Below are 57,671 nucleotides of genomic sequence, written 5' to 3' on the forward strand. Positions count from 1 at the left end.
GGGGTTCTGGTGGTGGACGAGTTGCGTGCGTTTCTGGGGCGGATGCTGCCGTCGTATATGGTTCCGCGTCGTTTTGTGGTGCTGGAGGCGCTGCCTTTGACGGCGCAGGGCAAGACGGACTATCGGGGGTTGCCTGTTCCCGAGGCGGTGCGTCCGGTGCTGAGTCGTCCGTATGCGGTTCCCGAGGGGGGTACGGAGGAGTCGCTGGCGGTGATCTGGGGTCGGGTCCTGGGTGTCGACCGGGTCGGTCGACATGACGACTTCTTCGACCTCGGGGGCGACTCCATCCGCTCCCTCCAGGTCCTCGGCCAGGCACGCGACGCCGGCATCACCTTCCGGGTACAGGACCTGCTGGACCGCCCGGTGCTCGCGGAGCTCGCCGAAGCGGTCGACCGGGCAGCGGACGCCGACGAGGCCGGTACGCCGGCCGCGACGTCCGCGACCTCCTCCGCGCCGGCCACGCCGGCCGCGACGCCACCCGCCCCGTTCTCGCTGCTCGCCCCGGAGGACCGGGAGCTGCTGCCCGACGGTCTCGAGGACGCCTATCCGATGGCCGAGCTGCAGGTCGGCATGGTCTACGAGATGCAGCTCGACCCCGAACGGGCCCCTTACCACAACGTGGACAGCCTGCGTATCGCCGGCCCGTTCGACGAGGACGCCTTCCGCGACGCCGTGGCCCGCGTCGTACGCCGCCACCCCGTGCTGCGCACCTCCTTCAACCTCGCCGACTACAGCGAACCCCTGCAACTGGTCCACCCCGCGGCGGACCCGCCGATCACGGTGGTGGACCTTCGGCACCGGAGCCCGGCGGAGCAGACGGCCGCGGTGGCCCGCTACGCAAGGAGCGAGCAGCGTCACCCGTTCGACGTGACCAGGGCCCCCTTGTACCGGATGGCCGTGCACATCCGGTCCGGCGATGTCTTCGAGTGGACGGTCACCGAGCACCACGCGATCCTCGACGGCTGGAGCCTGGCCTCCACGCTCTCGGAGATCGACGAGGTCTACCGCCTGCTTCTCGACGGACAGGACCCCCAAGCGGCGCCGCCCCGTTCCACCTACCGCGACTTCATCGCGGCCGAACGCGCGGCACTGCTCTCGCAGGAGTCCGCCGGCTACTGGCTGCGGCTCCTGGCGGGACGCCCGGACGGCCGGCTGCCCCGGCTGCCGGACGGGCTCGCCCCCCGGGAGCCGGCGCGGCCCGCGGCGAGCGGCACCCACGAGCGTGACGAGAGCCTCGGCTGGGGTGCGCTGACCACCCGGGTGTCCGGCGAACTGCTGCTGCGGCTGGAGGAGTTCGCCCGTCGCAGCCGTGTGCCGTTCAAGTCGGTCGTCCTCGCCGCGCATCTGCGGGTGATCAGCCTGGTGTCGGGCAGCTCCGACGTCCTGGTCGGGCTCACCGCGAACGGCCGGCTGGAGGAGGCCGACGGCGCTGAGGCCCGGGGACTGTTCCTCAACACCGTCCCCTTCCGCCTGCGACTGCCCGACGGCGACTGGACCGACCTGGTACGCGCCGTCTTCGCCGCGGAACGCGAACTGCTGCCCCACCGCCGCTACCCCATGGCCGCGCTCCGGCGCGCGCTCGGCACCGGAGAGCTGTTCGAGGCGAGCTTCACCTACAACCACTTCCACCAGTTCGGCCGGCTGGCCGAGCGGGGCAGGCTCGTCGCCCCGGAACCCGGCACCGATGTGCCGGGGACGGCACGGACCGACTTCCCGCTCGGGGTCACGGTCAGCCGCGAGCCGGCGGCCGGTGGCCTGCACCTGGAGTTGGAGTACGACACAGGAAAGCTCACCGGCGACCAGGTGGCGCTGCTCTGCGACTACCATCTGCGGGTGCTGGAGGCCATGGCGGACGGCGCCGCGGCCTCCCACCGGCACGCCACGCTGCTCGGCGAAGCCGAGGAGGCGCTGCTGTCCTCCTGGAGCGGCACGGCGGCGCCCCGGCCCGGGATCCCGGTCCACGAGCTGCTGCGCGAGCAGGCGGCCCGCACCCCGGACGCCGTCGCCCTGAAGGACGCCGCCGCCGACGGAGGCGGCGGCGGGGACGGGGGCGGCGGCGGGGACGGGGGCGGGGACACCGAGATCGGCTTCGCGGAACTCGACGCCCGCAGCGACGAACTGGCCCGCATCCTGTGCGCGCGGGGCGTGGGGCGCGGAGACCGGGTGGGCGTTCTGCTGCCTCCCGGATCCGCCGCGCTCACCGCCGTCTGGGCGGTGTGGAAGGCGGGCGCCGCCTTCCTGCCCCTCGACCCCGGGCTGCCCGCCGCGCGGCTGAGTGCGATGGTCGACGACGCCCGGCCGGCGCTGCTGGTCACCGACCGCATGGACACCGCGCCGCACGGATACCCGGTGCTCGACCCCTCGGAGTCCGGCCCCGCCCCGGAACGCGCCGACCTGCCGGCGGTCGGGCCCGCCGATCTCGCCTGCGTGATGTACACATCGGGCACGAGCGGACACCCCAAGGGCGTCATGATCGAGCACGGCGGCCTCGCCGGCTACGCGACGGCCCGGCTCCTCCCGCGCCTGCGGTCGGCCGGCTCGGGGGCGAAGCTGAGGGTGGTGGCCGGCACGTCCTCGTTCGTGTCCGACTTCTTCCTGGCCCAGATCCTGCCGCTGCTGGACGGCCACACCGTGCTCGTGCTGCCGCCCGGCGAGGGCCGCGACCCGCGCTACCTCGTCGAGCGCGCCCACCACCCGGACCGGGCGGTCGACGTCATCGAGGCGACGACGGCGCAGGTGCACCTCCTGGCCGAGGCGGGACTCCTCGACGCGCCGTATCCGCCGCGCCTCCTGGTGATCGGCGGTGAGTCGTGCCCGCCCGACCTGTGGGCCGTGCTGCGCGCGCATCCCGCGACGACGGCGTTCAACACCTACGGCCCGACCGAGGCCACCGTGGACGTCACGGCCGTGAACCTGGCCGACTGCCCGGCGCCCGTCATCGGCTCCCCGTACGGCGACGCGCGGATCCACCTCCTCGACGACGCGATGCAGCGGGTACCCGCGGGCACGACGGGCGAGATCCATGTGGGTGGCGACAGCGTCGGCCGCGGCTACCTCGGCCGGCCGCAGGCCACGGCCGACGCCTTCGTCCCCGACCCCTGGGGGCCGCCCGGCAGCCGTCTCTACCGCACCGGCGACCTCGGCCGCTGGACGGCCCAGGGGCGGATCGAGTTCCTCGGCCGACGCGACCTCCAGGTGAAGATCCTGGGGCAGCGGGTGGAGCCGGAGGAGGTCGAGTCCGCGCTGCGCACCCATCCCGGAGTCCGGGCCGCCGCCGTGACCTCCCATCGGACGGCCACGGGCGGGGTCCGGCTGGTGGCCCATGTGGTTCCCGGGGAGGGAACCCCGCCCGTCCCCGGCGGGATCCGGGAGCACCTGCGCACGCGGCTGCCCGCCGCGGCCGTGCCGGCGCTTGTCCGCCTGGTGGGCGCGCTGCCGCTCACCGCGAGCGGGAAGGTCGACCGCTCGGCGCTGCGGCCACCGGACGAGGCCCCCTCGAGCCCGGCGGACTCCCCGGCCCCCTCACCCCTCTCACCCCTCTCACCCCTCTCGGCCCCCTCCCCCCTCGCTCCCCCGGCGGCCGCCGCGCCCACGGCCCCCAGGACGGGGACCGAACACCGGCTGGCACAGGTGTGGGCCTCGGTCCTCGGCGTCCCGGCGGTCGGAGTCGAGGACGACTTCGTGACCCTGGGCGGTCACTCGCTGCTCGCGGTACGCCTCGCCCTGCGGATCAGCGACGCGTTCGACGTCGACTTCCGCCTGCCCCGGGTGTTCGACCTGCCCACCGTGGCCGAGCAGGCCGAGTGGATCGACCGGTCCGCCGCCGCCGACGGCCGGGAGGCGGCCGCCCTCGCCCCCATCCCGCACCTGAGGTACGCCGCCGGTGAGGCGATGCCCGCCTCCTTCGCACAGCAACGCCTGTGGTTCCTGTGGCACCTGGCACCCGACAGCCCGACTTACAACGTCGCCTGGGCCCACGACCTCCACGGCGGTCTGGACACCGCTCTGCTGTCCGTCTGCCTGGACCTCGTCGTCGAGCGCTTCGAGGCACTGCGCACCACCCTGCGGGCCGGGCGCGACGGCGACGTCGTCCAGGTGGTCCACCCGCCCCGTCCACGCCGCCTCGCACCGCAGGACGCCGCACCGGACGCCGTCGGGGCACTCGTCGACCGCGCCGCGGCCGAGCCGTTCGACCTCACCGCGGGCCCGCTGCTGCGCGCCCGCCTCTGGCGCACCGGCCCCGACCACCACGTACTCCTCCTCGTCGCCCACCATGTCGCCCTCGACGAGTGGTCCCTGGCCCTCCTGGAGCGGGACCTGTGGTCCCTGTACCGCGGCGACGGAGACCTCACGGCCGCCCGGCTTCCCGAGCTCCGGGCGACGTACGTCGACTACGCCGGCTGGCAGCGCACCCTGCTCACCCGCGGCGACGAGGAGACGGCCGGCGTGCTCCGCGAGGACCTGGCCCACTGGACCCGCGCCCTCGCCGGCAGCACGCCCACCGGCCCGGCGCCCGACCTGCCCGCGCCGGCCACCCGCACCTTCGCCGGCGACAGCCGGGGCGTCCACCTGCCCGCCGACCGGATCCAGGCGCTCGACGCGCTCCGCGACACCACCCGCACCACCGACTTCACCGTCCTGCTCGCCTGCTACGTCCTGCTGCTCGCCCGTCACACCGGTGACCACGACATCGTGGTCGGTACGCCCGTCTCCGGCCGCTCGCACCCCGACCTCGCGGACGTCGTCGGGTTCTTCGTCAACACCCTGGCGCTGCGCTTCCGACTGGATCCGCACGACGACTTCCGGACCCATCTCGACCGGGTCCGCTCCACCGTCCTGGAGGCGTTCGCCCACCAGGAGACGCCGTTCGAGCATGTGGTGCGCGCCGTCGCGCCGCAGCGCGCCGGCACCCACAACCCGCTCTTCCGCACGATGTTCAGCTACGCGTCGAGCCTCCACCAGGAGGACCCGGCCGCACGCGCGCCGGGCGGCCTCACCCTCCGCGAGCGCCGGATCCGCCCCACGGGAAGCCACTTCGACCTCTCCTTCGCCGTCACCCGCACCGCGGACGGTCTCGACGTCACGGTCGAGTACAGCACCGAGCTCTACCGCCCGGCGACCGCCGAGCGGCTTCTGGAGTCCTTCACCGAACTGCTCGCCGGCGCGGGCCGCACCCCCGCCCCGCCGCTGGGCGACCTCCTGGCCGCCTCCCCGCGCGAACGACGGACGCTGGCCGCCTGGAACGACGCGGCGATCACCCCGACGACGCGCACCCCCGTCCACCATCTGCTGGCCCGGCAGACCCGGCGCACGCCCGACGCGACCGCCGTCCACCACGGCGAGAACCGCCTGAGCTTCCGTCAACTCGACACCGCCAGCACCCGGCTCGCCCGCACCCTGCACCACCGCGGCGTACGGCGCGGTGACACCGTCGGCCTGCACCTTCCGCCCGGCGTGGACACGCTCACCGCCATCTGGGCCGTCTGGAAGGCGGGCGCGGCCTTCGTGCCGCTCGACCCCGACCTCCCGCCGGCGCTGCTGGGCCGCATACGGGACGGCGCGGGAACCGCTGTGGTGATCACCGGCAACGCGGCGACCGCGCCCCGGGGGTGCCCGCTGCTCGACCTCTCGGCCGTCCCCGAGGACCCGCCTCCCGCACGGCTGCCGGAGGTCGGCCCCCTCGACCTGGCGTATGTGATGTACACATCCGGCACGACCGGCCACCCCAAGGGCGTCATGATCGAACACGGCAGCCTGGGCAACCTTGCGGCCGCCCAGCTCCTGCCCCGGGTCCGGGCCGCCGTGGGCGACGGCAAGGTGCGGGTGCTGACCGGCACCTCGGCGTACCTCTCCGACTTCTTCCTCGCCCAGGCACTCCTGCTGCTCGACGGCCACACCCTGGTCGTGCCGACGCCCGGGGAACGCCGCGACCCCGGCACACCGGCCCGGTGGGCGGCGGACCCGGAACGGGCGGTCGGCTTCATCGAGGCCACCACGGCGCAGGTGCAGGCCTACGCGGAGGCCGGCCTGCTGACGGCGCCGCACCCGCCACGGGTGATCGTCGTGGCCGGCGAGCCCTGCCCGCCGGACCTGTGGACGGCCCTGCGCGAGCACCCCGCGCTGACCGCCTACAACGGCTACGGGCCGACCGAGGCCACCGTCGAAGCCACCTTCGCCGACCTGGCCGACCACCCCGCGCCCGTCATCGGAACCCCCTACGGCAACGCCCGGATCCATGTCCTCGGCTCCGACGGGCGGCCCGTCCCGCCGGGCACCGTCGGCGAGATCCACATCGGCGGGCCCGGCGTCGGCCGCGGATACCTCGGCCGGCCCGCCGCCACCGCCGCCGCCTTCCCGCCCGACCCCTTCGGGCCGCCCGGCAGCCGCCTTTACGCCACCGGAGACCTCGGCCGCCACCTCACCAACGGCCTTGTCGAGTTCCACGGGCGCCACGACCACCAGTTGAAGGTCGCCGGCCGGCGGATCGAACCCGAGGAGGTCGAGACCGCCCTGCGCAGCCATCCCGGCATCGCCGCCGCCGCCGTGACACGGCACCCCGGACACGAGCACCTCACCGCCCACCTCGTGGCCGCACCCGGCCACACCCCCGACCCCCGCCGGCTCCGGGAGCACCTCGCCGAACTGCTGCCCGCCGCCGCGATACCCGCCGGCTACGCCGTCCACCCGGCCCTGCCCACCACCCCCGGAGGCAAGCTCGACCGCAGGGCCCTGCCGGAGCCGCGCCGGACACCGGGCGCCGACCGGCGGCCCGCGCCGCACGGTCCCCGCACCGACACCGAACGGCTCGTCGCCGGCGTCTGGAGCGACCTGCTCGGCGTCGACGACATCGGCGTCCACGACGACTTCTTCGTCCTGGGCGGCCACTCCCTGCTCGCCGTGCGACTCGTCGGCCGGCTCCGGGAAGCCGCCGGCACCGAGATGCCGCTCGCCCGCCTCTACGCCGACTCCACCGTGGCCGGCCAGGCGGCGTGGATCGACGGGACCCACCCCGCCCGGGGCACCGGCACGCAGCGGATCGTGCCCATGGCCGGCATCCCTGGACGCCGCCCGCTGGTGCTGGTGCATCCGCTGGGCGGGACGCTCTTCCCGTACCGCGACCTCGCGGCCGAGACGGGCGGCTCCTACGAGGTGCTGGGCGTCCACGCCGACCTGCGGACCGGGACCGGCCCGCAGGACCTCGGCGCACTCGCCGAGTCGTACGCGGGGGAACTCGCGGAGGTGCTCGACGGACGCGAGCCCGTGGTGGCGGGCTGGTCGGCCGGTGGCGTCCTGGCCCACGAACTCGCCGTCCGCCTCACCCGGCACGGCATCGGCGTCCACCGGCTCGTCGTCCTCGACGCGGCCCCCGCCCCCGTCGGCGGTGGTCCGGCCGGGGACGGCGGCGCGGCCGACGCTGCGGCACTGGACGCGCTGCTCGACCGGGTGGCGGACGAAGGACCGGCCGCGCTGCCCACGGCCGAGGGCGGCGGCGAACTGCTGGCCTTGCTGGGCGTCGATCCCGGGGAACTGGCCGCGCTCGACGGCCCGGCCACCGCCTCGATCATGGCCTTCTGGCGGGACATGCTCACCGCACTGGCCCGGCACCGGCCCTCCCGGTTCGACGGAGCCGCCGACCTCGTCCTGTCCGCCGCGGCAGACGACGCGGACCGGCTGCGCACGATCGAGGGATGGCGGGCGGCGACCCGTGAGCTGTCGGTGCGCACGGTCGGCGCCGACCACTTCCGGATGCTGCGGCGCCCCTGGATCACCACGGTGGCGGACGTGCTGCGCGAGGCGGCGGACCCGCGCCACCCGATCGAAGAGACAGGAGTCTGACGTGCTGGTGCTCGGTATCAGCGGGCTCGACCGCTCGATGTCCGTCAAGCAGGACATGCTGCCCGGCCTCGACCGGCGCGAGCGGCGCCTGGTGCAGGGGCTGGACTCGGCCGCGGCCCTGGTCGACGAGAACGGCGTCGTCGCCGCTTCGGCCCAGGAGCGCCACGACGGCGTCAAGGGGACCGGGGCGTTCCCCGCCGACGCAATCGAGGCGTGCCTGCGCATGGCCGGTGCGGCCCTGGACGACGTGGCGCAGGTGGCCCACGGCTTCCGGTACGAGCCCTCCGCGGCCTTCGAGCGCGACGCCTACGCACGCCGCTGGTACGCCGAGGTGTACCGGGAGCGGGTGCAACTCGACGTGCTCCGCGAGCACTACCCGGAGCAGGACTGGGACCGCAAGCTCGTGCGGGTCCCCCACCATCTCGCCCATGCGGCGAGCGCCTACTACCTGAGCGGCTTCACCGACGCCACCGTCCTCGTCGCCGACGGCATGGGCGAGAGCGAGTCCACCTCGGTGTTCGCGGGGCGCGGCGCCGGTCTGGGCCTCCTGCGCAGCCATCCGATCTCCCACTCGCTCGGCATCCTCTACAGCGTCGTCACCCAGTACCTGGGCTTCGTGCCCGGCATGGACGAGTACAAGGTGATGGGCCTCGCCCCCTACGGCGACACCGGCCGATACGCCCGCGCCGCCGGCGAGCTGGCGCGGCAGGTACCCGGCGGCCGGCTGCTGGTCCCCGTACTCGCCCACGACCGGACACCGGTGGAACGGGAGACCCACCGCGGTGCGATCCGGCGCCTCGAAGAGCTGTTCGGACCGGCCAGGCACCCCGAAGCCCCCCTGGACCAGCGGCACATGGACATCGCGGCCGTCCTCCAGCACGCGCTGGAGCGGAGCCTGCTGCACGTGCTGCGCACGGCGGCCGAGGACCCGCAGGGGGGCTCCCGCTCGCTGTGCATGGCGGGCGGGGTCGCCCTCAACTGCACCGCCAACGGGGTCATCGCCCGCAGCGGTCTCTACGACCGGGTCTTCGTGCAGCCGGCGGCCGGGGACGACGGGGCCGCCCTGGGAGCGGCGCTGTGGCAGATGCGGCAGCACGCGCCCGCGCCGCCGGCGGCGATGACGATGCCGTACTGGGGCGAGGAGTTCGGGGAGCGGGAGATCGAGGAGGCGCTCTCGGCGCTCGGCCCCGGTCACACCCTCGTCAGGCTCCCGGAGGAACGGCTGCCGGCGCAGGTGTCGGCGCTGATCGGCGGCGGCGCCGTCGTCGCCTGGCACCAGGGGCGCATGGAGTTCGGCCCGCGGGCGCTGGGCAACCGCAGCATCCTGGCCGACCCCAGGGCGCCCGGTATGCGGGCCCGGCTGAACACGCTGGTCAAGCAGCGGGAGGAGTTCCGGCCCTTCGCTCCCGCCGTCACCGCGGAGGACGCGGGGGAGTACTTCGAGATGGAGCCCGGCCGGGAGAGCATGTACCGGCACATGCTGTTCGTCACCCGGGTACGCGAGAAGCACCGGGAGGCGCTGCCCGCGATCACCCATGTCGACGGGTCGGCCCGTGTCCAGGTCGTCGAACGGCCGACGGCGCCGCGGTTCTGGCGGCTGATCCGGCGCTTCGGCGACGACTTCGGTGTCCCGGTGCTGCTCAACACGTCGTTCAACCTGCGGGGGCAGCCGATCGTGCGGACGCCGCGTGAGGCGGTCGAGACCTATGCCCGCTCGACGCTGGACGCCCTGGCGATCGGCGACCGGCTGGTCACCCGGGACGGCGCGGTGCGGGACGGCGGCCATGGCTGAGCCGACCGGCGGGCCGCTCGGTCCCGGTCCCGGTGCCGCGGGCGGTCCCGGCGCAGGTCCCGGTCCCGGTGCGGCGGGCGGGCGCGGCGCAGGTCCCGGTCCCGGTGCGGCGGACGGGCGCGGCGCAGGTCCCGGTGCGGCGGGCGGGCGCGGCGCAGGGCCCGAACACCCCGGCGGAAGCGGTCTGAGAGCCGCCGTCGCCGAGGTCTGGTGTGCGGCGCTCGGCACCGGGGAGGCCCGGGACGAGGACCACTTCTTCATGGCGGGCGGGGACTCCGTTCTCGCGGTCGAGACCGCGATGGCCCTGCGCGAGGCGACCGGGACCGAGCCGGTCCTCGACATCCTCTTCGAGTACCCCGAGTTCGGCAGGCTCGTCGCGGCGCTCGGCGGGGAGCGGCGCGGTTCGGGACACGGCGCACCACGCGCGCTCACCCCGGCCGAGGAACGCCTGTGGGCGGTCGAGCAGGTGCACCGGGGCACGCCGCTCTACCACGTCGGCGCGGTCTACCGGTTCGACGGGCCGGTCGACGTGCCCCGGCTGCGCGCCGCGCTCGACGCGCTGGCGGCGGAGCACGACGCGCTGCGCCGCGGCTTCCAGGCGCCGGGCCGGGCCGTCACCGCGGCCGTCGTGTCGGTGCCGTGCCGCTGGGTGGACGCCCGGGACGTGCCCGCCGAGGCGGTCGGCAGGCTCCTGGACGACGAGGTACGGGTCCCCTTCGACCTCGCGCGGCCGCCGCTGCTGCGAGCCCTGGCCGTCGGGCGCGGCCAGGCCGGCGACGTACTGCTGCTGACGGTTCACCACCTGGTGTGCGACGGCAGGTCGCTGGCGCTCCTGGAGACCCGGCTCGGAGAACTCTACGACGGCGCCGGACCGGTGGCGGCGGAACCGGTCGCCGCCGCAGGGACCCTCTCCCCGCCGCCACGGCGCGAGGAGGCGGCCCTCGAGCACTGGCGCCGTGTGCTGGCCGGCGCGCCCGCCGGGCTGGACCTGCCGCACGACCTGCCGCGTCCCGCCCGGCTGGGCACCGCGGGAGGTGTCCACACGCTGACGATGCCCGCGCGGGCGGTGGCCGCGCTGGAAGCGGTGGCCGAGCAGGAGCGGCTGAGCCCGTTCATGGCGTGGACGGCCGCGTATGTGACGGCGCTGAGCGCGGTCACCGGCGAACGCGACCTCGTCGTGGCCGTCCCCGCCTCCTCGCGCGGTCCGCGGCAGCGCGCGGAGGTCGGCATGTTCGTCGGCATCCTCCCCCTGCGCGTCGGCCTCCGGCCGGGGGCTACCGCCCGGAACGCGGCCGGGCAGGTGCGCCGCACGGTGACCGAGGCGCTGGCCCACCGGCAGGTGCCGTTCCAGACGATGGTGGAGGAGAGCCGTCACACCGCGGACCCCTCGCGGGCGCCCCTCGCCCAGGCGGCCTTCACCTTCCTCGACGCCTCGGAAGGGGGCCTGCGCCTTCGCGGGACGGCCGCCGCGCGCGAGCTGCTGCCGACGGGCACCGCGAAGTACGAGCTGATGTGGTCGGTGACCCGGTGCGCGGACGCCACCACGGCCGAACCCGCATACCGCGCCGAACTCGAGTACCACGCCGAGCTGTTCTCACCGGAGGCCGCCGAGGATCTGCACCGGCGGCTGGTGGCGGCGGTCGGCACGGCCTTCGCCCGCCCCGACGAGCCGCTGCCGGTGACCGGACCCATGGCACAGGCCCCGTACACACCGGTGCACGAGCGGGTCCGCCGGCACGCGGTGCGGCGGCCCGGCGCGCCGGCGGTCCTGCACGGCGCCACCCGGCTGACCTACCGGGAGCTGGACCTGCGGGCCACGGCGATCGCCGCCGGGCTGCGGGGAGCCGGACTGGGGCGCGGCTCGGTGGTCGCCGTCTCGGCGCCACGGGGCGCCGACACCGTGGCGGCCTTCCTCGGGGTGCTCTACGCGGGCTGCGCCTATCTGCCGGTGGACGTGCGGCAGCCGGTGGCGCGGTCCCGCGCGCTGGTGCGGTCCGCCGCGCACGCCGTCCTGGTGCCGGGCCCGGCCGAAGCCGCCGCGTACGCCGACACCGTGCCGGTACTGCGGCTCGACACGCTGCCCGCACCGTGCGACCCGGCGGGCCCACCGCTGCCCCCCGTGGCACTGACTCCCGAGGACGCCGCCTATGTGATGTTCACCTCGGGGTCCACCGGCGAGCCGAAGGGCGTGGTCGTCCCGCACCGGGCGATCAGCAGGCTCGTCCCCGACGCCGACTTCGCCACCGTCGGCACCGGCGACCGGGTGGCCCATCTGTCCAGCCCCGCCTTCGACGCGTCGACGTTCGAGATATGGGGGGCGCTCGCCGGCGGCGCCACCCTGGTCGTGGACGACCGCGAGACCGCGACGTCCCCCGCCGGACTGAGGAGGTTCCTGGAGCGGGAGCGGATCACCGTCCTCTGGCTGACCACGACGCTGCTCAACCAGGTGGTGGACTTCGCGCCGGACGCGTTGCGGCATCTGCGGGTACTGCTGGCCGGCGGAGAGCAGCTGGACGGGCGCCGGCTGGCGAAACTGCTGGCCGGCTCCCCTCCGGGCCGTGTCGTCAACGGCTACGGGCCCACGGAGAACACCACGTTCAGTACCACCCACGACATCAGCGCGGCCGACACCGCGGAGGGTCCCGTACCGATCGGGACGCCGATCTCCGGTACCACCGCCTACGCGCTCGGACCCGGGGGAAGTCCCGTGCGCGCGGGCGAAGCCGGAGAGCTGTACGTCGGGGGCGACGGACTCGCCCGCGGCTATCTCGACGCTCCGGCCCTGACGGCCGACGCCTTCGTGCCCGATCCGTTCGATCCGCGCGGCGGACGGCGGATGTACCGCACCGGCGACCGGGTCAGGGTGCTGCCGGGCGGTGGATTCGCCTTCCTCGGGCGCCGGGACGACCAGGTGAAGGTCCGCGGGCACCGGGTCGAACTCGCGGAGGTGGAGCGGGCGGTGCGCGATCTGGAGGGCGTCGCCGACGCCGTCGTCGTCGCCCGGCCCGCGGACACCGGAACCGAGATCACCGCGTGCGTCACCGGGCCGGCCCCCGGGGACGCCGGGGCCCTCGCCGCGCGGCTGCGCGAAGTGCTGCCGCACTACATGGTGCCGGAGGTGGCCGTGCTCGACCGGATTCCGGTCAACGCCAACGGCAAGGCCGACCGTACCGCCCTGCTCGCCGCGCTCGGACCGGCCGCGGCCGGGATGACGGCACCGGCGGGCGGACCGCTCCCGCCGTCGCCGTCGCCGGGAGCGGTCCGCCCGCCGGCCGAGGCGGAGCCCGGTGGCGGCGAAGACCCGCACGACGCGCTCGCCCGCGGTGTCCACACGCTCTGGTGCGAGGCGCTGGGGACCGCACGGGCGCACCCGGAGGACAACTTCCTGGCCCTCGGCGGCCACTCCATCAAGGCGCTGCGGCTGCTGGCGCGGGTCGACGAGGAGTACGGGGCGGACATCGAGCTGGTGCACTTCCTCACCAGCCCGACCCTGCGCGAACTCACCGCGCTCGTCAGGGGGCAGGCGGCCGGCACCGAGGCGCCGGGCGGGACGGACGGGACGGACACGCCGGGCGGGACGGACGGGACAGGCGGAACGGATGCGCATGACGGGGCGGACGGGGCGGACGGGGCGGATATGCCGGACGGGGAGGAGCGTGCCGATGAGAGCACCGGATGAACGGACGCCCTCGGCCCTGGAGCGCTTCCTGCACCACGCCCGGGCCGACCCGTCGGCGATCGCCGTACAGGACGACGCGTCCGCCCCCCTCACCTACGGGGCGCTGCTCGACGCGGCACGGCAGACGGCGCGGCGGCTCGCCGACGACGGTGCGCGGCGCGGCTCCCGCGTGGCGGTGGAGTGCAGCTACGGCGCCCGCTACCTCGTTCCGCTGCTGGGGTGCTGGCTGCTGGGATCCGTACCCGTCCCGGTGGATCCGGCCTCCCCGGCCGACCGCCGGCGCCACCAGGTCCGGCAGGCCCGCTGCGGCACGGCGGTGACCGGACCCGGCACGGACGGGGCGGTCGCCGGGGCGGTCGCCGATGTGGTGTCGGCGCACGGCGGGGGCGGTTGCGGGGAGCCCGAGGAACCCGCGGCGTACATCCTGTTCACCTCCGGCTCGACGGGCCGGCCCAAGGGCGTGGAGGTCGAACACCCGGCCCTGCTGAACATGCTGGAGCACTTCGTGCGGGCGCTCGGCTTCGGCCCGGGGGACCGCATGCTCGCCCACAGCAGCACCGTGTTCGACATGTCCGTACCGGAAATGCTGATCCCCCTGGTCAGCGGCGGCACGGTCGCCGTGGCGCCACCGCGTTCGGTGCGCAACCCCGAACTCTTCGCCGACTGGCTGCGGTCCCATCCGGTGGACGCGGCCTGGGCCACCCCCAGCCAGCTGCGCCTGCTGCTGCCCTTCCTGCGCGGCGACCGGGTCTTCGGCACCCTCATCAGCGGTGGTGAGGCACTGCCCGCGGAACTGGCCGGCGCACTGCGGAAGGTGTGCGGGGCGCTGTGGAACGCCTACGGGCCGACGGAGGTCACGGTGGTCGGGCTCTGTGCCGAGGTGGAGCCGCCCTACCGCGATCCGCTGCCGATCGGGGTGCCGCTGACCGGACTGCGCGCCCACGTCCTGGACGAAAGGCAGCGGCCCGTGCCGCCGGGGACGGCCGGAGAGCTGTGCCTGTCGGGGACCGGTGTGGCGCGGGGCTACACCGGGAGTCCGGAGCTGACCGCCCGGTCCTTCGTCACCGGCCCGGACGGTGAACGGATGTACCGCACCGGTGATCTGGTGACGAGGGGGACGGACGGGCTCCACTACTTCCGCGGCCGCGGCGACGACCAGGTCAAGATCCGCGGCCACCGGGTCGAGCTGGGCGACGTGGAGGCGGCGGCGCGGCGGCTGCCGTCCGTGGGCCAGGCGGTCGCCGTGGTCTCGGACCTCCTCAGCGGCCGGCCGGACCTCTTTCTGGCCGTGGTCCCCCCACCGGGCGAGGCCCCACCCGACCCGGCGGACCTGCGCAGGCAGCTCTACGGACTGCTGCCCGCCTTCATGCGGCCACGGCAGGTGCTGCCCTTCGGCGCCCTCCCGCGCGACAGCGCGGGAAAGACGAGCCGCCGGGCCGTAGGCGACCTGGTCGAGGAACGGCTGCGCGGCGACTGACGGCGGCCCGACCCTCGTGCCCCTTCGATCCCCCTGCCCCTCCGAACACCGTGCCCCTTCGATCCCCCTGCCCCTCCGAACACCGTGCCCCTCCGAACACCGTCACTTCACACGAGGAGATGCAGCATGAGCGAGCAGACCACCGAGGCCAGGTACGTGGTCGTCATCAACGACGAGGAGCAGTACTCGGTCTGGGCCGCCGGCCGGGCCGTCCCCGCCGGCTGGCACACCACGGGGCACGAGGGCACGCGGGAGGAGTGCCTGGAGCACATCGGCCGCGTCTGGACGGACATGCGCCCCAGGAGTCTGCGGCAGGCCATGGGCGACGCCTGAGACGTCCGGTGCGGCCGTGACCGGTGCGGCCGTGCGCCGTCCGGTGGCGGCTGTGCTCACGACCGATGCGGCCGTGAGAGGTGCGGCCGGGCTGTCGGGGCGGGCTCTCCGGAAGCGGCCCGGTCCCGCCCCGGCACACCCCGCACCGCGATCCCGTGGAGATCCCCATGTGGAAACTGCTCCGCTCCAACGCGCTCTTCCGCCGCCTGTTCCTCGGCGAGGCCTTCTCGAGCTTCGGGGACAGCGCCATGTTCCTGTCGCTCGCGATCTGGGCGAAGGACCTCACCGGCTCCGACGCCGCCGCGGGCATCGTCTTCCTGATCATCACCGCGCCGGGGCTCACCGCTCCGCTGCTCGGGCATCTGGTGGACCGGGTCCAGCGCAGACCGCTGCTGCTGAGGATGTACTTCGGCATGGCCGTGCTGGTGCCCTCCCTGCTGCTGGTGCGCGGCGCCGGGCAGCTGTGGATCATCTACCTGGTGACGCTGGCCTACGGGCTGGTGTTCGCCACTCCGGCACGGCAGGCGCTGCTGAAGGACCTGCTGCCCTCCGACGACGCCGTCGCCGCCCGCTCGCTGCTCATCACCACACGGGAGGGAGTGCGCATCGTCTCCCCGGTGGCGGGCGCGGGCGTCTACGCCGCCTTCGGCGGCGGGGCGCTGGCCTACCTCGGGTCGGCGACCTTCCTGGTGGCCGGGTTCGTCCTGCTGTCGGTCAGGGTCGTGGAGTCGGAGCCCGAGCCCGCCGGGGAGCCGCTGCGCCGCGCACTGCCCGCGGGGTTCCGTTTCGTGCTGGGGGTGCCGCTGCTCCGGAGGCTGACGCTCGCGATGGTGGGCTTCCTCGGCGTGGTCGGCCTGCTGGAGACCGCGGCCTTCGCCGCCGTCGACCAGGGGCTCGGCCGGCAACCCGAGTTCATCGGGGTGATGGCGTCCGTGCAGGGCGGCGGCTCGGTCGTGGGCGGCGTGCTTGCCGGGCTGCTGGTGAAACGGGTCGGGGAGGCCCGGTCCAGCGGCGCCGGGTACGCGCTCGTCTCGGCGGGTCTCGTCCTGTGCGTCTCCCAGCACACCGCGCTGTTCCTGGTGGGTGCCGCCCTGATCGGTACCGGGCTGCCGTTCGTGGCGGTGGCGATCGGCACCGCGTCGCACCTCTACGCCCCGGCCCGGATGCAGGGCCGGGTGAACTCCGCCGTCAGCACCTTGACGGATACCGCTCAGACGATGTCGATCGCCGCAGGGGCGGCGCTCATCGTGCTGGTCGACTACCGCGTGATGTACGGCGCCATGGCCCTGTCGGCGGTCGCCTGCGCCCTTGCCGTGGCACTCCGTCCCGCGGCGGTGCCCCCCGTCGCGCCCTCCGTCGCCGACGAAGGGCCGCCCCCGGCCGACGCCCCCGGCGGGCGCGGCTCCCCGTGAGCCGTTCCGGCCTACCGGCCCGGCCCGAGGCCTGCGCGGGTGGCAGGCGATGAGCCAAGCGCCCACCGGCTGAGCTGTCCGGGGCGGGGGCGGCCACCCGATGTACGTACGACAGGGGAGCCCCGCAACCGCCATGCCGCCGCCTCCCAGCAGCGATACTGGATGGATGGACACGACGATCACCGCGCCCCGCGCCGAGGTGCTGCGGAACCGCTACCGCAGCCGACTGCCCGAGCGCTTGCAGGAGCTGGCCGGCCCCATCGAGGGCAACGTGGACCTGCCGCTCCATATCGTCTGGTCCGGGCGGACCAGCTACAGCCTGGACCGTCCGAAGTCCCGCATGACGCTCTACCGGACCGTCCTCGCCGAAGGACTGAGCGAGGACCTGGTGACCCTCCTGCACCACCGGCTGCTCGCCGAGCAGTGGCCCGTGCTGCGGCGCTTGATCAGTCCCTACATCCGCGAGGTCTGGGAGGACGCCTTCCCGGAGCTGCTGCGCACCGCTCCGGCCGACACGACTGCCGCGTGAAGCTCACTCCGCTCCACGAGCGTCTCCTCGCCGACATCCTCGACCTCGGCTCCCCCTACCCTCTGGTCCTCACCGGCGGATACGCCGTGCAGGCCCACGGCCTGGTCGAACGCTTCAGCCGCGACCTCGACGTCGCCACCGAGAACCCTGCTCCGATGCAGGAGATCGTCGCCTCACTCACAGCCGGCCTCAGCGCGCGCGGATGGCGGACCGCGCACGTCCAGACCGATCCGCTCAGCGGCCGGTTCCTCGTCACCGATCCGGACACCGGCGAGGAGTGCGAGGTCGACGTCCTCAAGGAGGCGTTCTGGGCTCCGCCCGCTCAGACCCCCTACGGCCCCGTTCTTTCCCTCGATGACGTGATCGGCACCAAGGTCCGCGCCCTCGCCGACCGCGGCACCGTCCGTGACCTCATCGACGTCCAGGCTGCCTCCCGCCACCGCTCCACCGCCGACCTCGAATCCCTGGGCCGCCGTCGCGCCCACGACGAGTTCAGCCTCGAAGACCTCCGGGACCGGCTCATCGGCGCGGACTGGTACGAGGACGAGGACTACACCGCGTACGGGCTCGCCTCCCGGCAGATCGAAGAACTCAAGGCGTGGGCGCTGGAGTGGGCGGAGGATCTGGGTGCGCGGATCCATGACGACAACGCCTGAGAGGCGGACACGCGTGGTCCGGGCAGGCGGCCCCGGGGTGGCTCCTCGCGTACCCGCTCCGGGCGCAAGCCCGGTAAGCAGCCCGGGTATGAGGGTACGACGCTGCGACAGGTCGATGATCGTGACCCGCATGCACCTGATGTAGCGTCAGGTAGGTCAGCATCTGGTCAGCACCAGTTCCCGAACAGCCTGATACGGCTGTCCGGCAGACGTTTGGTCGATGGCGTCACAACAGCCTGGTCGGCGCGGAAGCCCAGGCAGGGAGCGCTATCCCCGCTGAGAAGCGATGTTCCTCACAATCATCGGCCCCGGCGTGCCCGTGTAGAGTGAAGACCGCCCTTGACCTGTAGAAAGCTGGCAGGGAGCCGTCTTCCAGGAGTCCAAAGTGCTGCGTACTCTGTTCAAGTCCAAGATCCACCGGGCCACCGTGACCCAGGCCGACCTGCACTACGTCGGTTCCGTCACCGTCGACGCCGAACTGATGGAAGCGGCCGACCTGCTTCCCGGTGAGCTCGTGCACATCGTCGACATCGACAACGGTGCCCGACTCGAGACCTATGTCATCGAGGGCGAGCGGGGATCCGGCGTCATCGGCATCAACGGTGCCGCAGCCCATCTCGTGCACCCCGGCGACCTGGTCATCCTCATCAGCTACGCCCAGGTGGACGACGCCGAAGCGCGGGAACTGGCACCCCGCGTCGTCCACGTCGACGGCCGGAACCGCATCGTCCAGCTGGGCTCGGACCCCTCGGCCCCGGTCCCCGGGAGCGACACGGAGGGCAGCCCGCACGCCGTGCCCGCTCCCTCGGCCCGATCCTGATCCGGTCCACCGGCGAAACCCGCTGACCGAGGAGAGCGCAATGGCCGACCCCGAACTCCGAGACCACCGCGAGAACGGCAGGCTGGAGGCGTACCAGGACGGTGTGCTCGCCGGCCACATCGCCTACTTCACACTGGACTTCGATCCGGCCGCACTGGTCGCGGTGCACACGATCGTCGAGCCGGCGTACGAGGGGAGGGGAATCGGCAGCGCCCTGGTGCGGGAGTTCTTCGCGACCGCCGCCCGCGAGGGAGTGCCGGTCGTGCCGCTGTGCCCGTTCGCGGTGGGATGGGCGCAGCGCCACCGGGAGGAGGCTCCCGCGCCGTACGCCGCACTCGTCGTGGAGGCCGAGCGGCAGGCGAAGGACCACCCGGGGCTCTGACCGGCCCGCCGAGGCCGGTCGGCCACCCGGGCTGGTCGGCCCACCCGGGCCGACGAGCGCGCGCGGACGGCGTGCAGCTGAGGCCGGCCGGCGGTGGCAGGGCCCGTATCGGCGCCGCCGCACACAGCCCCCGGTCAGGGCGCCCGTCTCGGCGCCCGGCGGGACCGCCACCGCCCCTGCTCGGCCCCTATGCCCTCGCGCGCCCGCGCCGACGCGTCCCTCCTCCGGGTGCGCCGACTCCGCGACTCCGCGCCTCCTCGGCCCACCACGCACCCGCGGCGATGAGTGGACCGGGCAGGTGTGGGAAGCCGCAGGCATGGAGGCCCCGACGCGCCTGCGGCCGACCGACGCCCGGCCGCCGTCGGCGCTCGGCACGATCGAACACCCGGGAGCCAGTCATGCCCCAGCCGCTGCCCGACCCCGCACCTGCCGCACCGGCCCCCGACCCGGTGCCCCGGGACCCCGTACCACCGACGCCGCCCCCCGACCCGGTGCCCCCTGCTCCTACGCCTCCGCCGCCCCCCGGCCCGGGGCCGGAGCCGGGCCCGGGGCCCGGACCCGTACCCCCGCCGCAACCGCCGCCCGGCCCCGCGCCGGATCCGATCCCGAAACCGCCGGGACCGGATCCGGTACCCGGGCCGGACCCTGAGCCCGGCCCACTGAGCTGACGCCGGGCATGTCCGCATCGGTGCATCGGTGCATCGGTGCACCGCCGGCACGACGGGATACCAGTCGGCCCCGCGCCGGGAGGCGCCCCGGCATCTGTGCGTCGGGCGGCACGCCGTCGACGCCGCCCCGCGGGCCGCGCGGCATGGCGCCGCCCATGCCGCCCACGCCTCCGCCGCCCCGTGCGAGGCGCGCCGCCCGCTGCGGGCGTACCGCACCGACCGCGACGCGGCCGGGGCATGGCACGGCATGGCACGGCACGGCATGGCACGGCACGGGGGGCCCGCGCACGCCTCAGCCGGCGCTCACCTCCGACCGGTCGCCGCCCCAGAGCGTGTGGAAGGACCCCTCCCGGTCCGTACGCCGATAGGTGTGCGCACCGAAGAAGTCCCGCTGGGCCTGGGTCAGCGCCGCCGGCAGCCGGGGTGCGCGCAGCGCGTCGTAGTACGCGAGCGCCGTGGCGAACCCCGGCGTCGGCACACCCTGGCGTGCCGACGTGGCCACCACGGCGCGCCAGTCGTCCTGGGCCGCGCCGATCTCCTCGGCGAACTGCTTGTCGGACAGCAGGCTCGGCAGGTCGGGCCGTGTGTCGAAGGCCGTCCGGATCCGGTCGAGGAAGGCCGCGCGGATGATGCACCCGGCCCGCCAGACCGCGGCCACCGCGCCCGGGTCGATGTCCCAGCCGTAGGCCGCGCCGCCGGCCCGGATCTGGTGGAAGCCCTGGGTGTACGACACGATCTTCGACGCGTACAGGGCCTGCTCGACCTGCGCGGCGAAGCGGGCGGCGTCCTCCTCGCCGAGCGGCTGCGGGACCGGGCCCGGCAGCGTGTGCGAGGACTCGCGCAGGTCGGCGTGCCCGGACAGCGAGCGGGCGAAGACCGCCTCCGCGATGCCGGACACCGGCACGCCCAGGTCGAGGGCGATCTGCACGGTCCAGCGGCCGGTGCCCTTCTGCTCGGCCCGGTCGGCGACCACGTCGACGAACGGCTTCCCGGTCTCCGGGTCCGTGTGCGCCAGCACCTCGGCGGTGATCTCGATCAGATACGAGTCGAGCCGTCCCCTGTTCCAGTCCCGGAAGGTCTCGGCGATCTTCCCGGGTGTGTATCCGGCGACCGAGCGCAGCAGGTGGTAGGCCTCGGCGATCAGCTGCATGTCGGCGTACTCGATGCCGTTGTGGACCATCTTCACGAAGTGGCCCGCGCCGTCGGGGCCGATGTGCGTGGTGCAGGGCGTGCCGTCCGCCGCCCTGGCGGCGATCTTCTCCAGCATCGGGCCCAGCGTGTCGTACGACTCGGGGGAGCCGCCGGGCATGATGCTCGGCCCGTGCAGCGCGCCCTCCTCACCACCCGACACGCCCACTCCCACGAAGTGGATGCCGCGCTCGCGGAGTTCGCGTTCACGCCGCCGGGTGTCCTCGAAATGGGCGTTGCCGCCGTCGATGATCTGGTCGCCGGGTTCCAGCAGCGGGGCGAACTCCTCGATCACCGCGTCCGTCGGGGCACCCGCCTTGACCATGATCACGAGGCGGCGGGGGCGCTCCAGCGCGGCGACGAAGTCCTCCGCCGACTCGGTGGGGACGAAGGCCCCCTCGTCGCCGAAGGATTCGACGAGTTCGCGGGTGCGGGCGGCGGTCCGGTTGTGCAGGGCGACCGTGTAGCCGTTGCGCGCGAAGTTGCGGGCGAGATTGCGGCCCATCACCGCGAGCCCGGTGACGCCGATCTGGGCGGTACCACTCATACGTGTGCTCCTGGAGTCCATCGACTGCGTACGATCATGCGGAAGTGCGCTCCCCCGTGGCCAGTATGAGTACGCGCCGCCGCTGTGCGGTGTTCATGGAGCGGGGAGTCGCGCGAGGGGCGCATGGTCCACCGCTCTTTCCCGGTCCTGCGGTACGCCCTGCGCCGTGGCGCCGCATGCACCCCCTTGTCATGTCTTGTGGCGGACCAATAGCTTTGGCGGCTGCTGAGGCGATCGAGGGGGGAAACATGACCGAACGAGGACGGCACCGCAGGTACCAGCCGAGTCGTATCAACCGGTTATCGCTCACCGTGACCGCCGGTAGCGCGGGCATGGCGCTACCGCTGATCGCGGCGGGAACGGCCGGCGCCGCGCACGAGGACGTCTGGGAGAAGGTCGCGTCCTGCGAGTCCACCGGCAACTGGCAGATCAACACGGGCAACGGCTACTTCGGCGGTCTCCAGTTCAGCCAGTCCACCTGGGAAGAGTACGGCGGGACGGCCTACGCCGCCCGCGCCGACCTGGCCACCCGGGACCAGCAGATAGCCGTCGCGGAAAAGGTGCTCGCCGGTCAGGGGCCGGGGGCCTGGCCGGTTTGCTCCACCCGCGCGGGACTCACCCGCGACGGGGGCACCCCGGACGTGCCGTCCGAGCGGCAGGCCCGCCCGCAGTCCGCTCCGCAGTCCACCTCGCCACGGCGGACCAGCGCCGAGGCGACGCCGACGACGATTCCCGGGAAGCGCGAGAGCTACCGGGTGGCGCCCGGCGACTCTCTCTCGGGGATCGCCGCTTCCGAGCGCGTCGGGGGTGGCTGGCGGGCACTCTACGAGACGAACAGGAAGGTCGTCGGAGACGATCCCGACCTCATCCACCCCGGCCAGCGGCTGGTGCTGCGCGGCTCGGCCCCCCAACCGTCGAAGAGCCGTCCGGACTCCCGGCCCGCGTCTCCGTCGGAGCCGGCATCGGAATCGGAGTCGGCGTCGGGGTCTCCGTCCAAGTCCAAGCCCCCGTCCAAGTCCAAGCCCCCGTCCCCGTCCTCGTCCCCGTCCCCGTCCGCGTCTCCCTCCTCCTCACCGTCCCCTTCGCCGTCCCCGTCGAAGGCGCAGCCGCAGAAGGCCGCGGCGAAGCCGTCACCGGAACCCCGGAAGGAGGAGCGCACCGACCGCGACCAGGGCAGCGGTGAGTTCAGCGCACCGGTGGCCGCAGGTACCGGCACCCCGTACGGCAAGGCGGGTGCGTCCTGGTCCAGCGGCTACCACACGGGCGTGGACTTTCCCGTGCCGACCGGCACCTCGGTGAAGGCCGTGGCACCGGGGCGGGTGGTCTCGGCCGGCTGGGAGGGCGCGTACGGATACCAGATCGTCATCCGGCACGACGACGGCAGGTACAGCCAGTACGCCCATCTGTCGGCGCTCACCGTACGCGACGGGCAGCGGGTCAACAGCGGCCAGCGGATCGCCCGTTCCGGATCAACGGGCAACAGCACCGGACCGCACCTCCATTTCGAGGTCCGCACCGCGCCGGGGTACGGTTCCGACATCGATCCGCTCAGGTACCTCCGCTCAGGGGGCGTCAGCATCTGACCCCGTCGGGCGACGCCGGGCACCTGCTTCCTCCGGGTACCCGCTTCCGCCGCGCGGCGGAAGCGGGTACCCGGCCCGTGGGACGTCGGGTCCGGGGCGCGCGGGGCGACGGACCGAACCGGGAGGAGGCGCGTGGAGCGGACGCGGGTGGAGGCGATCGGCGGCTTCTTCGCCATCCGGACCGGGAGTCCCGGTCCGGGGCATCTGCCGCTGTCGCGGCTCTACGCGGGCGAACGTGCGCCTCTGACCGGCCGCGTCGACCGGGTCGCGGCGCGGCTGGGCACCTGCGAACGCCGGGTCGCCGCCTCCGTCGCCCATCTCGGTCTCGCCGCCCGCCTCTGGTCCACGGCGCTCGGCCCGGCCGCGCTCCACGGGGCGTTTCCCGACCCGGCCGCCGCAGGGCTGTACTGGGACCCGGAGACCACCGCGCCCGACGACCTCCGCTGGACACGTCCCGGGACACTCCCCGGCACCGTCGGCGCCATCCGGGAGGCCGTCCAGTACGGGCACCTCGTCCCGCTCGCGGAGGCCGTGCGGGGCGACGCCCGTGTCTCCCCCCGGCTGCTGTGGGGCAATGCCGGATCCGCGCTGGCCGGCGCCGTGCGTGAGATCCACCGCTGGGCGCGGGAACACGACCGGCCCGACGCGGCCCGGCGCGCCGCCGCACTCGCCGCCGGGCTGCTGGACCATCCGGACCTGTCGGGCACCGTCGAAGGGCCCGCGCTGCGCCGAACCAGCTGCTGCCTCTACTACCGGTGTCCGGGCGGGGGACTGTGCGGGGACTGCGTCTTCGACCGTCCGCCCCGCCGGCAGGGGGCGTAGCGCCCCCCTCTTCGGCGATCGGCCCCTCACAGGTCGGGTCCGGCCTTCCCGCTCGGGCGTCGGGCCCCCGGGTCGGGCCTTCCCGGGTCGGGCCGGCCGGGTCGGGCCCGGTGACGTGGGCTTCGGCATCCGCGTCCGTCAGCGCGGGGCCGGTCCGCCGAGCCGGGTCCGGTGTCTTCGGCGGCCGGTCCGCCGGGTCGGGTCCGGTCCGGCCCTCCCGGCGGCCGGCTCCGCAGTGCCCGGTCGAGCCCCGGCGCGCTCGTGTGCCGTCCCTCCGCACCGGCCGCCTGTGCGCCGCGGATGCGCCCGACGACGGAGCGTCGCTCTTCCGCGCCTCTCGGACGGCGGTTTGGCCCGCACACCCGCCTCTGAAGTAAAGTTCCGCTTTTGGAATCCCCCAAGCGGCACACCGAGAACACAGGGAACGGCAGCGGCGATGACGGTGACAGACGACAGCCTGGACTTCGGCCCGGGCATCGACCCCGAGCGACTGGCCGTCTGCCTGGGCGTTCTCGAGGAACTCGACCGCCTGGAGGTGGACCACCCCGACGCGATCACGGTGCGCCGGGCCACCGCCGGGATCTACCGCACCGTGAAGCAGCGCCGCCGCCAGGAGCGCCGGGCCGCCAAGACCGCCCACGACAAGGCCGTCACCGAGGCCACGGCGACCGGCTCCGCGGACCGGATCGACGACGAGACCCAGGGTCTGCTGCCCTCCTCCTCGGTGTCGGGGGAGATCGCGGGCGTACTCCGGCGCCCCCGGTCCTGCTACATCTGCAAGACCCGCTACGTCGAGGTCGACGCCTTCTACCACCAGCTGTGCCAGAAGTGCGCCGCCGAGAACCGGGCGCGCCGCGACGCCCGCACCGATCTGACCGGGAGGCGCGCGCTGCTCACCGGCGGCCGGGCCAAGATCGGCATGTACATCGCCCTGAGGCTGCTCCGGGACGGCGCCCACACCACCCTCACCACCCGCTTCCCGAACGACGCGATCCGCCGCTTCAAGGCGATGCCGGACAGCGACGCGTGGATCCACCGGCTCAAGGTCGTCGGCGTCGACCTCCGTGACCCGGCGCAGGTCGTCGCCCTCGCCGACTCGGTCGCCGCCGAGGGGCCGCTGGACATCCTGATCAACAACGCCGCGCAGACCGTCCGCCGGTCCCCGCGGGCGTACCGCGAACTCGTCGCGGCCGAGGACGCCCCGCTGCCCGCGGGCGAGCTGCCCGCCGCCGAGGTGATCGGCACGTTCGGCAGCGGTGGGATCGACCGGGTCGCCGCCCTGCCCGGGCCCCGGTCGGAGGGCCTGACCGCCGAGGACGTGACCGCTCTCGCCCTCGTCTCCGGGTCGGCGTCGCCGGCCAGGATCGAGGCCGGTACCGCGATCGACGCCGGCGGGCTGGTGCCCGATCTGCACGCCAGCAACAGCTGGATCCAGACCGTCTCCGAGGTCGACCCGGTCGAGCTGCTCGAAGTGCAGCTGTGCAACTCCACCGCGCCGTTCATCCTGATCAGCCGGCTTCGTGCGGCGATGGCCGCCTCCCCGGCCAGGCGCACGTACATCGTGAACGTGTCCGCCATGGAGGGCGTCTTCAGCCGCGGCTACAAGGGCGCGGGCCACCCGCACACCAACATGGCCAAGGCGGCGCTCAATATGCTCACACGCACCAGCGCCCAGGAGATGTTCGAGGCCGACGGCATTCTGATGACCGCCGTCGACACCGGCTGGATCACCGACGAGCGGCCCCACCCGGACAAGGTGCGCCTCGCGGCCGAGGGCTTCCACGCGCCGCTCGACCTGGTCGACGGTGCGGCCCGGGTGTACGACCCGATCGTGCGCGGCGAGGCAGGCGAGGACCTCTTCGGCTGCTTCCTCAAGGACTACGACCGCGCCGACTGGTGACGCGCGAGGCCACCCGCGGACGAACCGCGAGATAACCCGAATGGCGGATTCCCCCGGGCGAGCGTGACTCCCCGGGGGTTTCCTGTATCCGATGGGACGTCACCCTGGGGCGCGTTCCGGCAGGGAAACGCCCCATGTGACGTAATCCATCGAGCGCAGCCGCGCTCATTTGGTTAGTCTTGGAGCCAACGGACGGTCGGCAAGGGGCCCACGAACCCCCCCCGGGACCGTCCTGGGACAGGTCCGCAACCTCGGCCGCGATCCCGCCAGAAGAACGGCGCCACCGCGACCGGACCGCCCCTGTTCCTGTGACGCGACACTAAGGAGTGCGCGGTGACGACTGAAGCGAAGAAGACCAAACCCTCGGCTGAACCCGGCGAACGACCCGGGCGGCCCGAAGAACTCGGAAGCCTCGAGGTCTGGGCGCGTTCCGCGCCGATCAGGCTGGCCGGGTACGAGGACGACCTCGCCGAGCCGCACATCCTGCAGGGCATCGACTGATCCGCGCCCCACGGACATCACACCCCCGGTCCATTTCGGCCGGGGGTGCCCGCGTCCCGCCCCGGGCGGCCGGGCGCGTCAGGAGCCTGCCCCGCCCGCGCGCCCCCGGGGCGCCGGCCCGGTGGGCGGCAGATACTCGCGTACGAGGCGCCGCTGCCACCATGCGCCGGTCGAGCGCCGCTGCCGCCGGTCCGTGAACGTGTAGTGGTACAGCACGGCCCGGACGTACACGGGCGGTGCGTCCGGGAACGGATTGCTCCGCAGCAGCCGCAGGGTGTCCCGGTCGTTCTCCAGCAGCCGCTGCACGAAGCCGCCGAACCAGGGGCGGGCGTACGCCGGGGAGAGCGCCGCGAACCACATCAGCCAGTCCAGCCGCAGATGGTACGGGGCGTACTGCCGCGGGAGCCTGCGGACGTCCCCCGGCTTCCCCTTGAACCCGTACTCCCGCCACTCGGTGCCGGGGCCCGGCACCCGCTCGTCCGTCCCCTCCACCACGACTTCGCAGCGGACCCTCCCCACGGTGCCGAACGCGCCGTATGTGTTGACCAGGTGGAGCGGGTCGAACGACCGGTTCATCGCCTGCCGCCGGGAGAGCAAGTTGCGCACCGGGTGGTAGCTCAGGGCGAGGACGAGGGCGGTCGCCGCGCACACCAGGACCGTGTACCACAGCGGCGGGGCCGGCAGCGGGGCAGGCGGAGCGGCGAGCGCGGAGAGGTCGAGCACCGGGAGCGCGAGCGCGATCGTGAGCCAGTTGAGCCAGGCGAAGTTCCCGGACAGGACCAGCCACAGCTGCGTGGCGACGATCAGCCCCGCCGCCGCTGAGGCGAGCGGCTGAGGCGTGAACAGCAGTACCGGCACAAGCAGTTGGGTCACATGGTTGGCGGCGGCCTCGACCCGGTGGAGTGGTTTCGGCAGGCGGTGGAAGTACCAGCTGAGGGGCCCCGGCATCGGCTGGGTCTCATGGTGGTGGTACAGGCACGTCAGGCGGCGCCAGCACGCGTCACCGCGGATCTTGATGAGGCCGGCGCCGAACTCCACCCGGAACAGCAGCCAGCGCAGCAGCCACAGCACCAGCACCGGAGGCGCGACCCGCTCGTTGCCGAGGAAGACCGCCAGGAATCCGGCCTCCAGGAGCAGCGACTCCCAGCCGAAGGCGTACCAGGTCTGCCCGACGTTGACGATCGAGAGGTACAGCGCCCACAGCAGGGCCCAGCACAGCATCGCCGTCCACAGCGGCAGGCGGTCGGCCGCGCCCCCGAGCAGCGCGGCCGAGAGCGCCGCCCCCGTCCAGGCGCAGCCGGCGAAGAACCGGTCCGAGTAGTGCAGTTGGAAGATGCTCGGAGCCCGCCGCATCGGAGTGCGGCGCAGGTACCCGGGCACCGGAAGCATGCCGCGCTCGCCGATCAGGGCGCGGAACTGGAGGGCCGTCCCCACGAAGGCCACCAGGTACAGCGCGGCGAGCGCCCGCTGGAAGACGAGTCTGCTCAGCCAGTAGTCGGGTGCCGAGAACCACTCCATCGCCGACCTCCCGTACCCCCAGTGTCAGCCCGGGCCGCGAGGCGCCGCAGCCCGGCACCGGGCCGTCGCGCGTACCTCCGCTGCGCCACCGAACGCGTGGGGGCGCGCCTGGCCGCAACCCAGGCCCGGTCAGCGGCCACCGCCTTGGGCCACGCAGCCGACGAGATCGCCTTGCTCCGCGAAGAACACCGCGCCGAAGCACGGATCTGGCTTGCATTCGTCGCCCAGGCCGCAGTCACCGAGCCACTCGCCCGCCCGCTGAGAAACAGCTACGCGGCCCTCCAGAACCTCCTCGCCCGCCTCATCGCGGAGGCCACCGAGAACGGCCCGGCCGACGAAGGCGCAGCACCACCCACCCCGCAGGTCGAGGCTCGCACCCTGCTCGCCCTCGCCGACGGCCTCACCAGCCACGTGCTCATCGGCCACCTGACCGCAGAGGAAGCCGAGGGAGTCCTGCACACACACCTGGTCGGCCTCGGGGAACGCCTCCACGCCGCCCACCCCCGAAAGGCCGTCTGACGCTCATGGTGCTCAATGCCTCGCGCGTGCCGTGTCGGCTGCACTGGACTGCCAGGGGCAGGGATCCGCTACGGGCCCCGGGCGGAGCCGCTTGGCCGTGTCGAGCCGGAAGACCCCGTATGGGTTGACGTTCGACCGGAACCGCGCATTCAGGCCGCCGGTCTCCGTCTGCACCGGCGACGTGGACACTGCCCCTGCCCCAAAGCCACCCCCAAGCCACTCCAAAGCCGCAGGGGGACGCGGTCGTACCGGGCCGGGAGGCCGGCAGCCCCATTGCGGAGCCGCAGAGAGCATCACGGGAGCAGGGCCGCCACCGGAACGGCCGCCGAGGCGCCCGGAAGTCCGCGAATCAGCCGTTCGGCGCTGCTGCGGCGGACATCGTGCCTGGTCAGGTCCGCAGGGCGGCGGCCTGCATCCCCGCGGTCGGCGGCACTGCCCCGGCGAGGTGGATCCGGTCGCGCCTGAAGCAGCGGGCGAACACCCGCAGCGTGCCCGCCGGCATGCCGAGTGCCGCGAACCGGCCGGTGGAGCCCCCCGCCGCACCGCAGAGCGGGCCCGTGACCAGCGCCGCGGCGAAGCCCGTGAAGGGCAGGTGCGGCACGGTCGGGGCCGGTGTCTCCGGGCCGCATCCCGGCGGATCCCGACCGGAGGGATCGCTTGAACGTGCTCAGTTCTTCGGGTGGGGTACGCATAGATTTTGAACGCGTTCAAGTCGCGGTACCGGGAGGCATGGGGCAAGACGGGGAGTGATCACTCCGGGTACACCCTCACACCAGGCGGGAGATGGCGGGGCATGTTCGTGCGCTCACCGATGTATCGCCGGCACGCCGGGCTGGCCGCGTTGTCGGCCGGCCTGTCGGCCGCGCTGCTGGCCACCGGCTGCGGCAGTCTGACGGATCAGGGGCAGTCGGGATCGACCCCCTCGCAGGAGGTGCGTCTGCTGGCGTCCGCGGAGCCGGGCCCCGATCCGTTCACCCCCTCCACGGCCACCGCGACGGCGGTGTCCCGGCAGCTTCCGGCGCCGCGGGCCTCCGCCCCGGCCTCCGGGGGGAAGGACCCGGCCGTACGGTCCATCCGGACCGTGCTGGGATCCGCGCCCGGGCTGTACGGCGGCACCCGGGCCGTCGCCAGCTGCGACGTGGAGCAGCAGATCCGCCTCCTGGCCGCCGACCAGGGCAAGGCGCAGGCGTTCACCGAGGGCGTCGGGGTCGGCCGGCACGATATGCCGGGGTTCCTGCGGGGCCTGACCCCCGTGGTGCTGCGCGCCGACGCGCGGGTCACCGGCCACGGCTACCGCGACGGGACCGCCCAGCGCCGCCAGGCGGTCCTGCAGGCCGGAACCGCCGTGCTGGTGGACGAGCACGGCTCGCCGCGGGTCCGCTGCGCCTCCGGCGGTCCTCTCGCCTCGCCCGTGGTGACCGCCGGGCCCGTGAACGAGCAGGGCAAGCCCTGGCCGGGGTACGACCGCGACCGCGTGGTCGTGATCACCAGGACGGCGCATGTGATCGACAACCTGGTGCTGGTCGACATGGCCGCCGGTACATGGATGGAGCGCAGAAGCGGATCGGACGGCGAGGCGGACCGGAACCCGCAGGTGCCGCCCGCGTACGACCCGGGCCTCCATGTCGTCGACGCGCCCCAGGTGCCGCTGCCGACCGCGCCCGGTTCGCCCAGCGAGCCGCCGCCGCCGAGCCCCGACGCGCCGGCCCCTCAGCCGGCCTCTCCTGAGGGGGTCCGCCCCAGCGCCCCCAGCTCGCCGGCCCCTGTCCCCGACGGTCCGCCGCCCATCCTGCCGGACGCGCCACTGCCCGACGGGGCCGGCCAGGGCACCGGCGGACCGGCCGCGGGAATCCCGGGCGGGTTCGACCGGCAGGGCGCCGGCCGGAGCGACAGCGACATCCTGATCTCGCCTGACTCCGGCGGCGGCACGGGGCAGGGCGGGGGAGGCACCGGCGGCGGCAACCCCGAGGGCGCTTCCGACGTCATCCTGCCGGACGCGCCCCTGCCGGACGGCACCGGCACCGGGACCGGCACCGGGGCCGGTGCCGGTGCCGACAGGGGGACCGGCGCCGGGCTGCCCGCCGCCGGCGGTGCCGGGAGCATCCCGGGCTGAGGCAGGCCCCCGCTCGCTCGATAAATCGGACAAACAATGGCAGAGTGTCACCATGGTTGATCGGGCAGCGGGGGCCCTGTCACTTCCCGACGACTGGCCCGCCAACCCGGAACTGAGCCTGGCCCTCAACCGTATGGGCAGCTTCGACTGGGACCTCGACAGCGGGCTGATGCACCTGGATCAGCCCGCTCTCGACGTGCTCGACACGCCCGCCGACCAGTACGACGGCCGTCCCGGCACCCTCGCCCTGCGCTTCCCGCGCGGCGAGGCCGCACGGCTGGACGAGCTGATCGCGCGGGCGCTGAGGAACGGCAGCTCCCACTACGGTGCGTACTTCCGCATCCGCTGCCGCGACGGCACGCTGCGCTGGACGCACACGCAGGGGGTGGTGCTCCGCGGTGCCGGCGGACGGCCGCACCGCGTCATCGGCATCGTCCGCGACGCCACCCGGGAGCTGGCGGAGTCCTCCGCCCTGGTCGAACTCGACGCCGAACGCCGCCGCCAGACCAGCGTCGTGGAGAGCACCACGGCCGCCCTCGCCCACGCCAGGACCGTGGACGACGTCATCGACGTGCTCAGGGACTCGGGCGGGCTGGAACACCTCGGCGCCACCAGCCTGGTGATGGGGCTGCTGGAGGCCGGCCGGATCCACCTCGTCGCGGAGGGCCAGGAAGGCTCCTTCGTGCCGGGTACGCGCTTCACCCGGATCGACGAGCAGTACCCCATGAGCGAGGTCATCCGCACCCTGGCGCCCCGGTTCATCGAGTCCAGGGAGGACTTCGCCGGCTCGTACCCGCGGCTCTGGCCGCACATCAGCGGACTCGGCATCACGTCGGCCGCCTATATGCCGCTCATCGCCCAGGCGCGGCCGATCGGCGCGCTCGGTCTGCTGTACCGGGAGAAGAGCGGGTTCACCACCGAGGAGCGGAATCTGCTCGTGGCGCTGAGCAGCAGCATCGCGCAGAGCCTGCAGCGGGCCATGCTCTTCGAGCAGGAGCACGACCTCGCCGAGGGGCTCCAGCAGGCCATGCTGCCCCGCCGGATCCCGGACGTCCCCGGGGCCCGGATCGAGGTGCGCTACCGCTCCGCCCGCCTCGGCCGCGACATCGGCGGCGACTGGTACGACGTCATCCCGCTGCCCGGCGGCCGGGTCGGGGCGGTCATCGGCGACGTCCAGGGCCATGACATCCATGCCGCCGCCGTCATGGGCCAGTTGCGCATCGTGCTGCGCGCGTACGCGGCCGAAGGCCACACCCCGGCGACCGTGATGGCGCGTGCCTCGGTCTTCCTCCACGAACTGGACACCGACCGCTTCGCGACCTGCATCTACGCGGAGGCCGACCTCACCACCGGAGTGGTGCAGCTGGTCCGCGCGGGCCATATCGACCCGATGCTCCTCGACTCCGGTGGCGAGGGCCGCCGCATCTCGGTGGAGGGCGGGCTGCCGCTGGGCCTGTCCGCCGAGTTCGGCCGGCTCGAGTACCCCGTCGCCACCGTGGAACTCGACCCCGGGCAGAGCCTGCTGCTCTACACGGACGGGCTCATCGAGCAGCCGGGCGCGGACCTCGACGACGGCATGCGGCAGCTCACCGCAATGATCCGGGGCGGCCCCAGGAACCTCCGGCTGCTCGCCGACCGGCTCTGCGAGGAGGTCGGCGAGCGGGGCGGTGACGACGATGTCGCCCTGCTGCTCCTCCAGCGCCGCGGCGCCTGCACCCCGCACGCCGGGGGGCGGTTGCAGCAGCACGTCGCCCAGAACGACCCCGAGGCGCTCAGCTCCGCACGGCATATGATCCGGGCCGCCGTACGGGCCTGGGGTGCCGTGGACCGGTCCGACGAGATCGAACTGGCCGCGGACGAGCTGATCACCAATGCCCTGATGCACACCGACGGCGGGGCGATCGTGACCGTGCGCGTGCTGACGGGCACCGAGCGACGGCTGCGGGCCGAGGTGGAGGACTCCTCCAGTGCCCTGCCCAGGCGGCGCGAGGCCGGGGAGGCCGGGGTATCCGGCCGGGGGCTGATGCTGGTGGACCGGCTGGCGGATGTCTGGGGCGTGGAGTCGCGCGGCACCGGCAAGTGCGTGTGGTGCGAGTTCACCGTCCCGGACCGGTCGGCCGGCTGAGGACTACTTAAGGGTAACCGTATGTAACCTGATTGTCCTTGACCATAACCGACCGTAAGCGATTGACTGCTGATTCCTGTGTTCCGGCCTCCTAGGACATGAGGACCCCTTTGCGTACCAAGCTGCTGGCACCCCTGGATCTGGCCTTCTGGCACCTCGAATCCCCCGACCACCCGATGCACCTCGGCGCGCTCGCCTACTTCGCCCCGCCCGAGCCAGGGGACACCGGTGCGAGCGCACCGGGCGCCGCCTCTCTCGGCGCGAGCGGCGCGTACGGCGAGAGCGTGTCCGGTGCGCGTGCGACCGGTACCGCCGTTCTCGGTGCGAGTACGCCCCGCAGCGAGGAGATCCTCGCCCTGCTGGCCACCCGAGCCTCCGCGATCCCCCGGCTGCGCATGCGCGTCCGCGATGTGCTGCTGCCCGTGGGCGGCGCCGCCTGGACGGCGGACCACGACTTCGACGTACGGCGCCATCTGCGCCGTGTCAGGCTGCCGGCAGGCGATTTCGCGGCGTCCGCGGCCACCCTCGCCGGAGAGCTGATGGAGCGTCCACTCGAACGCGGGCTGCCGCCCTGGGAGATGTACCTGCTCACCGGCGGCTCGGGAGATCCCTTCGCCGTCCTGGTGAAGCTGCACCACGCCCTCGCCGACGGCATGCGGGCCGTCGCCATCGGGGCCGGGATCTTCGACGAGATCGCCGGGCCGCTCGCCGAACGCGCCCGCAGATACGGCCGGAGCCCGTCCGCCCTACCGCCGCGTTCCCGGCCGCCCGGCCCCTGGCAGGTCGCCGGGCTGGCCCGCGGCCGCATCGAGGAGCTGGGCCGGGCCTTCGGCGTCGGCGCGTCCCTCGTGGGTGCCTCGCTCGCCCGGGCCGGCCGGCTCGACCCGCGCGGCACCGCCGCGCTGAGCGCCAGCTCCAGCGGCACCCGCAGGCTGGCCACCTCGGTGCTCGGACTCGACGCCGTCCACGAGGTCCGCAGAGTCGCGGGCGGTACCGCGAACGACGTCCTCCTCGCCACCGTCGCCGGGGCACTGCGCCGCTGGATGACCGGGCGGGGCGACACCCTGCCGCCCACGGACCCCCGCGCCCTCGTCCCGGTGTCGAGGCGCCGCCCCGGCAGCCCGGCGGGCTCCGGGAACAAGCTGTCCGCCTATCTGCTGGACCTTCCCGTCACCGAACCCGACCCCTGGGCCCGGCTGTACGCGGTCCGCGCCGGCATGGACCGCAACAAGTCGGCGGGGCCACTGCGCGGCGCCGGTGCAGTGGCCGTGCTCGCCGACCAACTCCCCCCGCTAGCCCACCGGTTCGGCGCCCCCCTCGCCGGAAGCGCCGCCCGGATGCTGTTCGACCTGCTCGCGACCAGTGTGCCGCTGCCCCGCTCCGCGCTGTCGCTCGGCGGCTGCCCGCTGCGGGAGATCTACCCGATGGCGCCTCTGGCCCGCGGCCAGTCCCTCGCCGTGGCGATGTCGACCTACGGAGGCCGGGTGCACTTCGGACTCGTCGCCGACGGCAAGGCCCTGCCCGACGTGGACCGGCTGGCCCGAGCGGTCGAGGAGGAGCTGGCCGGGCTCCGGGAGCTGGTTCGCCGGGGCGCCTGGCCGCAGTAGCTCCGTCCGTCCGCAGAGCGGGACGGCGGCGCGCCCGTGCGCCTGGCGTTCCGGTCATGCGGGACTCCGCCCCCCGGTCCGGCCCGCGGATCCCGGCCGTCCCGGTCCGGCCCGCGGATTCCTCCCGGTCCGGCCCGGCTGACCCTGCCCGCGCCGCCCAGGCCCGGTGGACCGGTGCCCGGTCGGCGCGAGGTCCGGCAATCGGTGATGGGCCTGCGCCGGCTGCTCCGGTGCGGCAGGCTGGAACCATGCCGGAACTGCCCGAGGTGGAAGCGCTCAAGGACTTCCTGAGTGCGCACCTGGTCGGCAAGGAGATCGCCCGGGTGATGCCCGTGGCCGTCAGCGTGCTCAAGACGTACGACCCCCCGCTCGGCGCCCTCGACGGCAGCGAGGTGGTCCGTGTGCGGCGGCACGGCAAGTTCCTGGACATCGGCACCGGCGGCGGACTGCACCTCGTCTTCCATCTGGCGCGGGCCGGCTGGCTCCAGTGGAGGGACGTGCTGCCGTCCGGAGTGCCCCGCCCCGGCAAAGGGCCGCTGGCGCTGCGCGCCGCCCTCACCGGCGGGGACGGCTTCGACCTGACCGAGGCCGGTACGGCGAAACGGCTCGCCGTCCACCTCGTGCGCGACCCGTCCGAAGTGCCCGGCGTCGCCCGGCTGGGTCCCGACCCGCTCGCCGACGACTTCGACCGCGACTCCTTCGCCGCCCTCCTTGCCGGGGAACGCCGGCAGATCAAGGGCGCGCTGCGCGACCAGGGCCTCATCGCGGGCATCGGCAACGCCTACAGCGACGAGATCCTGCACGCCGCGCGGATGTCCCCGTACAGGCTCACGTCCAAGCTGGGAGCCGAGGAGATCACCGGGCTGTACGAGGCGACGCGCACGACCCTCGAGGACGCCGTCGAGCGCTCGCGGGGACTGGCCGCCGGCCGGCTGAAGGCCGAGAAGAGGAGCGGGCTGAGGGTGCACGGCCGCACCGGCGAGCCGTGCCCGGTCTGCGGCGACACCATCCGCGAGGTGTCGTTCCACGACTCGTCCCTGCAGTACTGCCCCACATGCCAGACCGGTGGCAAGCCGCTCGCCGACCGGAGGCTGTCGCGGTTGCTCAGGTGACGGCGCGGGGGCGCGCTGCGCTCCCGTCCGCCACCGCCACCGTCACCGCCACCGTCGCCACGGTCGCCACGGTCGATATCGTCGCCGTCGTGGTAGCCACGGTCGCCGCCGACGGGCGGTCGAGCGAGACGAGGTGCTCGCCGCTCTCGGTGCGGACCTCGAAGCGGCCTATCTCCTCCCGCCGCAGGACCGTGCCCACCTCCATGTCCAGCTCGTCCTCCGCACCCGTGGCACCCGTCCCGTACCCGCCGACGGGCACCGACCAGCTGGTGACGGCGTACTCCCTGCCGTCCCTGGCCACCGCTACCAGCCGGCAGGTCTTCGGGCCCGGCAGCTTCGCCATGCGCAGGGCCACGGCGGTGCCCCACCCCCTGGAACGCAGATCAACCGCGCCGTATACGCCGGTGGCGCCGTCCGTGGCCGCGATCCGCTCGTCGGGGCCGCCCGTCACCGCTCCTTCCCTTCCCGGGAACAGGCCCACCGCCACCGCGGGCAGCGCAACGACCAGCGCGGCAGCCGCGGCCACCAGCCGCAGCCGCCGCCGCGAACCCCGACGGCGCAGCGTCGCGACCTCGTGGAGAAGGAGCTCCAGTATCCGCGGGGAGGGTGGTTCGTCGGCGCGGCCGGGCCCGGCAAGAGCACCCAGCGCGGACGCGAGCGGAGCCATGTCGGACAGCTGAAGGGCGCAGAGACCGCATTCCGCGAGATGCTCCTCGAAGCGGAAGGCGTCCGAGGGGTCGAGGACGCCCAGTGCGTAGGCGGCCACGGCCCGGTGCTGCTCCCGCAGGTTCATGGACCAATCCTCCGGCTCGGCGGCTACGAACGGTCCATACGGGTCGTACGCACCGTGGGTGTCGTCCTGGAGTACGCAGCCGAGCCGTGCCGTGCTCAGCGGCGGGACGGGAAAGTGCGACGGGGTGTACAACGGTGCGACCGCGGACCGGAGTTGTGGAGAAGACCGGCAGAATAGGTGTGTGAACTGTGGAAACTCGGGCGTCCGTATGACCGGGCGCCGTTCGGGCAGCCCTCATGTGGAGCCGCTGCTCGGCGCGTATGTGCTCGGTGCGCTCGTCCCCCAGGAGGAGGCCCGGGTAGCCGGGCACCTCACCCACTGCGGCCGGTGCCGCGCCGTGTATCTCGGCATGGCCGACGCACAGGCGCTGCGGACGGCGTGCGCCGAGGAGGACGGTCTTGACGGCGGAATAGCCCGGACCGGCGGATCAGGCGGGGCGGGCTGGTTCGGCGGACTCGGCGGACTCGGCGGATTGGGCTGGTTCGGCGGAACCGGGAGATCCGGCGGGACCTGCCGGTGCGGCGGTGGCGGCCGGACCCGGTAGACCTGGCGCCGGCCGCTCCGGGCCCCCGGCGCGGGGGTGAAGAGGCCGCCGCGCCGGATGGTTCGCCCGCCGCCCGCCGCCCGTCGCCCGTCGCCCGTCGCCCGTCGCCCGTCGCCCGTCGCCCGTCGCCCGTCGGTGCTGGTGCTGGTGCTGGTGGGGGGTGCCGGGGCGCCGATACCCGCGGAGCGCAGCGGTGCTCGCGTCCGCGCCTGCCGGTGCTCGCGTCCGCGCCGGCCCGTGGCCGTGGCAGCGCCCGCTTCCGGTGCCTAGAATCCGCGGCATGCTGCGCGTACTTGCGGTCGACGACGAGAAGCCGGCGCTCGGGGAACTGCTCTACCTGCTGCGCTCCGACCCGCGGGTGCGCAGCGCGGACGGTGCCAACGACGCCACCGAGGCGCTGCGCCGCATCAGCCGGGCGCTGGGCGCCGGCCCGGACGGTGAGGGCGGCATCGACGTCGTCTTCCTCGACATCCACATGGCAGGGCTCACGGGGCTCGACATGGCCCGACTGCTCTCCGAGTTCACCCGGCCGCCGCTGATCGTGTTCGTCACGGCCCACGAAGGTTTCGCCGTGCAGGCGTTCGATCTCAAGGCCGTCGACTACGTCCTCAAACCGGTGCGCAGGGAACGCCTCGCCGAAGCCGTCCGCCGGGTCTGCGATCCTGCCATCGCGGCACGTGGGGCCCGGCGGTCACCCGCGGCTGCCGGCAGCGGCCCGGCCGGTGGCGCAAGGGGCGCGTCTGCTGTGACGGCCGCGCACCGTACCGGGGCGGCGGGTCCCCTGGTCACGGGGTTCACGGCACCCGGCGCCGCGCCGGAGCAGATACCGGTGGAACTCGGCGGCGTGACCCGGCTGATTCCCATCGACGAGATCACCTACGTCGAGGCCCAGGGTGACTACGCGCGCCTGCACACGCCGGGGGGCAGCCATCTCGTCCGCATTCCGCTCTCGACGCTCGAGGACCGGTGGGCCTCCCGGGGTTTCGTCCGGATACACCGCAGCCATCTCGTCGCTCTGGGGCGTATCGACGAGCTCCGCCTGGACGGGGGCTCCACGACCGTGCGTGTGGGCGCCGCCGAGCTCGCGGTGAGCCGCCGGCACGCCCGCCAACTGCGTGATCTGCTGATGCGCCACGCCCAGCGCTGACCCCTGACCCCTGACGCCCCTGACCCTTGACGCCCCTGACCCCTGACGCCCCGACGCGGGTGCCCTCGTCCCCGGTGCCGGTCCTTGCCGCCTCCGGGCCCGTCACCGCCGGCAGCCCGGGTACGGCGCTTGTCGCTCGTGCCCAGGCTCGCTGCGTGCCGACGAGCGGAAATCGACGCACCGACGATGCGGCCCCTCTCCCAGCGGAAATCGGCGCATAGTGGAAGTAACCGGCCTTGCCGCGGATAGCGGACCCGTGCCCGACTCGACTCTGTTTCAGGTGGCGGGTTCCGTAGAACGAGTTCCGCGCGGTGGGTCTTGCCCGGCGCGTCCGCTCCGCGGCGGCGGGCCGGGGTCCCACGAGCCGCACCCGGCCGCCCCGCGCACGGGGAAGCCGGGCGGGCGCGGCCCCCGGAGTTGTGAGCGACGGGAAGCGACGGGAAGCGACGGGAGAGGACGATGGCAGATCGACGCGTACCCCCGCAGGAGACGCCGCCCGTGGAGGCGTCCATCGCCGAGGCCCACCAGGAACGTCCTGACGGCGGGATCTGGGAGCATCCCGTGGTGATCCTGTCGCTGATCGTCGTCGGCAGTGTGTTCTTCGCGGCCCTGTTCATCGGGCGGGCCCTCAGTCTCTGAGGGGTTCCCACCGCACACGGCAGGAATGCTCGCTTGCATGAGACCTGCCCGGGCCCGCCAGGACCGGCCCAGGTGGACCCAGACCGGACCGATACCGGCCAAGCCGCGCCTCCCGCCGGATCTGACCTCGGCCCGCCGGACGCGGCCTCCACCTGCCCCCGGCCGCCGTTCGCCAGTCCGCGGCGGGTGCGTGCCGCCTTCCACCGTGTGCGGCCCTCCACCGTGTGCCGCCTCCCAGCGGATGTCCGGTGGTGTGCGGGGGCGGTCGGTCCGGGCCGGCGGCAGGTCGGATCCCCGGTCCTGGCACTCGGCGGGACGCCGCCCGGTGGCAGGGCCCGTGGAGGTTCCGGCCCCGTACCCGGCTCCGGCCGGTCACGGCGAGCCTGATCCTGCTGCGTCGGACTCTCTCCGCCGGACCTTCTCCGGTGAACCGCTCGCCGGTCGGACACGTGGCAGGGGAGTCCGGGCCCGACCACCGGCCTGTACCCCCCTCACCCCCTCTGCGTAGACTCCGGGGACCCCCGGGGCCTGCCGCCCGTCGCCGCGAGCGGCCTGCCCGAACAGCCGCCGAGAGAACGCCGGGAGCGGACTTTGACGTCTGCAGCACAGCCACCCCGCCGTGAAGTCGTCACGGGAGTGCCGCGTGGCACCCGCCGCCGCCCCGGCCACGCCCCCGCGCGCCCGGAGACCGACGAGCAGACCCCCGCCGGCGCCGTCCATGTGCGCTCCCTGATGCGCAGCCAGCTGCGCGCTGCCCTGTACGCCCTGGGCACCCTCGTCCTCCTCGTCGGCACCCTCCCGCTTCTCTTCGTCCTCCCCGCGGCCGTCCTCGGCTCCTTCTCCCCCTCCGCGCCGTTCGTGTGGGCGGTGCTCGGCGCCGGCGTCTACCCCCTGATGTGGTTGACCGCCCGCCGGTACGTCCGCCGGGCCGAGCGCAACGAGGAGGACTTCACCGGGCTGGTCGAGGGCCGCTGAGAGCGCCTGTGGGGGACGACCGGTGAACCAGACCTACGCGGTTGCGGCCGTGGCCTGCGTGGTCCTGGCGACCGTCCTCATCGGCGCCCTGGGCCTGCGCATCTCCCGGACGACCTCCGACTTCTATGTCGCCTCACGCACCGTCAACCCCGGCCTGAACGCCGCCGCCATCAGCGGCGAGTACCTCTCCGCCGCCTCCTTCCTCGGCATCGCGGGACTGGTGCTCCTCCAGGGGCCCGACATGCTCTGGTATCCGGTCGGCTACACCGCGGGCTATCTCGTCCTGCTCGTCCTCGTCGCCGCCCCGCTGCGGCGCTCGGGCGCGTACACGCTGTCCGACTTCGCCGAGGCCCGCCTGGAGTCGCCCGCGGTGCGGCGCCTCGCCAGCCTCTTCGTCGTCGGCGTCGGCTGGCTCTACCTGCTGCCGCAGCTCCAGGGCGCGGGGCTCACCCTGGAGATCCTCACCGGCGCGCCCGACTGGTTCGGCGGGGTCCTGGTCGCCGTCGTCGTCACGGGCGCGGTGGCCGCGGGCGGCATGCGCTCCATCACCTTCGTGCAGGCCTTCCAGTACTGGCTGAAACTCACGGCCCTGCTCGTCCCCGCGCTGTTCCTGCTCGCCGCCTGGGCCGGCGACGACGCCCCGCGCGCCCGCTTCGACGCGCCCGCCGTGCTGCGTCAGCACACCGAGGTCCGCGTCGACGACACGGTACGGATCGACCTGGACGCCCCGCTGTCCGTCGCGGTGGCCGGCACGGTCGACGGCATCCGCCACGAGGGGCGGCAGACCACCCTGGAGGAGGGCACGCACCGCGTCGAGTCGGGCACCACCCTCACGTTCCCCCCGGGCGCGGACATACCCGAACGTGCGTCCACCGGGGCCGACCCCGCCGGCTGGTCCCAGCCGCTGGCGGGCGGCGGCGACGGCTACCAGCTCTACGCCACCTACGGCCTGATCCTCGCCACCTTCCTCGGCACCATGGGCCTCCCGCACGTCGCCGTCCGCTTCTACACCAGCCCCAACGGCCGCGCGGCGCGCCGCACCACCCTCGTCGTCCTGGGACTGATCGGCGCCTTCTACCTGCTCCCTCCGGTGTACGGGGCCCTCGGCCGGATCTACGCCCCCGAACTCGCCCTGACCGGCGACGCCGACGCCGCCGTGCTGGTCCTGCCGGAACGGATGGTCGGCGGACTCACGGGCGATCTGCTCGGCGCGCTCCTCGCGGGTGGCGCCTTCGCCGCCTTCCTGTCCACCGCGTCCGGACTCACCATCTCCGTCGCCGGAGTCCTCACCCAGGACGTCCTGCCGTCGCGCGGGGTACGGCACTTCCGGCTCGCGACCGTCCTTGCCATGGCCGTGCCGCTCGCCGTCAGCCTCGTCGCCGCCGACGTGCCCGTCGCCGACGCCGTCGGGCTGGCCTTCGCCGTCTCGGCGTCCTCGTTCTGCCCGCTGCTCGTCCTCGGCATCTGGTGGCGCAGGCTCACCCCGCCCGGCGCCGCCGCCGGACTGGTCACCGGCGGCGGCACCGCGCTGACCGCCGTCATGGCCACCCGGGCGGGACTCGCCCCCGAGGGCTGGCCGCACACCCTCATGGCCTGGCCGGCCGTCTGGTCCGTGCCGCTCGGATTCCTCACCATGATCCTGGTGTCGCTGGTGACACCCCGCCACACACCTCCCGGCGCCGCCGCCATCCTCACCCGTCTCCATCTGCCGGAAGACCTGGCCGCCCGGCCCCCGTGCGAAGGGGCCCGGCGATGACCGGCACCGCGCTGGCCGCACTCGGCGCCGCCGCGGCGGCGCTGCTCGCCGCCGGTTTCGCCCTCGGCCGCGTCACCGCACGCCGCGCCGCCGGATCAGGACCCGACCCGGGCACCCCGGTCGAGCGGGCCACCTTCCACACCCTGCACACCGCCTCGCTCGCCGCGCCCCCGCTGCGCGCCGGGCTCACCGAGGACACCGCGCGCAAGGCCGCCCGCCCGCTGCGCTCGCTGCTCGGCACCCGGGCCCTGTGCCTCACGGACCGGGTGACCGTCCTCGCCTGGGACGGCATCGGCGCCGACCACCACCGGGAGCGCGTGATGCACCGGGTCGGCGACGTGCTCGAGTCCGGGCGCAGCCAGAGCGTCCGCACCGGTTGCGACGACCCGGAGTGCCCGCTCCGCTGGGCGGTGATCGCCCCGCTGACGGGGGAGGAGGGCGTGCTCGGCACGCTCGTCGCCTACGGTCCGGGGGAGTCGGCGGTTCTGGTACGAGCGGCGACCGAGGTCGCCCGCTGGGTCTCCGTCCAGCTCGAACTGGCCGAGCTCGACTGCTCCCGCACCCGGCTCATCGAGGCCGAGATCCGTGCCCTGCGGGCCCAGATCTCCCCGCACTTCATCTTCAACTCGCTCGCGGCCATCGCGTCCTTCGTCCGTACCGACCCCGAGCGGGCGAGGGAACTCCTGCTGGAGTTCGCCGACTTCACCCGCTATTCCTTCCGCCGGCACGGGGACTTCACCCATCTCGCCGACGAGCTGCGCTGCATCGAGCAGTATCTGGCCCTCGCCGGGGCCCGCTTCGGAGACCGGCTGAAGGTGACGCTCCAGATCGCGCCCGAAGTCCTCCCGGTCGCCCTGCCCTTCCTGTGCCTCCAGCCGCTCGTCGAGAACGCCGTGAAGCACGGGATGGAGGACGCCGGACGGGTCTGCCGGGTCTCCATCTCCGCCCGGGACGCCGGCTCGGAGGCGGTGGTGACCATCGAGGACGACGGTGTCGGGATGGACCCGGCCGAACTGCGGCGGATCCTCGCACGGGAGGCGGACCACTCCTCCGGCATCGGTCTGTCCAACGTCGACGAGCGGCTGCGCCAGGTGTACGGCGATGACCACGGGCTGGTCATCGAGACAGGGGTCGGAGCAGGGATGAAGATCACTGTACGGATTCCCAAGTACCGTGCGGGCGTGCACAGCCAACCCGGCGGAAGCTGAGCCCGGCGGTGCGCGGGAGAGGCCCGCACCGGGGGAGCGGGCGCCGCTCGGCCCGGCCGGGGAGCCGTACCGGCGGCGCTCCCGGCCGCCTCCGGTCCGCCGGCCGCGGCGGCTCTGCGCCCGTGGCGGGTCAGTGCGGAGGGGGGTCAGTACAGATGGACGGCAAGATGGCCCAGCGGAAGCCCCAGCCGCCAGGCCGGCGTCCAGACCTTGGTGTCCTCGCAGGCGGCAGGGTCCACCGGAAGGGCCGGATGCCACGGGTCGGCGTCGTCCCCGAGATCGGCGGCGAGTAGCTCGGTCCGCTCCAGCCAGCCCCACGAAGCGCGGGCCAGATCGAGATCCGGGTCCATGCCGGGGAGGTCGAGAGACTCCCGCTCGGCCATCCGGTCGCGCACCCACTCCTGCCAGGGGTGCCCATAGGCCGTGACGGACAGCCATTCGTCCAGCCGCGACGCCGTCAGCACTCCGGCCGGGCAGTCCTCGGCGCCGGACAGATAGACCGTCAGCGCCAGTGTCTCCCGGCCGGCTCTGTACTCCAGCGAACCCGGCTCCACCAGACCGCCGATGCGCAGCACCTGGTCGGCCAGGAACTCGGCGCACAGCCAGGCCATCGGGACCGCCAGACCGCCTCCGCTGGTGCCGTTCGTACTCTCGGGACGCACTCACTCCACCTTCTCCCCGGACATGTTCGGGCACGGGTCTCGACGACGAGCCTCCACCCGAAGACACGCGTCGCGGTTCGTCTTTACTCAACTTGGGCGGGTGGTTTCGCATCCGGTCGGGCCGGGGGCGTGGCGGCAGGGAGACCTGATGTTCCAGGGGAGTGCGGAACGGAAGTGAACCGCCCGGGTCCGCCCGGGTCCGCCCGGGTCCGGTCCCGCTCCCGTCCCCCTCCCGTCCCCCTCCCGCTCCCGTCCCCCTCCCGTCCGGTCCCCCTCCCGTCCGGTCCCGCTCCCGTCGCGCAGGCCCGCGCCGAGCCGCCCTTCCGCCCGCGGGAGCCCGGTGGTGTTCCGGTCCGGCAGGACCCGGTGACCGTGTCGTACACCCGTCCGCGCCCGGGCCGGGGCGACGGCGGGCCGGCCTGCGGCCTCCGCACCACCAGCCCTGACGGAGCCCCGCTCCGGGCGCACGGCATCCGGGCATCCCTCAGGCCACCGAGGGGAGCGGTCTTCTGCTGTAGCCGGGCAGGCTCCGGGCCATGGCGCGCAGCGCGTGGTACGAACGCGACTTCACGGTGCCCTGCGGAATACCGAGAGCCGTCGCGGCCTCGGCCACACTGCGGCCCTGGAAGTAGATCTGCACCAGCACGGCGCGGTGCTCGGGGCTCAGCGACCTGACCGCGGTCCGCACGTCGACCGCGGCGACCGCGCGGTCCGTCACATCGGAGGGGTCCGGCGTCGCGGCCAGGACACCGTCTGCGATCTCCGCCGGCCGTGCGAGCCGCGACCGGCGCGCATCGATCGCCAGGCGCCGGCCGACGGTGAAGAGCCAGGGCCGCATCGACTCGTAGGGCGCGTCGAACGCCTCCGGGTGCTGCCAGGCCCTCAGCAGGGTCTCCTGCAGCAGGTCCTCCGCGCGTTGCCGGTCCCCGTACGTCAGGCCGACGAGAAAGCCCAGCAGGGCGGGACCGTGTTCGCGCTGCAGCTCCGCCAGGGCGTGCTCGTCGGTCGTCGCCGTTGCCGTGGCCATCGTCGGCTCCCTTCCCGCAGGATCCTGCCGTGCTCCGAGAGTTCGGTGCTCCGGGCATCCGGTGCTGTGTGCTTCGTGGCGTATACGAACGCATCGGCGGGCGGAGGGACAGGCGCCACACTCGGGTGTGCGGCGAGCGGTCGCACAGAGCGGCGAGTGGTGCGCCGAACGGTCGACCGGACCAAGGCCCGCCGTCGGCCGCCACCAGCCGGTGCCCGGAGTGTCCCCGTGTTCCCGGGCTCCGGGTTCTGGGCCCCCGCCGCCCCGCCCGACAGGCGGCATGGCGGTGCTCTCCCTAGAGTGCGGAACATGAGCGTCAGCGTGGCGGAGCGTGGGACGGGCGCCCGGAGCGGTCTCGCGGGCAGGGTGCCCGGCGCCTTCGCGATGTTCTTCGCCCTGCTCGGGGTGTACTGCGCGGTGATCGCGCTCATCGCCCCCCTGCGAAGACTGCTGAGCCCGGTCTCCGCGTTCCTCGACCTGGTGGCCGTGCCCGTCAGCGCCAACCTGGCGTACGCCGTCTTCCTGCTGCTGCTGGCAGCGGCGATCGGCGCCCGCAAGAAGGCCGCGTGGTGGCTCGTCGTCGCCTATCTCACCCTGCTCGTCCTCACCGACGTCCTCACCCTGGCGCTGCTGCGGGACTGGTCCTGGATCCCCGGCCTCGTCCTGTGCCTGATCGCCCTCGGGGTGCTCTTCGCCGCCCGCGGCGAGTTCTACGCCCTGACCCGCCGCGGCGCCCTGTGGTACGCCCTCCTCGTGCTCGTCCTCGGGCTCGTGCTGGCCGTCCTCGTCGGCTGGGCGCTCGTGGAGCTGTTCCCCAACGACCTCCCGCAGGGACAGCGGCTGGCGTGGGCCGCCAACCGGGTGCTCGGCGGGCTCGTCTCCAGCGCCCAGTTCGACGGCACCCCGCCCCGCGCCCTCTTCTTCCTCCTCGGCCTCTTCGGTGCGCTCGCGCTGCTCAACTCCGCCCGGACCCTGTTCCGCTCCCAGCGGATGGAGGCCGGCCTGCACGGCGACGAGGAGACCCGGATCAGGGCACTGCTCGGCGCCTACGGCTCCCAGGACTCGCTCGGCTACTTCGCCACCCGCCGCGACAAGGCCGTCGTGTTCTCGCCCAACGGCAGGGCCGCCGTCACCTACCGTGTGGAGGCCGGTGTGGCCCTCGCCAGCGGGGACCCCGTCGGGGACACGGAGGCGTGGACCGCCGCCATCGGGACCTGGCTCGACGTCGCCCGCCGCCACGCCTGGGCGCCCGCCGTGATGGGCGCCTCCGAGGGCGGCGCACGTGCCTACGCCCGCTCCGGGCTCGGCGCCATCCAGCTCGGGGACGAGGCGATCCTGTACGTCGAGCGCTTCGACCTGAACGGCCGGGACATGCGCGCCACCCGGCAGGCCGTCGGCCGGGTCCGCAGACTCGGGGCGGCCGTCCGCATCCGCCGCCACTCCGCCCTCGGCGCCCAGGAGATGAAGGAGATCATCGACCGGGCCGACGCCTGGCGCGACACCGAGACCGAGCGCGGCTTCTCCATGGCCCTGGACCGGCTCGGCGACCCCGAGGACGGCGACTGCCTGCTCGTCGAGGCCCTCGATGCCGACGGGAACCTCATCGCCCTCCTGTCCTTCGTGCCCTGGGGACGCGACGGGATCTCCCTCGACGTGATGCGCCGTGACCGCGACCACGCGCCCAACGGGATCATGGAGTTCATGGTCGCCGGGCTGTGCGCGGAGGCACCGCAGCTCGGCGTGCGCCGGATCTCCCTCAACTTCGCCGTCTTCCGCTCCGTGTTCGAGGAGGGCGCCAGGATCGGCGCGGGTCCGGTCCTCCGGCTCTGGCGCCGGCTGCTCCTGTTCTTCTCCAGGTGGTGGCAGCTGGAGGCGCTGTACCGCTCCAACGTCAAGTACCGGCCCGTCTGGTACCCGCGCTTCCTCTGCTACGGGGACGCCGGCGCGCTCGCCCGCATCGGTCTCGCCTCCGCGATCGCCGAGGGCTTCGTCTCGGTGCCCAGGCTGCGCAGTCGCTGGGGCGACGGCCGGCCGCGCGGAGCCGTCGCCGCGCCGGTCGCGGGCACCAGGGACCTCCCGCCGCTCGACGCGCTCGAACTCGCCGGACCCGACACCGTACGGCCCATGGGGGAGCGCCGGATGCCGGAGCAGGTACGCGTCCGCCACCGCAAGCTGGAGCGGCTGCGCGAGCAGGGTGTCGACCCGTACCCGGTCGGCGTCACCGCCCGCACCGGCCCTCTCGCCGCCGTACGCGCCGCCCACCCCGGCCTGCCGGCCGGAGCCCGCACCGGCGAACGGATCACGGTCGCCGGGCGGGTCATGGCCGTGCGGGACTTCGGCGGAGTCGTCTTCGCCGTGCTGCGCGACTGGTCCGGCGACCTCCAGATCGCCCTGACCCGCGACGGTTCCGGCCCCGGTGCGCTCTCCTCCTTCTCCGCCGACATCGACCTCGGCGACCATGTCACCGCCACCGGCGAGATCGGCGTCAGTGACCGGGGCGAGCTCAGCGTCTTCGCCGACGCCTGGCAGCTCACCGCCAAGTGCCTGCGCCCCCTGCCCGACAAGCGCCGCGGGCTGGCGGACCCGGAGGCGCGGGTCCGCCGCCGCTATCTCGACCTGGTCACCAGCCCCGAGGCCCGCGGTGTCGTCAGGGCCCGCTCAGCCGCGGTCCAGGCGCTGCGGCAGGGGCTGCTCGACCGCGGCTATCTGGAGGTCGAGACCCCGATGCTCCAGCAGGTCCACGGCGGCGCCAACGCCCGGCCGTTCACCACGCACATCAACGCCTACGACATGGACCTGTATCTGCGGATCGCGCCGGAGCTGTTCCTCAAGAGGCTGTGCGTGGGCGGCATGGAGAAGGTCTTCGAGATGGGCCGCACCTTCCGCAACGAAGGCGTGTCCTACAAGCACAATCCCGAGTTCACGATGCTGGAGGCGTACCAGGCGTTCGCCGACTACGACGTGATGCTCGATCTGGCCCGCGAACTGATCCAGGGCGCCGCCACCGCCGTGTTCGGCGCACCCATCGCCCACACGAGGGGCCCCGACGGCACGCCCGCCGTCCACGACATCTCCGGCAACTGGCCCGTCAAGACCCTGTACGGAGCGGTGTCCGAGGCGCTCGGCGAGCAGGTCGACGCCGACACCGGCGAGGCGCGGCTGCGCGGCCTCTGCGACCTCGCGGGAGTGCCGCACGGTCCCGACGACACCCGCGGCGACGTCGTCCTGGAGATGTACGAGCGGCTGGTCGAGGAGAAGACCCAACTGCCCACGTTTTACAAGGACTTCCCGACGGAAGTGTCTCCGCTGACCCGCCGGCACCGCCGTGATCCGCGCCTCGCCGAGCGCTGGGACCTCGTCGCCTTCGGTGCCGAACTGGGCACGGCCTACTCCGAGTTGACTGACCCGGTCGAGCAGCGGCGACGGCTCACCGCCCAGTCGCTGCTCGCGGCGGGCGGAGACCCCGAGGCCATGGAACTCGACGAGGACTTCCTCGACGCGCTGGAGTACGCCATGCCGCCGACCGGAGGGCTCGGCATCGGCGTGGACCGGCTGGTGATGTTCCTGACGGGGCTGACGATCCGCGAGACCCTGCCGTTCCCCCTGGTGCGCCGCAACTGAACCGCGGGCGGGCGTATGCACTGGTGAGTGCGGTGAGTGCGGTGAGTGCGGTGAGTGTGGTGAGCACCGCGCCGGGAAGGCGGATGCCGGGGAGGGCTGTATGCCGGCGGCCGGTGTCAGCGTGTGGTGGCCATGCGGGCGAAGACGACGACGTTGCCGTCATAGCCGGTGCCGCGCGAGTAGCCGCCGCCGCAGGTGATCACGCGCAGCTCGGGTGTGCCGGTGTCACCGTAGACCCGGGCGCCGGGGAAATCGTTCTTGGAGAACACCTCGACGCCGTACACCTCGAAGACCGCCACACGGCCGTCGTAGCGCGTCACCTCGACGTGCTGGCCCTTCTGCATCGATCCCAGCCCGTAGAACACGGCGGGCCCCGCCGTGTTGTCGACATGGCCGACGACCACTGCGGTGCCCTGCTGACCGGGTGCGATGCCGTTCTGGTACCAGCCGGCGAGGTTGGGGTCCTGCGCCGAGGGGGCCTCGATCCAGCCGTTGGCGTCGAGACCCACGTCGACGATCGGTGCGTCCACACCGAGGGCCCGAATGGCGATCCGTGAGGCCGGGGCATAGGGCAGCGGCTCGACGGTGCCGGGCAGGGGGACGGAGTCCTGGTGGGCGCGCACGTCGTCCAGTGACGCCGCCACGGCGGGCTGCGGTGGCCCCATGCCGATGTCCACGCCATTCCGCACCAGGGCGAGTCCTGTGAGCATGACAAGGGCCAGGACGCCCCAGGGAGAGCGTCTCCTGGAATCCGACCCCGTGAACTCCTGCCGGCGCATGGCTCTCCCCTCTCATCGTCTGCCCGCACGCTAGGCAGGTACGGCGGAGGGCGCGACCGGAGAGGAGCGAACGGGTGGTACGGCCAGTCGTGGTGACCCATATGAGTAGACCGTCCCGCAAAACCTCCGGCAGTCCGTGACCTGCACATCCTGTGGGTGCGGGCGGCGCGTGCCGGCGTGTCGGTCACCGGGGTGGACGAATCCCGAAATGCGACGGATGTGCAACCCGGTGAGGGTTCGTCATGGAGGGCGTTCTCGTCGAAATCTCCGGAGCGCCGCTCCGGGGCGCACCTCCGATGGAGGTTCAACCATGCGTGCTTCACGCGCTGTCGCGGTGGCGATCACCGCGTGTGCGGCCATGGGCGCCACTTCTCCCGTGGTCGCCGCCACTTCCACCGGGGGTGGCAACGGTCCGACCAACGTCCGGCTCTCCCCGTCCGAGGTCCACCAGGGTTCGACCCTGACGATCCTGGTCGACGGCTGCCACCGCGGCGGCACGGTGTCGTCCAACGCCTTTCCCGCGGCCAACCTGAGCGTCGGCTACGGGGGGTACTACGGCCCGGGCGGCAAGCGTGCGGGTGAAGAGGGCAACCCGGACTCGAACACCAACCCTCAGCCCAACGGCAACGGCAACGGCAACGGCAACGGCAACGGGAACGCCCGAACTGACGGGAACGGGAACGGGAACGGGAACGGCGTCAGGCAGGACCAGCACGGCAACTTCCAGGGCAACGGTCAGGACCAGGGTGGGAACGGCAACGGCCGGGGTGGCAACGACGGTCGCAACGATCAGGGTGGGGACGGCAACGGCCGGGGTGGCAACGACGGTCGCAACGATCAGGGTGGGGACGGCAACGGCCGGGGTGGCAACGACGGTCGCAACGATCAGGGTGGGAACAACAACGGCCGGGGTGACAACAACCGTCGTGACCAGGGCGGCCACAACGACAACCGGCGCAACGATCGCGGCGGTTACAACGACTTCAAGGGTGGGCAGGGTGTCGCCGTCGCCACGGCCCGTATCTTCGACCGCGCGACCCCGGGCCAGTACAACCTGGCCGTCCGGTGCAACGACAGCAACCGCATCGCGACCCGGACCTTCATCGTGCTCTCGGGCCGCGGTACCCGGGGCGGTCTCGGCGGTTCGCAGCAGCCTTCCAGCACCGAGATGGCAGTGGGCGGCGGACTCGTCGCCGCAGCGGCCCTCGGCGGTGCCGTCTACCTGGTTCGCCGTCGGCGTGGCATCAGCGGTGGAGATGCCTGACCGGCCTCACCCTCCCGGCCGGCCTTCACCGCCCGTCGCCCCGAGTCCTGAATCAGGAACCGGGGCGACGGGCGTGGACGGCGCCGAGTAGTGCCGAGTGGGACTGTCCGGCGAGGAGCAGGGCGCGCCCGCAACAAGGACGGAAGGCGCGCCGGCGAGAGGTTGGCCGACGCGGGGAAGGCTCAGTGCAGCCGGCTGCCGGAGCGCCGGCGCACCACGTAGACGACGCCGCCCGAGGCCGCCAGCACGAGCATGACGCCTGCCGCGATCTCCACGGCGTGCATGCCGCGGATGCTGCCGCCCAGTCCGCCCTTGACGCCATGGGGCTGGGGAGCGGTGGTGCTGGTGGAGCTGGTGGTCGGTGTCGCCGAGCCGCTGCCGGAGATCGTCAGATCCGTGGTGCCGGTCTGGCTGTTGCAGGTGAACTGGACCGAATAGACGGCACCGCGCCGTGCGTCCAGGTCGACCCTCGCCGTGGCGGTCTGGCGCGGCGGGATCGTCACGGTGTCGAACACGCCGGACGAGGCGGTGGCCGTGGTGCCGCAGCCGGACACTCCCAGCGTCACCGTGCCGCCAGGTGCCACGGTCGAGGGGGTGACGGCGAACGAGAACGGCTGCTTGCGGACGCTGCCGCCGGCGCCGCCGGCGGTGTCCGCCGCCGCGGGGGGAAGGGGCAGAGCGAGGGCGGCCGCTCCCAGCAGAGCGGCGGACGCGACGGATATCGCGCGCATGGCAATCCTCCGGAGTCCCCGAGGAGCAGGTGCGGAAGGGCTTTCCACAAGAGCAGGGAATGCACCTCGATGACCGAAACGCTAGAAGCGCGTATGCACCCTCGCGATCTCAGACGGGCGAATGGGGCACGCCTGTCCCCCGGGCGGCGCAGCGGAGGTTTTCCCCACTTGCGTCACCCGGAGGTGCTGTGATCAGCCGAGGGCGTGGGGGAAGAGCGCCGTGAACGGGCCGGGAGCGGCCGACGGGCCCCTCCCAAACGGCGCGTCGAAAGCCCAGATCAGGAAGAGCAGGAACGCGATCAGCGCGCTGAACAGGCCGGCCAGCAGCAACTCCCGGGAGGTCCTGCGGATCTGCAGGGTGAAGATCAGGCCGACGGTGACCGCGGCGCCCGTCACCAGGCCGAACCACACCACGCCGGGCATCGTGGCCTCGGCGTTCTGCCCCCGGGCCCCACGGGCGTCGTCGGCCGCCGCCACCTGGTCGACGAGTGGCTGGTACGCCTGGCCCTCGTGGTCGTTCGCCGGTACGTAGTCCGCCACGTCCCTGCGCACCTGTTCGAGCAGCCGTGTGCCCTCCGGGGTTAGTTCGCCCCTCTCGACCATGTGGGGCCACTCGGTGTTCACCACATGTGCGACATAGGCGTCGACGCTGTCCCGGATGCGTTCGCGCGCCTCGACGGGGTAGACCTCGGCGCGGGCGCTCACCTCGTGCAGTGCCTGGGCCTCGTGGCGTACCGAGTCCTCCGCCGCGCCGCGCGCCTCCCAGACGCCCGCGATGGCCAGGCCGAGCACGATCGCGTAGACCACGCCGATCATCATGGTCATGTACTCGATGACATCGGGTGTCTCCGAGGGATCGTCGTGCTCGCCGACCCGCCGATGGTTGATGACGGTGATGGTGAGGACGACCGCGCACGCCGCGGCCATGGCGATGGTCAGTACGACCCACTCCGACAAGTGAACCTCCGGGCTAGCGGGATCGGGGACGAAGGAATGCCGCCGCGAGCACGGCGGGTGCGGTGACGAGGAGCGTGAGGGACACCAGTGAGGGGCCGCCGCGTGGTTTCTCGCGTGGGGGCTTTCGGTAGTGGGGGAGGGCGACCGGGGTGGGGCGCGGTGGTGCGGGGCGGGCCTTCGCGGGCGGTGTCGGTGTGGGTGTGGGTGTGGGTGGTGGTGGTGGCGGTGGTGGCGGTGGTGTCGGTGGGGGAGGCGCCTCGATCCGGGGTGGTGCGGGCGGTGGTGGCGGAGGCGGTGGCGGTGGCGGTGGTGGTGGTGCAGGTGGTTCGCGCGGCGGTGGCGGTGGGGGAGGCGGCTCGGGTGGCGGTGGCGGTGGCGGAGGCGGTTCGGGAACCGGGACCGGCCCCGCCGTGCAGCGGGCGCCGCCGGCGACGGCGACCGAGGAGCCCGGCTCGTTCGGACCACCGGGACCGATCGAGGCGTACGAGCAGGAGTCGGCGGCTGCGGGCAGCGGCGCCGTCAGCAGCCAGGCGAGTGCGGCGGCCGACAGCAGCCGCGCGGCAAGCGATCCGTACACGCCGGTGAGCCTGGTCCACGAGCGGCCGGGACACGCCCGGACGGGGAGTGATTCGCCTGATGGTGGGGAAGTCCGAGGAACGGGTTTGGGACGCCGTGAGGATTTTCCGTGCAGGCCGTTGAACACACCCGGCCCCACCGCGCGTACCTAGGGCCGTGGACGGCGCACCAAGGCGCCGCAACGGACACCGGGCTACGGGAGTTGACATGAAGACCTGGCGTAACGCCTCGCTCGCGGTGACCGCCGCTACCGTACTGGCGCTGACGACGGCGTGCGGTCAGGAGACGGTGGCGCAGCCGAACGGCCAGGCCGTCGGAGCCGTCAACCCCGCCGGGCAGCCGGCCGCCAGCAGCGGCTACGGATCCGGCTCGGACGGTGACGGTGCGGATGCCGGTGCGGCGGACGCCAAGCCCACGACGGGAGGCCAGCTCGCCGTGCGGGAGAACAGCAAGCTCGGCGAGGTGCTCACCGACGGCGGTGGAATGACCCTGTACCGCTTCGACAAGGACTCCGTCGATCCGGTGGCGTCGAACTGCGAAGGCGACTGCGCCAAGGCCTGGCCGGTGGTGGCGGCCGGCGATGTGACTCCGGCCCCCGGCACCGACGCGTCGCTCATCGGCTCGGTGACCCGGGCCGACGGCACCAAGCAACTCACCGTGGGCGGCTGGCCGATGTACCGCTACGCCAAGGACGCCAAGCCCGGTGACGCCAACGGGCAGGGCGTCGGCGGCACATGGTTCGCCTCCGCACCCGACGGCAAGAAGGCCGCACTCGGCGGGAGCGGCGAGGAGTCCGAAGACGGCAAGGCGGGAGGCGAGGGGGACGGCGGCGGAGAGCCCGCCGGCCAGGCGGGCGGTGAGTCGGTCGACCTCGCCGGCCTCTCCGTCCGCAAGGACCCGAAGCTCGGCGACATCGTCGTGGACAAGAACGGAATGACCGCCTACGTCTTCACCAAGGACTCGGCCTGGCCGATGAAGACCGCCTGCACGGGTGCGTGCCTGGAGAAGTGGCCGGTCATCGCCCCGGTGAACGCCGACGACACCGTGGGCATTCTGAAGAAGGGCTTCGTGACCTTCGACCGTCCCGACGGAATCAAGCAGCAGACCATCGACTGCTGGCCGATCTACACGTTCGCCGGCGACAAGAAGCCCGGTGACACCAACGGGCAGGGCGTGGGCGGCACATGGTTCGCCGTGTCGCCCCAGGGCAAGCCGGTCGGGGCGCCCAGTTAGGTCCCCACGCCGCGCCCCGGCCACCGGCCCGCCGCCACGCCTCCCGCGTGCGGCGGGTCGGCTGTTTCGGGATGGTTCCTGCCCGCATGTGCCCGTGGCGTGTGACCAAGAACGGATCGTTAATTTCCGTTTCTGCTCGCTCTCTTGGCGGGCGATCAGTAGCCTCGGCTCGAACGCCTGCCATGACAATGGCGGTCCACCCGTGGCGACTTGTTGGAGACATCAATGGAGCGTCCCGCCTGGGCCCCGCCCGGCATCGACATCTCGGTGCCGAGCGTGTCCCGCATTTACGACTACTACCTGGGCGGCTCGCACAACTTCGAGGTCGACCGCGAAGCCGCCCGGAGGGCGATGGGGTTCATGCCGGGCCTCCCCAAGATCATGCAGGCGAATCGTGCCTTCATGCGCCGCGCCGTGCGCTACGCCGCGAGCGAGGGCGTCAGCCAGTTCCTGGACATCGGCTCGGGCATACCGACGTTCGGCAACACCCACGAGATCGCGCAGAAGGCCGACCCCGCAGCGCGGATCGTGTACGTCGACCACGACCCGGTCGCCGTCGCCCACAGCCAGGCCGTGCTCGAAGGCAACGACGGAGCCGGGATCGTCCAGGCCGACCTGCGCGAGCCGGCCGGCATCCTCGCCGGCGGCGAGAACACCGGACTGCTGGACCTCGACCGGCCGGTGGCGCTGCTGCTCGTCGCGGTCCTCCACTTCCTGGAGGACTCCGACGCCCCCCGGCGGTCCGTCGCCGCGCTGCGCGACGCGCTGGCACCCGGCAGCCTGATCGTCGTCACCCACGCCTCCTACGAGGGCATCCCGCTGCCCCGGGAGCAGGCCGGCGGTGCCGTCGGGGTCTACAGGGACATCCGCAACCCGCTGGTGATGCGCTCGCGCGAGGAGATCGCACGGTTCTTCGACGGGTTCGAGATGGTCGAGCCCGGACTGGTGTCGATGCCGGACTGGCGGCCCGAGACCCCGGCCGCGCAGGAGGACCCATACGCGTTCTCCGGGTACGCAGGGGTGGGGCGCAAGGCGTGATGACGCCGTCGCAGGCAGCGGGCCCGGAGGCGGTCGGCCCGGACGACCTTCAGGACAGACTCAGCCGGTTCGCGACCATCTGGAGCCGGGCGATCTTCCCGGTGACGGCCACCTCGCTGACCCGTCCCGAGTTCGAGGAGCATCTGCTGCCGCTGGCACGGCAGTTGGCCGAGGCGCTGCACACCCGCCCGTTCGACCCCGCGGCCGCCCAGCGCGTCGGCGGCGCACTCGTCGGCGCCCACTGCACGGACCCCGACGCCCTCAGCCGCACGCTCGGCGTCGTCGACGCCTATCTGGTCCTTTACTGCGGGCCCGGCCGGGAGTCGGCCGAGGACAGCCGGGCCCGCTGCGCCCGGCTGCAGCACGCGCTCGCCGCCGGGTTCGCCCTCGCGCTGCGCGAGCGCACCCTCGCCGAGCAGGAGGCCATCGCCCGCTCGGCGCTCGCCGCACGCAGCGTGGCCATGGAGGCCCTGCACGCCACGGAGACGCGCTTCCGCGCGGTGTTCGAGGACGCCGCGATCGGCATCGGCATCGCCGACCTCGACGGCAACGTCCTCGAGGTCAACGACACGCTGACCCGCATGTTCGGCGGACTGGAGCACCATGTCCGCGGCCGGAAGGTCAACGAATGGGCGCACCCGGAGGACCGCCCGCTGACCTGGAACATGTACGACGAACTGGTCCGCGGTGAACGCGATCACTACCGGGTCGAGAAGCCCTTCTACCGCAACGACGGCACGGTGCTCTGGACCAATCTCACCGTCTCGCTGCTCAGGGACGCCGACGGTGTGCCCCAGTACCAGCTGGCCCTCATGGAGGACACCACCGAACGGCGGTTGCTCAACCTCCGGCTGCGGTACGAGGCGACCCATGACGCGCTCACCGGGCTGCCCAACCGGACCCTGTTCTTCGAGCGGCTGGGGAAGGCGCTGGCGGCGGGTGAGGGCGCCCGCTTCGGGCTCTGCTACCTCGACCTCGACGGCTTCAAGGCGATCAACGACAGCCTCGGCCACTCGGCGGGCGACCGTCTCCTCGTCGAGGTCGCCGACCGGTTGCAGAGCTGCGCAACGGCGCCCGGCGAGATGGTGGCCAGGCTCGGCGGCGACGAGTTCGTCGCGCTGACCACCGGCCGTGAGACCCAGCGCGAGGCGAGCGAACTCGCCGCCCGCATCCTCTCCGCGCTCGCCGTGCCCCTCACGCTCGAGGGCCGGGAGATCATCGTCCGGGGCAGCATCGGGATCGTCGAGGGACCTGCCGGGGGGCGCACCTCGGCGGAGGTGCTGCGCAGCGCCGACATCACCATGTACCGGGCCAAGTCGGCGGGCGGGAACCGCTTCGAGTTCTCCGACCCGGAGGCGGACGCCCGCGCGATCACCCGGCACGGCCTGACCACGGCGCTCCCGGCCGCCCTGGAGCGGGGCGAGTTCTTCATCGAGTACCAGCCGCTGGTGCGCCTCGGCGACGGCCGGGTGCACGGCGCGGAGGCACTGGTGCGGTGGTCGCACCCGCAGCACGGCGTCCTCGGGCCCGACCACTTCATTCCGCTGGCCGAGCACACCGGGCTGATCGTGCCGCTCGGCCGCTGGGTCCTCCAGGAGGCCGTGCGGCAGGCGCGGTCCTGGCACGAACAGGCCGGAGCGGGCGACTCCGCGCCGCCGCTGCGGATCAACGTCAATCTCTCCCCGGCCCAGTTGCACCACCCGGGTCTCGTCGCCGACACCGTCGACGTACTGGAGCGTTCGGGTCTGCCGCCCGGCGCGCTGTGCCTGGAGCTCACCGAGTCCGCGCTGATCGGAGCGGACGAGGACCTGCTCAAACCGCTGCGGCAGCTGGCCGAGATGGGTGTCGGCATCGCCCTCGACGACTTCGGCACGGGCTACTCCAACCTGGCCAATCTGCGGCGGCTCCCGGTGAGCGTGCTCAAGCTGGACCGCTCCTTCACCCAGGGCATGCAGCAGCACCCGGCGGACCCGGTCGACCGGAAGATCGTCGAGGGGATCGTCTCGCTGGCCCACAGCCTGGAGCTGGCCGTCACCGTCGAGGGCGTGGAGACCGGTGCCCAGGCCGAGCAGCTGCGCGAGCTGGGCTGCGACACGGCCCAGGGCTGGTACTACGCCCGGCCGGGCCCGCCGGACTGCCTCCACCGGCTGTCACTCGCGGACGCGGTGTAGCCGCAAGGCGCGCCGGGCGGCGTCCGGGGCCCGCGCCCGGGTCCGGGACTTTCGCCGGTGGTGCGGGCGGCCGCGGGACAGCAGGAGAGGGGCCCCGCAATCCGGGGCCCCTCTCGCCTCCGTTCCCGCCTGCACCCCCGTGTCAGGCGGGACGGCGGATCAGGGGGTGAGCGCCGGTGCCTTCGGTGCCGGGGGCAGCACCGGCGCGAGGAGCTTCGCAACGGAGATCAGGGTCCGGTCCGACAGATACGGGCCGATGAGCTGGATCGACAGGGGCAGGCCCTCGGCGGTCCGGCCGACGGGCAGCACGAGCGAGGGCAGACCCACCGGGCCGGCCAGATTGATCCAGCTCGTCTGGGCGAAGTACGACCGCTTCTCCCCGTCGACGGTGATGTACCGCTGCGGGACGGGCACGGACGTCTGGTCGAGGACGGCGGCGGTCGGCGCGGCCGGGGTGACGAGGACGTCGTGGTCGGTGAAGTAGTCGGCCCACGTGCCGCGGAGCTTCTGCCGGTCCTCGTCTGCGCGCGCCCAGTCCCGGTGCCGCATGGTGCGGGACTTGAGGAACAGGGCGGCGGGGTGGTCGTCGGCCATGGCGTCCGCTGCCCTGACGTCGGCGTCGAACCCGCTGTCCGTCGCGGTCGCCGAGGCGGTCGCGTACATGAGCCGCTGGAACAGGATGTCGCTGTCTGCCATGTCCACGGGGCGGGTGGAGTCGTCGACGGCGGCGCCGGCCGCGCGGAGGGCGGCGGTGACCTGGTCCAGCAGGCCGCGGACGGCGGAGTCGACACCGCAGTGGCCGTCATCGGCCCAGATGCCGATGCGGTACTGGCCGAGGCGGGTCCTGGTGGGCGAGGGCAGGCGGATGCTCCACGCGGGGCCGTCGGCCGGGGAGGGTGCGGCGAGCACGTTCAGGAGCAGGTCGAGGTCGCGCGCGGTGCGTGCGATGGGGCCGAGGGTGACCATGTCGGAGGAGCTGAGCCACCCCGGCGGGCGCGGGATGTGGCCGCGCGTCGGCACGATCGGCGAGGCACCGCGGGAGGTCCGCAGCGCGTACACCCCGCAGTAGGCGGCCGGGAGGCGCAGGGAGCCCCCGAGGTCGGAGCCGACTTCGAGCGAGGTGAGGCCCGCGGCGACCGCGGCGGCCGCCCCGCCGGACGACCCGCCCGCCGTGCGGTCCTCGGCGAAGGGGTTCCTGGTCGTGCCGAAGAGGGGGTTGCTGGTCTGGATGTCCTGGCACAGGACCGGGACGTTGGTCTTGCCGACGATGACGGCACCGGCGGCGCGCAGCAGGGCGACGGCGTCGGCGTCCCGGCCCGGGACGTGGTCGGTGAGGTCGGGGGACCCGCACGTGGTGCGCATCCCCTTCGTCTCCAGGGCGTCCTTCACGGTCATGGGCAGGCCGTGGAGCGGGCCGAGCGGGCGGCCGGT

Annotated in this window: 39 protein-coding genes and 1 pseudogene (1 of these 40 running past the window's edge); 30 read left to right on the forward strand and 10 right to left on the reverse strand. The window is 73.5% G+C overall.

The annotated features are described in order from the left end of the window. The first annotated feature begins 12 nt into the window (after positions 1-12). The 10 genes from SCWH03_RS19965 to SCWH03_RS20010 all read left to right on the forward strand — a co-directional run bounded on the left by SCWH03_RS19965 (position 13) and on the right by SCWH03_RS20010 (position 18,916). On the forward strand, positions 13-7,836 hold the full coding sequence (locus SCWH03_RS19965; protein ID WP_173265657.1) for a non-ribosomal peptide synthetase: 7,824 nt from the start codon (positions 13-15) through the stop codon (positions 7,834-7,836). Position 7,837: 1 nt separating this feature from the next. Continuing rightward, a complete protein-coding gene (locus tag SCWH03_RS19970) occupies positions 7,838-9,628 on the forward strand; it encodes a carbamoyltransferase family protein (protein ID WP_173265658.1) in 1,791 nt (596 codons plus the stop codon). Beyond that, positions 9,621-13,307, forward strand: a complete 3,687-nt coding sequence (locus SCWH03_RS19975; protein ID WP_173265659.1) for a non-ribosomal peptide synthetase — start codon at positions 9,621-9,623, stop codon at positions 13,305-13,307. The genes SCWH03_RS19970 and SCWH03_RS19975 overlap by 8 nt, the downstream gene beginning before the upstream one ends. Continuing rightward, positions 13,291-14,784: an amino acid adenylation domain-containing protein gene (locus tag SCWH03_RS19980; protein WP_173265660.1), complete on the forward strand. Its 1,494-nt coding sequence runs from the start codon at positions 13,291-13,293 to the stop codon at positions 14,782-14,784. Before SCWH03_RS19975 ends, SCWH03_RS19980 begins: the two co-directional genes overlap by 17 nt. A gap of 126 nt (positions 14,785-14,910) precedes the next feature. Next, on the forward strand, positions 14,911-15,117 hold the full coding sequence (locus SCWH03_RS19985; protein WP_173265661.1) for an MbtH family protein: 207 nt from the start codon (positions 14,911-14,913) through the stop codon (positions 15,115-15,117). Between the two features lie 167 nt (positions 15,118-15,284). Then, a complete protein-coding gene (locus tag SCWH03_RS19990) occupies positions 15,285-16,529 on the forward strand; it encodes an MFS transporter (RefSeq protein WP_173265662.1) in 1,245 nt (414 codons plus the stop codon). A 166-nt stretch (positions 16,530-16,695) separates the two neighbouring features. After that, positions 16,696-17,058, forward strand: coding sequence for a hypothetical protein (locus tag SCWH03_RS19995; RefSeq protein WP_173265663.1), 363 nt, complete (start codon positions 16,696-16,698; stop codon positions 17,056-17,058). Next, the gene (locus SCWH03_RS20000) at positions 17,055-17,714 is read left to right on the forward strand and encodes a nucleotidyl transferase AbiEii/AbiGii toxin family protein (protein ID WP_173265664.1); all 660 of its coding nucleotides are present in this window, start codon (positions 17,055-17,057) and stop codon (positions 17,712-17,714) included. Before SCWH03_RS19995 ends, SCWH03_RS20000 begins: the two co-directional genes overlap by 4 nt. Before the next feature lie 385 nt (positions 17,715-18,099). After that, positions 18,100-18,534 (forward strand): aspartate 1-decarboxylase, encoded by a 435-nt coding sequence (panD, locus tag SCWH03_RS20005; protein ID WP_173265665.1) that lies wholly within the window; start codon positions 18,100-18,102, stop codon positions 18,532-18,534. Between the two features lie 40 nt (positions 18,535-18,574). Beyond that, positions 18,575-18,916, forward strand: a complete 342-nt coding sequence (locus SCWH03_RS20010; RefSeq protein WP_173265666.1) for a GNAT family N-acetyltransferase — start codon at positions 18,575-18,577, stop codon at positions 18,914-18,916. A gap of 960 nt (positions 18,917-19,876) precedes the next feature. Here the strand turns inward: SCWH03_RS20010 and gnd are convergent. Beyond that, the gene (gnd, locus tag SCWH03_RS20015; protein WP_173265667.1) at positions 19,877-21,319 is read right to left on the reverse strand and encodes an NADP-dependent phosphogluconate dehydrogenase; all 1,443 of its coding nucleotides are present in this window, start codon (positions 21,317-21,319) and stop codon (positions 19,877-19,879) included. 248 nt (positions 21,320-21,567) lie between these two features. Between gnd and SCWH03_RS20020 the strand changes: the two genes are divergently transcribed. The 4 genes from SCWH03_RS20020 (at position 21,568) to SCWH03_RS20035 (ending at position 26,125) form a co-directional block, all read left to right on the forward strand. Continuing rightward, positions 21,568-22,902, forward strand: coding sequence for a transglycosylase family protein (locus SCWH03_RS20020; protein ID WP_173265668.1), 1,335 nt, complete (start codon positions 21,568-21,570; stop codon positions 22,900-22,902). 132 nt (positions 22,903-23,034) lie between these two features. After that, positions 23,035-23,724: a (2Fe-2S)-binding protein gene (locus SCWH03_RS20025; RefSeq protein ID WP_173265669.1), complete on the forward strand. Its 690-nt coding sequence runs from the start codon at positions 23,035-23,037 to the stop codon at positions 23,722-23,724. Between the two features lie 436 nt (positions 23,725-24,160). Further along, positions 24,161-25,624, forward strand: a complete 1,464-nt coding sequence (locus tag SCWH03_RS20030; RefSeq protein WP_173265670.1) for an SDR family NAD(P)-dependent oxidoreductase — start codon at positions 24,161-24,163, stop codon at positions 25,622-25,624. Positions 25,625-25,957: 333 nt separating this feature from the next. Beyond that, positions 25,958-26,125 (forward strand): hypothetical protein, encoded by a 168-nt coding sequence (locus tag SCWH03_RS20035; protein WP_173265671.1) that lies wholly within the window; start codon positions 25,958-25,960, stop codon positions 26,123-26,125. 78 nt (positions 26,126-26,203) lie between these two features. Here SCWH03_RS20035 and SCWH03_RS20040 read toward each other — a convergent pair whose 3' ends face one another. Further along, positions 26,204-27,643, reverse strand: a complete 1,440-nt coding sequence (locus SCWH03_RS20040) for a lipase maturation factor family protein (protein WP_173265672.1) — start codon at positions 27,641-27,643, stop codon at positions 26,204-26,206. Positions 27,644-27,730: 87 nt separating this feature from the next. On the opposite strand from SCWH03_RS20040, the pseudogene SCWH03_RS20045 reads away from it, so the two are divergent. Beyond that, positions 27,731-28,162 (forward strand): annotated as a pseudogene (locus SCWH03_RS20045) (TetR family transcriptional regulator C-terminal domain-containing protein); the annotation flags it as partial. Between the two features lie 388 nt (positions 28,163-28,550). Here SCWH03_RS20045 and SCWH03_RS20050 read toward each other — a convergent pair. After that, complete coding sequence (locus SCWH03_RS20050) at positions 28,551-28,763, reverse strand: YndJ family transporter (protein WP_173265673.1); 213 nt, start codon at positions 28,761-28,763, stop codon at positions 28,551-28,553. Between the two features lie 192 nt (positions 28,764-28,955). Between SCWH03_RS20050 and SCWH03_RS20055 the strand changes: the two genes are divergently transcribed. The 4 genes from SCWH03_RS20055 to SCWH03_RS20070 all read left to right on the forward strand — a co-directional run bounded on the left by SCWH03_RS20055 (position 28,956) and on the right by SCWH03_RS20070 (position 35,119). Next, the gene (locus SCWH03_RS20055; protein ID WP_173265674.1) at positions 28,956-30,275 is read left to right on the forward strand and encodes a DUF6777 domain-containing protein; all 1,320 of its coding nucleotides are present in this window, start codon (positions 28,956-28,958) and stop codon (positions 30,273-30,275) included. A 52-nt stretch (positions 30,276-30,327) separates the two neighbouring features. Then, positions 30,328-32,400, forward strand: a complete 2,073-nt coding sequence (locus tag SCWH03_RS20060; RefSeq protein WP_173265675.1) for a SpoIIE family protein phosphatase — start codon at positions 30,328-30,330, stop codon at positions 32,398-32,400. Between the two features lie 110 nt (positions 32,401-32,510). Further along, the gene (locus tag SCWH03_RS20065) at positions 32,511-34,007 is read left to right on the forward strand and encodes a wax ester/triacylglycerol synthase family O-acyltransferase (protein ID WP_173265676.1); all 1,497 of its coding nucleotides are present in this window, start codon (positions 32,511-32,513) and stop codon (positions 34,005-34,007) included. Between the two features lie 248 nt (positions 34,008-34,255). Further along, positions 34,256-35,119 (forward strand): Fpg/Nei family DNA glycosylase, encoded by an 864-nt coding sequence (locus tag SCWH03_RS20070; RefSeq protein WP_173265677.1) that lies wholly within the window; start codon positions 34,256-34,258, stop codon positions 35,117-35,119. Here SCWH03_RS20070 and SCWH03_RS20075 read toward each other — a convergent pair. Then, complete coding sequence (locus SCWH03_RS20075) at positions 35,112-36,044, reverse strand: anti-sigma factor family protein (protein ID WP_254076888.1); 933 nt, start codon at positions 36,042-36,044, stop codon at positions 35,112-35,114. The genes SCWH03_RS20070 and SCWH03_RS20075 overlap by 8 nt on opposite strands. Positions 36,045-36,093: 49 nt before the next feature. Between SCWH03_RS20075 and SCWH03_RS29240 the strand changes: the two genes are divergently transcribed. The 6 genes from SCWH03_RS29240 to SCWH03_RS20105 all read left to right on the forward strand — a co-directional run bounded on the left by SCWH03_RS29240 (position 36,094) and on the right by SCWH03_RS20105 (position 42,181). After that, a complete protein-coding gene (locus SCWH03_RS29240; RefSeq protein ID WP_254076889.1) occupies positions 36,094-36,456 on the forward strand; it encodes an anti-sigma factor family protein in 363 nt (120 codons plus the stop codon). A gap of 280 nt (positions 36,457-36,736) precedes the next feature. After that, positions 36,737-37,603: a LytR/AlgR family response regulator transcription factor gene (locus tag SCWH03_RS20085; RefSeq protein WP_173265678.1), complete on the forward strand. Its 867-nt coding sequence runs from the start codon at positions 36,737-36,739 to the stop codon at positions 37,601-37,603. 459 nt (positions 37,604-38,062) lie between these two features. Next, the gene (locus tag SCWH03_RS20090; RefSeq protein WP_173265679.1) at positions 38,063-38,242 is read left to right on the forward strand and encodes a DUF6480 family protein; all 180 of its coding nucleotides are present in this window, start codon (positions 38,063-38,065) and stop codon (positions 38,240-38,242) included. A gap of 636 nt (positions 38,243-38,878) precedes the next feature. Then, complete coding sequence (locus tag SCWH03_RS20095; RefSeq protein ID WP_173265753.1) at positions 38,879-39,217, forward strand: hypothetical protein; 339 nt, start codon at positions 38,879-38,881, stop codon at positions 39,215-39,217. 22 nt (positions 39,218-39,239) lie between these two features. Further along, on the forward strand, positions 39,240-40,973 hold the full coding sequence (locus tag SCWH03_RS20100) for a sodium/solute symporter (protein WP_173265680.1): 1,734 nt from the start codon (positions 39,240-39,242) through the stop codon (positions 40,971-40,973). Beyond that, complete coding sequence (locus SCWH03_RS20105; RefSeq protein ID WP_173265681.1) at positions 40,970-42,181, forward strand: histidine kinase; 1,212 nt, start codon at positions 40,970-40,972, stop codon at positions 42,179-42,181. Before SCWH03_RS20100 ends, SCWH03_RS20105 begins: the two co-directional genes overlap by 4 nt. Positions 42,182-42,327: 146 nt before the next feature. On the opposite strand, the gene SCWH03_RS20110 is transcribed toward SCWH03_RS20105, so the two are convergent. Continuing rightward, entirely contained in the window at positions 42,328-42,843 is a 516-nt protein-coding gene (locus SCWH03_RS20110; protein ID WP_173265682.1) for a hypothetical protein, read from the reverse strand. A 484-nt stretch (positions 42,844-43,327) separates the two neighbouring features. Further along, positions 43,328-43,870, reverse strand: a complete 543-nt coding sequence (locus SCWH03_RS20115; protein WP_173265683.1) for a sigma-70 family RNA polymerase sigma factor — start codon at positions 43,868-43,870, stop codon at positions 43,328-43,330. 309 nt (positions 43,871-44,179) lie between these two features. On the opposite strand from SCWH03_RS20115, the gene lysX reads away from it, so the two are divergent. Continuing rightward, the gene (gene lysX / locus SCWH03_RS20120; RefSeq protein WP_173265684.1) at positions 44,180-47,491 is read left to right on the forward strand and encodes a bifunctional lysylphosphatidylglycerol synthetase/lysine--tRNA ligase LysX; all 3,312 of its coding nucleotides are present in this window, start codon (positions 44,180-44,182) and stop codon (positions 47,489-47,491) included. Between the two features lie 116 nt (positions 47,492-47,607). Here the strand turns inward: lysX and SCWH03_RS20125 are convergent, their stop codons facing one another. Then, positions 47,608-48,270, reverse strand: coding sequence for a class F sortase (locus SCWH03_RS20125; protein ID WP_173265685.1), 663 nt, complete (start codon positions 48,268-48,270; stop codon positions 47,608-47,610). A 310-nt stretch (positions 48,271-48,580) separates the two neighbouring features. Between SCWH03_RS20125 and SCWH03_RS29935 the strand changes: the two genes are divergently transcribed. Further along, the gene (locus SCWH03_RS29935; protein ID WP_371872729.1) at positions 48,581-49,534 is read left to right on the forward strand and encodes a hypothetical protein; all 954 of its coding nucleotides are present in this window, start codon (positions 48,581-48,583) and stop codon (positions 49,532-49,534) included. Between the two features lie 182 nt (positions 49,535-49,716). On the opposite strand, the gene SCWH03_RS20135 is transcribed toward SCWH03_RS29935, so the two are convergent. Further along, on the reverse strand, positions 49,717-50,265 hold the full coding sequence (locus SCWH03_RS20135; protein WP_173265686.1) for a hypothetical protein: 549 nt from the start codon (positions 50,263-50,265) through the stop codon (positions 49,717-49,719). Positions 50,266-50,457: 192 nt separating this feature from the next. Continuing rightward, a complete protein-coding gene (locus SCWH03_RS20140) occupies positions 50,458-51,222 on the reverse strand; it encodes a bestrophin-like domain (protein ID WP_173265687.1) in 765 nt (254 codons plus the stop codon). Between the two features lie 783 nt (positions 51,223-52,005). On the opposite strand from SCWH03_RS20140, the gene SCWH03_RS20145 reads away from it, so the two are divergent. The 3 genes from SCWH03_RS20145 to SCWH03_RS20155 all read left to right on the forward strand — a co-directional run bounded on the left by SCWH03_RS20145 (position 52,006) and on the right by SCWH03_RS20155 (position 56,240). Next, entirely contained in the window at positions 52,006-53,031 is a 1,026-nt protein-coding gene (locus SCWH03_RS20145) for an SCO0930 family lipoprotein (RefSeq protein WP_173265688.1), read from the forward strand. Positions 53,032-53,256: 225 nt separating this feature from the next. Further along, entirely contained in the window at positions 53,257-54,069 is an 813-nt protein-coding gene (locus tag SCWH03_RS20150; protein ID WP_173265689.1) for an SAM-dependent methyltransferase, read from the forward strand. After that, positions 54,069-56,240, forward strand: coding sequence for a putative bifunctional diguanylate cyclase/phosphodiesterase (locus SCWH03_RS20155; protein ID WP_173265690.1), 2,172 nt, complete (start codon positions 54,069-54,071; stop codon positions 56,238-56,240). The genes SCWH03_RS20150 and SCWH03_RS20155 overlap by 1 nt, the downstream gene beginning before the upstream one ends. Before the next feature lie 159 nt (positions 56,241-56,399). On the opposite strand, the gene SCWH03_RS20160 is transcribed toward SCWH03_RS20155, so the two are convergent. After that, positions 56,400-57,671, reverse strand: the 3' portion of a protein-coding gene (locus tag SCWH03_RS20160) for an amidase family protein (RefSeq protein WP_173265691.1). It continues 282 nt past the right edge of the window; 1,272 of the gene's 1,554 nt are visible here — the last part of the coding sequence; the start codon falls outside the window, past its right edge; it ends in the stop codon at positions 56,400-56,402.

Origin of the sequence: Streptomyces pacificus (assembly GCF_011766325.1) — a bacterium.
Taxonomy (GTDB): domain Bacteria; phylum Actinomycetota; class Actinomycetes; order Streptomycetales; family Streptomycetaceae; genus Streptomyces; species Streptomyces pacificus.

What these genes read in the sequence shown, in the direction of transcription:
- SCWH03_RS20145 (WP_173265688.1), top strand. Translation starts at nt 52,006, where the DNA reads ATGAAGACCTGGCGTAACGCCTCGCTCGCGGTGACCGCCGCTACCGTA.
- SCWH03_RS20115 (WP_173265683.1), bottom strand. Translation starts at nt 43,870, where the DNA reads ATGGCCACGGCAACGGCGACGACCGACGAGCACGCCCTGGCGGAGCTG.
- SCWH03_RS20070 (WP_173265677.1), top strand. Translation starts at nt 34,256, where the DNA reads ATGCCGGAACTGCCCGAGGTGGAAGCGCTCAAGGACTTCCTGAGTGCG.
- SCWH03_RS19985 (WP_173265661.1), top strand. Translation starts at nt 14,911, where the DNA reads ATGAGCGAGCAGACCACCGAGGCCAGGTACGTGGTCGTCATCAACGAC.
- SCWH03_RS20105 (WP_173265681.1), top strand. Translation starts at nt 40,970, where the DNA reads ATGACCGGCACCGCGCTGGCCGCACTCGGCGCCGCCGCGGCGGCGCTG.
- SCWH03_RS20010 (WP_173265666.1), top strand. Translation starts at nt 18,575, where the DNA reads ATGGCCGACCCCGAACTCCGAGACCACCGCGAGAACGGCAGGCTGGAG.
- SCWH03_RS20040 (WP_173265672.1), bottom strand. Translation starts at nt 27,643, where the DNA reads ATGGAGTGGTTCTCGGCACCCGACTACTGGCTGAGCAGACTCGTCTTC.
- gnd (WP_173265667.1), bottom strand. Translation starts at nt 21,319, where the DNA reads ATGAGTGGTACCGCCCAGATCGGCGTCACCGGGCTCGCGGTGATGGGC.
- SCWH03_RS20020 (WP_173265668.1), top strand. Translation starts at nt 21,568, where the DNA reads ATGACCGAACGAGGACGGCACCGCAGGTACCAGCCGAGTCGTATCAAC.
- SCWH03_RS19980 (WP_173265660.1), top strand. Translation starts at nt 13,291, where the DNA reads ATGAGAGCACCGGATGAACGGACGCCCTCGGCCCTGGAGCGCTTCCTG.
- SCWH03_RS20090 (WP_173265679.1), top strand. Translation starts at nt 38,063, where the DNA reads ATGGCAGATCGACGCGTACCCCCGCAGGAGACGCCGCCCGTGGAGGCG.
- SCWH03_RS20055 (WP_173265674.1), top strand. Translation starts at nt 28,956, where the DNA reads ATGTTCGTGCGCTCACCGATGTATCGCCGGCACGCCGGGCTGGCCGCG.
- SCWH03_RS20135 (WP_173265686.1), bottom strand. Translation starts at nt 50,265, where the DNA reads ATGCGCGCGATATCCGTCGCGTCCGCCGCTCTGCTGGGAGCGGCCGCC.
- SCWH03_RS20085 (WP_173265678.1), top strand. Translation starts at nt 36,737, where the DNA reads ATGCTGCGCGTACTTGCGGTCGACGACGAGAAGCCGGCGCTCGGGGAA.
- SCWH03_RS19975 (WP_173265659.1), top strand. Translation starts at nt 9,621, where the DNA reads ATGGCTGAGCCGACCGGCGGGCCGCTCGGTCCCGGTCCCGGTGCCGCG.
- SCWH03_RS19995 (WP_173265663.1), top strand. Translation starts at nt 16,696, where the DNA reads ATGGACACGACGATCACCGCGCCCCGCGCCGAGGTGCTGCGGAACCGC.
- lysX (WP_173265684.1), top strand. Translation starts at nt 44,180, where the DNA reads ATGAGCGTCAGCGTGGCGGAGCGTGGGACGGGCGCCCGGAGCGGTCTC.
- SCWH03_RS20030 (WP_173265670.1), top strand. Translation starts at nt 24,161, where the DNA reads ATGACGGTGACAGACGACAGCCTGGACTTCGGCCCGGGCATCGACCCC.
- SCWH03_RS19990 (WP_173265662.1), top strand. Translation starts at nt 15,285, where the DNA reads ATGTGGAAACTGCTCCGCTCCAACGCGCTCTTCCGCCGCCTGTTCCTC.
- SCWH03_RS29935 (WP_371872729.1), top strand. Translation starts at nt 48,581, where the DNA reads ATGCGTGCTTCACGCGCTGTCGCGGTGGCGATCACCGCGTGTGCGGCC.
- SCWH03_RS20155 (WP_173265690.1), top strand. Translation starts at nt 54,069, where the DNA reads ATGACGCCGTCGCAGGCAGCGGGCCCGGAGGCGGTCGGCCCGGACGAC.
- SCWH03_RS20060 (WP_173265675.1), top strand. Translation starts at nt 30,328, where the DNA reads ATGGTTGATCGGGCAGCGGGGGCCCTGTCACTTCCCGACGACTGGCCC.
- SCWH03_RS20150 (WP_173265689.1), top strand. Translation starts at nt 53,257, where the DNA reads ATGGAGCGTCCCGCCTGGGCCCCGCCCGGCATCGACATCTCGGTGCCG.
- SCWH03_RS20125 (WP_173265685.1), bottom strand. Translation starts at nt 48,270, where the DNA reads ATGCGCCGGCAGGAGTTCACGGGGTCGGATTCCAGGAGACGCTCTCCC.